Annotated in this window: 59 protein-coding genes and 1 other RNA gene (1 of these 60 cut by a window edge); 28 read left to right on the top strand and 32 right to left on the bottom strand. The window is 57.7% G+C overall.

Annotated features, from left to right (window positions below; translation table 11 throughout):
* Positions 1-30: 30 nt before the first annotated feature.
* The gene (locus AC2FJZ_RS03475; RefSeq protein WP_083445188.1) at positions 31-234 is read right to left on the bottom strand and encodes a hypothetical protein; all 204 of its coding nucleotides are present in this window, start codon (positions 232-234) and stop codon (positions 31-33) included.
* 650 nt (positions 235-884) lie between these two features.
* On the opposite strand from AC2FJZ_RS03475, the gene AC2FJZ_RS03480 reads away from it, so the two are divergent.
* Positions 885-2,036: a DcaP family trimeric outer membrane transporter gene (locus tag AC2FJZ_RS03480; RefSeq protein WP_496776067.1), complete on the top strand. Its 1,152-nt coding sequence runs from the start codon at positions 885-887 to the stop codon at positions 2,034-2,036.
* Between the two features lie 86 nt (positions 2,037-2,122).
* Here AC2FJZ_RS03480 and AC2FJZ_RS03485 read toward each other — a convergent pair whose 3' ends face one another.
* From AC2FJZ_RS03485 to AC2FJZ_RS03495, 3 genes are all read right to left on the bottom strand, one after another.
* Entirely contained in the window at positions 2,123-2,476 is a 354-nt protein-coding gene (locus AC2FJZ_RS03485; RefSeq protein WP_496667751.1) for a hypothetical protein, read from the bottom strand.
* A 133-nt stretch (positions 2,477-2,609) separates the two neighbouring features.
* Positions 2,610-2,987 (bottom strand): DUF6497 family protein, encoded by a 378-nt coding sequence (locus AC2FJZ_RS03490; RefSeq protein ID WP_496776130.1) that lies wholly within the window; start codon positions 2,985-2,987, stop codon positions 2,610-2,612.
* Positions 2,988-3,207: 220 nt separating this feature from the next.
* Positions 3,208-4,740: an acyl-CoA carboxylase subunit beta gene (locus AC2FJZ_RS03495; RefSeq protein WP_496667749.1), complete on the bottom strand. Its 1,533-nt coding sequence runs from the start codon at positions 4,738-4,740 to the stop codon at positions 3,208-3,210.
* A 183-nt stretch (positions 4,741-4,923) separates the two neighbouring features.
* Here AC2FJZ_RS03495 and AC2FJZ_RS03500 point away from each other — a divergent pair, with 183 nt between their 5' ends.
* Positions 4,924-6,129: a multidrug effflux MFS transporter gene (locus AC2FJZ_RS03500; protein ID WP_496776068.1), complete on the top strand. Its 1,206-nt coding sequence runs from the start codon at positions 4,924-4,926 to the stop codon at positions 6,127-6,129.
* 63 nt (positions 6,130-6,192) lie between these two features.
* Positions 6,193-7,593, top strand: a complete 1,401-nt coding sequence (locus tag AC2FJZ_RS03505; RefSeq protein WP_496667747.1) for a helix-turn-helix domain-containing protein — start codon at positions 6,193-6,195, stop codon at positions 7,591-7,593.
* Positions 7,594-7,642: 49 nt separating this feature from the next.
* On the opposite strand, the gene AC2FJZ_RS03510 is transcribed toward AC2FJZ_RS03505, so the two are convergent.
* From AC2FJZ_RS03510 to AC2FJZ_RS03540, 7 genes are all read right to left on the bottom strand, one after another.
* Positions 7,643-7,882, bottom strand: a complete 240-nt coding sequence (locus tag AC2FJZ_RS03510) for an HP1242/YdcH family protein (protein ID WP_496667746.1) — start codon at positions 7,880-7,882, stop codon at positions 7,643-7,645.
* Between the two features lie 191 nt (positions 7,883-8,073).
* Positions 8,074-8,538 (bottom strand): thermonuclease family protein, encoded by a 465-nt coding sequence (locus AC2FJZ_RS03515; RefSeq protein WP_496776069.1) that lies wholly within the window; start codon positions 8,536-8,538, stop codon positions 8,074-8,076.
* Between the two features lie 135 nt (positions 8,539-8,673).
* Positions 8,674-10,332 carry a choline dehydrogenase gene (gene betA, locus AC2FJZ_RS03520; RefSeq protein ID WP_496667744.1) on the bottom strand — a complete coding sequence of 553 codons (1,659 nt, stop codon included), beginning with the start codon at positions 10,330-10,332 and terminating at the stop codon, positions 8,674-8,676.
* Between the two features lie 70 nt (positions 10,333-10,402).
* Positions 10,403-11,911, bottom strand: a complete 1,509-nt coding sequence (betC, locus tag AC2FJZ_RS03525; protein WP_496776070.1) for a choline-sulfatase — start codon at positions 11,909-11,911, stop codon at positions 10,403-10,405.
* The gene (betI, locus tag AC2FJZ_RS03530) at positions 11,908-12,480 is read right to left on the bottom strand and encodes a choline-binding transcriptional repressor BetI (protein ID WP_050603028.1); all 573 of its coding nucleotides are present in this window, start codon (positions 12,478-12,480) and stop codon (positions 11,908-11,910) included. The genes betC and betI overlap by 4 nt, the downstream gene beginning before the upstream one ends.
* A gap of 86 nt (positions 12,481-12,566) precedes the next feature.
* Positions 12,567-13,436, bottom strand: coding sequence for a DMT family transporter (locus AC2FJZ_RS03535; protein WP_496776071.1), 870 nt, complete (start codon positions 13,434-13,436; stop codon positions 12,567-12,569).
* A 79-nt stretch (positions 13,437-13,515) separates the two neighbouring features.
* Positions 13,516-14,115 carry a LysE/ArgO family amino acid transporter gene (locus AC2FJZ_RS03540; protein WP_050602909.1) on the bottom strand — a complete coding sequence of 200 codons (600 nt, stop codon included), beginning with the start codon at positions 14,113-14,115 and terminating at the stop codon, positions 13,516-13,518.
* 87 nt (positions 14,116-14,202) lie between these two features.
* Between AC2FJZ_RS03540 and AC2FJZ_RS03545 the strand changes: the two genes are divergently transcribed.
* Together AC2FJZ_RS03545 and AC2FJZ_RS03550 are read left to right on the top strand one after the other, a co-directional pair.
* On the top strand, positions 14,203-15,096 hold the full coding sequence (locus AC2FJZ_RS03545) for a LysR family transcriptional regulator ArgP (RefSeq protein WP_050602910.1): 894 nt from the start codon (positions 14,203-14,205) through the stop codon (positions 15,094-15,096).
* Between the two features lie 27 nt (positions 15,097-15,123).
* A complete protein-coding gene (locus tag AC2FJZ_RS03550; protein ID WP_496776072.1) occupies positions 15,124-15,813 on the top strand; it encodes a nitroreductase family protein in 690 nt (229 codons plus the stop codon).
* A gap of 11 nt (positions 15,814-15,824) precedes the next feature.
* On the opposite strand, the gene AC2FJZ_RS03555 is transcribed toward AC2FJZ_RS03550, so the two are convergent.
* Together AC2FJZ_RS03555 and AC2FJZ_RS03560 are read right to left on the bottom strand one after the other, a co-directional pair.
* A complete protein-coding gene (locus tag AC2FJZ_RS03555; RefSeq protein ID WP_496776073.1) occupies positions 15,825-17,105 on the bottom strand; it encodes an MFS transporter in 1,281 nt (426 codons plus the stop codon).
* Between the two features lie 146 nt (positions 17,106-17,251).
* The gene (locus AC2FJZ_RS03560; RefSeq protein WP_050602913.1) at positions 17,252-17,992 is read right to left on the bottom strand and encodes a YebC/PmpR family DNA-binding transcriptional regulator; all 741 of its coding nucleotides are present in this window, start codon (positions 17,990-17,992) and stop codon (positions 17,252-17,254) included.
* Positions 17,993-18,103: 111 nt separating this feature from the next.
* Between AC2FJZ_RS03560 and AC2FJZ_RS03565 the strand changes: the two genes are divergently transcribed.
* The 4 genes from AC2FJZ_RS03565 (at position 18,104) to AC2FJZ_RS03580 (ending at position 23,231) form a co-directional block, all read left to right on the top strand.
* The gene (locus AC2FJZ_RS03565) at positions 18,104-19,876 is read left to right on the top strand and encodes an SLC13 family permease (protein ID WP_050603029.1); all 1,773 of its coding nucleotides are present in this window, start codon (positions 18,104-18,106) and stop codon (positions 19,874-19,876) included.
* A gap of 16 nt (positions 19,877-19,892) precedes the next feature.
* Positions 19,893-20,627: a glutamine amidotransferase gene (locus AC2FJZ_RS03570; protein ID WP_496776074.1), complete on the top strand. Its 735-nt coding sequence runs from the start codon at positions 19,893-19,895 to the stop codon at positions 20,625-20,627.
* 73 nt (positions 20,628-20,700) lie between these two features.
* The gene (locus tag AC2FJZ_RS03575; RefSeq protein WP_496776075.1) at positions 20,701-21,558 is read left to right on the top strand and encodes a bile acid:sodium symporter family protein; all 858 of its coding nucleotides are present in this window, start codon (positions 20,701-20,703) and stop codon (positions 21,556-21,558) included.
* Positions 21,559-21,569: 11 nt separating this feature from the next.
* A complete protein-coding gene (locus AC2FJZ_RS03580; RefSeq protein ID WP_496776076.1) occupies positions 21,570-23,231 on the top strand; it encodes an FAD-binding dehydrogenase in 1,662 nt (553 codons plus the stop codon).
* Between the two features lie 13 nt (positions 23,232-23,244).
* On the opposite strand, the gene AC2FJZ_RS03585 is transcribed toward AC2FJZ_RS03580, so the two are convergent.
* The 3 genes from AC2FJZ_RS03585 to AC2FJZ_RS03595 all read right to left on the bottom strand — a co-directional run bounded on the left by AC2FJZ_RS03585 (position 23,245) and on the right by AC2FJZ_RS03595 (position 26,759).
* Positions 23,245-23,982 (bottom strand): YbaY family lipoprotein, encoded by a 738-nt coding sequence (locus tag AC2FJZ_RS03585; RefSeq protein WP_496667733.1) that lies wholly within the window; start codon positions 23,980-23,982, stop codon positions 23,245-23,247.
* 95 nt (positions 23,983-24,077) lie between these two features.
* Entirely contained in the window at positions 24,078-25,856 is a 1,779-nt protein-coding gene (locus tag AC2FJZ_RS03590) for an SLC13 family permease (protein ID WP_050602917.1), read from the bottom strand.
* Between the two features lie 87 nt (positions 25,857-25,943).
* Entirely contained in the window at positions 25,944-26,759 is an 816-nt protein-coding gene (locus AC2FJZ_RS03595) for a TIGR00282 family metallophosphoesterase (RefSeq protein ID WP_496667732.1), read from the bottom strand.
* Positions 26,760-26,892: 133 nt separating this feature from the next.
* Between AC2FJZ_RS03595 and AC2FJZ_RS03600 the strand changes: the two genes are divergently transcribed.
* Positions 26,893-27,120 carry a putative hemolysin gene (locus AC2FJZ_RS03600; protein WP_496776077.1) on the top strand — a complete coding sequence of 76 codons (228 nt, stop codon included), beginning with the start codon at positions 26,893-26,895 and terminating at the stop codon, positions 27,118-27,120.
* Positions 27,121-27,123: 3 nt separating this feature from the next.
* Here AC2FJZ_RS03600 and AC2FJZ_RS03605 read toward each other — a convergent pair whose 3' ends face one another.
* Together AC2FJZ_RS03605 and mgtE are read right to left on the bottom strand one after the other, a co-directional pair.
* Positions 27,124-27,681, bottom strand: a complete 558-nt coding sequence (locus AC2FJZ_RS03605; RefSeq protein WP_496667730.1) for a 5-formyltetrahydrofolate cyclo-ligase — start codon at positions 27,679-27,681, stop codon at positions 27,124-27,126.
* The gene (mgtE, locus tag AC2FJZ_RS03610; RefSeq protein ID WP_050602921.1) at positions 27,678-29,072 is read right to left on the bottom strand and encodes a magnesium transporter; all 1,395 of its coding nucleotides are present in this window, start codon (positions 29,070-29,072) and stop codon (positions 27,678-27,680) included. The genes AC2FJZ_RS03605 and mgtE overlap by 4 nt, the downstream gene beginning before the upstream one ends.
* A gap of 139 nt (positions 29,073-29,211) precedes the next feature.
* Here mgtE and guaD point away from each other — a divergent pair, with 139 nt between their 5' ends.
* Positions 29,212-30,498, top strand: a complete 1,287-nt coding sequence (guaD, locus tag AC2FJZ_RS03615) for a guanine deaminase (RefSeq protein WP_496776078.1) — start codon at positions 29,212-29,214, stop codon at positions 30,496-30,498.
* Here guaD and AC2FJZ_RS03620 read toward each other — a convergent pair.
* The 3 genes from AC2FJZ_RS03620 to AC2FJZ_RS03630 form a co-directional block, all read right to left on the bottom strand.
* Entirely contained in the window at positions 30,495-31,829 is a 1,335-nt protein-coding gene (locus tag AC2FJZ_RS03620) for an 8-oxoguanine deaminase (RefSeq protein WP_496776079.1), read from the bottom strand. The two genes, guaD and AC2FJZ_RS03620, sit on opposite strands and share 4 nt — an antisense overlap.
* Before the next feature lie 114 nt (positions 31,830-31,943).
* Positions 31,944-32,735, bottom strand: a complete 792-nt coding sequence (hisN, locus tag AC2FJZ_RS03625) for a histidinol-phosphatase (protein WP_496776080.1) — start codon at positions 32,733-32,735, stop codon at positions 31,944-31,946.
* Positions 32,736-32,775: 40 nt separating this feature from the next.
* Complete coding sequence (locus AC2FJZ_RS03630; protein WP_050602923.1) at positions 32,776-33,147, bottom strand: helix-turn-helix domain-containing protein; 372 nt, start codon at positions 33,145-33,147, stop codon at positions 32,776-32,778.
* Positions 33,148-33,481: 334 nt separating this feature from the next.
* Here AC2FJZ_RS03630 and AC2FJZ_RS03635 point away from each other — a divergent pair, with 334 nt between their 5' ends.
* Positions 33,482-34,438 (top strand): NADPH:quinone oxidoreductase family protein, encoded by a 957-nt coding sequence (locus AC2FJZ_RS03635; RefSeq protein ID WP_496776081.1) that lies wholly within the window; start codon positions 33,482-33,484, stop codon positions 34,436-34,438.
* Between the two features lie 6 nt (positions 34,439-34,444).
* On the opposite strand, the gene AC2FJZ_RS03640 is transcribed toward AC2FJZ_RS03635, so the two are convergent.
* Complete coding sequence (locus AC2FJZ_RS03640; RefSeq protein ID WP_050602924.1) at positions 34,445-35,326, bottom strand: LysR family transcriptional regulator; 882 nt, start codon at positions 35,324-35,326, stop codon at positions 34,445-34,447.
* Positions 35,327-35,453: 127 nt separating this feature from the next.
* On the opposite strand from AC2FJZ_RS03640, the gene AC2FJZ_RS03645 reads away from it, so the two are divergent.
* Positions 35,454-35,663 carry a DUF1127 domain-containing protein gene (locus AC2FJZ_RS03645; RefSeq protein WP_496667724.1) on the top strand — a complete coding sequence of 70 codons (210 nt, stop codon included), beginning with the start codon at positions 35,454-35,456 and terminating at the stop codon, positions 35,661-35,663.
* A 186-nt stretch (positions 35,664-35,849) separates the two neighbouring features.
* Positions 35,850-36,629, top strand: a complete 780-nt coding sequence (locus tag AC2FJZ_RS03650; protein ID WP_496776082.1) for a Bax inhibitor-1/YccA family protein — start codon at positions 35,850-35,852, stop codon at positions 36,627-36,629.
* Between the two features lie 137 nt (positions 36,630-36,766).
* On the opposite strand, the gene AC2FJZ_RS03655 is transcribed toward AC2FJZ_RS03650, so the two are convergent.
* The 3 genes from AC2FJZ_RS03655 to AC2FJZ_RS03665 form a co-directional block, all read right to left on the bottom strand.
* Positions 36,767-37,273 (bottom strand): hypothetical protein, encoded by a 507-nt coding sequence (locus tag AC2FJZ_RS03655; RefSeq protein ID WP_172677856.1) that lies wholly within the window; start codon positions 37,271-37,273, stop codon positions 36,767-36,769.
* Positions 37,274-37,491: 218 nt separating this feature from the next.
* Positions 37,492-37,659: a 50S ribosomal protein L33 gene (rpmG, locus tag AC2FJZ_RS03660; RefSeq protein ID WP_037309480.1), complete on the bottom strand. Its 168-nt coding sequence runs from the start codon at positions 37,657-37,659 to the stop codon at positions 37,492-37,494.
* Between the two features lie 127 nt (positions 37,660-37,786).
* On the bottom strand, positions 37,787-38,488 hold the full coding sequence (locus tag AC2FJZ_RS03665; protein ID WP_496776083.1) for a DUF533 domain-containing protein: 702 nt from the start codon (positions 38,486-38,488) through the stop codon (positions 37,787-37,789).
* A gap of 267 nt (positions 38,489-38,755) precedes the next feature.
* On the opposite strand from AC2FJZ_RS03665, the gene AC2FJZ_RS03670 reads away from it, so the two are divergent.
* The 3 genes from AC2FJZ_RS03670 to AC2FJZ_RS03680 all read left to right on the top strand — a co-directional run bounded on the left by AC2FJZ_RS03670 (position 38,756) and on the right by AC2FJZ_RS03680 (position 40,646).
* Positions 38,756-39,391: a DUF1326 domain-containing protein gene (locus AC2FJZ_RS03670; protein WP_496667721.1), complete on the top strand. Its 636-nt coding sequence runs from the start codon at positions 38,756-38,758 to the stop codon at positions 39,389-39,391.
* A 13-nt stretch (positions 39,392-39,404) separates the two neighbouring features.
* Entirely contained in the window at positions 39,405-40,247 is an 843-nt protein-coding gene (locus AC2FJZ_RS03675) for a DUF2182 domain-containing protein (RefSeq protein WP_496776084.1), read from the top strand.
* A 66-nt stretch (positions 40,248-40,313) separates the two neighbouring features.
* Positions 40,314-40,646, top strand: a complete 333-nt coding sequence (locus AC2FJZ_RS03680; RefSeq protein ID WP_050603035.1) for a GYD domain-containing protein — start codon at positions 40,314-40,316, stop codon at positions 40,644-40,646.
* Positions 40,647-40,652: 6 nt separating this feature from the next.
* On the opposite strand, the gene rnpB is transcribed toward AC2FJZ_RS03680, so the two are convergent.
* The 5 genes from rnpB to gatC form a co-directional block, all read right to left on the bottom strand.
* Positions 40,653-41,052, bottom strand: an RNA gene (gene rnpB / locus AC2FJZ_RS03685) — RNase P RNA component class A.
* A gap of 123 nt (positions 41,053-41,175) precedes the next feature.
* A complete protein-coding gene (locus AC2FJZ_RS03690) occupies positions 41,176-41,892 on the bottom strand; it encodes an N-acetylmuramoyl-L-alanine amidase (protein ID WP_496776085.1) in 717 nt (238 codons plus the stop codon).
* Complete coding sequence (locus AC2FJZ_RS03695) at positions 41,843-42,547, bottom strand: hypothetical protein (protein WP_496776086.1); 705 nt, start codon at positions 42,545-42,547, stop codon at positions 41,843-41,845. Before AC2FJZ_RS03695 ends, AC2FJZ_RS03690 begins: the two co-directional genes overlap by 50 nt.
* Positions 42,548-42,584: 37 nt before the next feature.
* A complete protein-coding gene (gene gatA, locus AC2FJZ_RS03700; RefSeq protein ID WP_496776087.1) occupies positions 42,585-44,072 on the bottom strand; it encodes an Asp-tRNA(Asn)/Glu-tRNA(Gln) amidotransferase subunit GatA in 1,488 nt (495 codons plus the stop codon).
* A 3-nt stretch (positions 44,073-44,075) separates the two neighbouring features.
* On the bottom strand, positions 44,076-44,363 hold the full coding sequence (gatC, locus tag AC2FJZ_RS03705) for an Asp-tRNA(Asn)/Glu-tRNA(Gln) amidotransferase subunit GatC (RefSeq protein ID WP_496776088.1): 288 nt from the start codon (positions 44,361-44,363) through the stop codon (positions 44,076-44,078).
* A 228-nt stretch (positions 44,364-44,591) separates the two neighbouring features.
* Between gatC and AC2FJZ_RS03710 the strand changes: the two genes are divergently transcribed.
* Both AC2FJZ_RS03710 and AC2FJZ_RS03715 read left to right on the top strand, forming a co-directional pair.
* On the top strand, positions 44,592-44,750 hold the full coding sequence (locus AC2FJZ_RS03710) for a hypothetical protein (protein ID WP_496667715.1): 159 nt from the start codon (positions 44,592-44,594) through the stop codon (positions 44,748-44,750).
* 154 nt (positions 44,751-44,904) lie between these two features.
* On the top strand, positions 44,905-45,468 hold the full coding sequence (locus AC2FJZ_RS03715) for a DUF4202 domain-containing protein (RefSeq protein WP_496776089.1): 564 nt from the start codon (positions 44,905-44,907) through the stop codon (positions 45,466-45,468).
* A gap of 76 nt (positions 45,469-45,544) precedes the next feature.
* Here AC2FJZ_RS03715 and AC2FJZ_RS03720 read toward each other — a convergent pair whose 3' ends face one another.
* Entirely contained in the window at positions 45,545-46,216 is a 672-nt protein-coding gene (locus tag AC2FJZ_RS03720) for a ceramidase domain-containing protein (protein ID WP_496776090.1), read from the bottom strand.
* A gap of 60 nt (positions 46,217-46,276) precedes the next feature.
* Between AC2FJZ_RS03720 and AC2FJZ_RS03725 the strand changes: the two genes are divergently transcribed.
* Positions 46,277-46,969, top strand: coding sequence for a metal-dependent hydrolase (locus AC2FJZ_RS03725; protein ID WP_496776091.1), 693 nt, complete (start codon positions 46,277-46,279; stop codon positions 46,967-46,969).
* A gap of 14 nt (positions 46,970-46,983) precedes the next feature.
* Here the strand turns inward: AC2FJZ_RS03725 and AC2FJZ_RS03730 are convergent, their stop codons facing one another.
* A complete protein-coding gene (locus AC2FJZ_RS03730) occupies positions 46,984-47,448 on the bottom strand; it encodes a nucleoside deaminase (protein ID WP_496776092.1) in 465 nt (154 codons plus the stop codon).
* A 61-nt stretch (positions 47,449-47,509) separates the two neighbouring features.
* On the opposite strand from AC2FJZ_RS03730, the gene AC2FJZ_RS03735 reads away from it, so the two are divergent.
* The 8 genes from AC2FJZ_RS03735 to dtd form a co-directional block, all read left to right on the top strand.
* Positions 47,510-48,325, top strand: coding sequence for a pseudouridine synthase (locus tag AC2FJZ_RS03735; RefSeq protein ID WP_496776093.1), 816 nt, complete (start codon positions 47,510-47,512; stop codon positions 48,323-48,325).
* A gap of 174 nt (positions 48,326-48,499) precedes the next feature.
* Positions 48,500-49,414: a 5-bromo-4-chloroindolyl phosphate hydrolysis family protein gene (locus AC2FJZ_RS03740; RefSeq protein ID WP_496776094.1), complete on the top strand. Its 915-nt coding sequence runs from the start codon at positions 48,500-48,502 to the stop codon at positions 49,412-49,414.
* Between the two features lie 30 nt (positions 49,415-49,444).
* Entirely contained in the window at positions 49,445-50,635 is a 1,191-nt protein-coding gene (locus AC2FJZ_RS03745; RefSeq protein ID WP_496776095.1) for a toxic anion resistance protein, read from the top strand.
* Positions 50,636-50,684: 49 nt separating this feature from the next.
* Positions 50,685-51,605, top strand: a complete 921-nt coding sequence (locus tag AC2FJZ_RS03750; RefSeq protein ID WP_496776131.1) for a DUF2927 domain-containing protein — start codon at positions 50,685-50,687, stop codon at positions 51,603-51,605.
* Between the two features lie 22 nt (positions 51,606-51,627).
* Positions 51,628-52,773 carry an SPFH domain-containing protein gene (locus AC2FJZ_RS03755; RefSeq protein WP_496776096.1) on the top strand — a complete coding sequence of 382 codons (1,146 nt, stop codon included), beginning with the start codon at positions 51,628-51,630 and terminating at the stop codon, positions 52,771-52,773.
* Between the two features lie 46 nt (positions 52,774-52,819).
* Complete coding sequence (locus tag AC2FJZ_RS03760; protein ID WP_496776097.1) at positions 52,820-53,926, top strand: TFIIB-type zinc finger domain-containing protein; 1,107 nt, start codon at positions 52,820-52,822, stop codon at positions 53,924-53,926.
* Between the two features lie 74 nt (positions 53,927-54,000).
* Positions 54,001-54,672, top strand: coding sequence for a nitroreductase (locus AC2FJZ_RS03765; protein WP_496776098.1), 672 nt, complete (start codon positions 54,001-54,003; stop codon positions 54,670-54,672).
* Between the two features lie 42 nt (positions 54,673-54,714).
* Positions 54,715-55,138, top strand: the 5' portion of a protein-coding gene (gene dtd / locus AC2FJZ_RS03770; RefSeq protein WP_496776099.1) for a D-aminoacyl-tRNA deacylase. Its footprint extends 14 nt past the window's final position; 424 of the gene's 438 nt are visible here — the first part of the coding sequence; its start codon is at positions 54,715-54,717; the stop codon falls past the right edge of the window.

Here is a 55,138-nt window from a genome sequence, read left to right on the forward strand (position 1 = left end):
TGGGACGACGCGCGCCCCGAAAAAGATGCGTTAGTTACAGGTGTTCTGCGTTTTGCAGTAAAGCACGTTGCCTGCCGCGCCGACGGCCGCGCCAAACAACGGATCGGCGTTGAGGACAGCCGCCCCCACTGCCCCGGCACCACCGCCGAGGATTGCCTGTTCGCCCGTGGTGTCGCCGCAGGCGGCCAGGCCCGCACAGGTTGCCGCAACAAGGATGAGTCGTGAGAATCGCATTGTGTCTGCCCTTTTTGGTTTTCTTGTCCTTTTGGGCTCAGATGCGCGAAAGGCGAGCTGTTATTCAATATCAATAGGCAAGTGGGCAGATTTTGTGCAGGTTCTTGCCTCTTTTTACCTGCGAGGCACCCAAAGAAAAACGCGGACAGGTCTTTGTGGGGAACACAAGCCTGCCCGCGCAAGGAAGGGGTACGGAATAGTAGGTGCATGTGCGGCGCAGGCAAAGTAGAGCCGCACGGCCCTGTCAGTTTGCACGCCACAATTAGGTGCGCAAACAAAGTATTGTTTCCAACTGAGATTCCGGCTGGAAATTGCCCATCTCTTGCAAACCCGCGCGAAATAGCGCCGACCAAAGATTTCGACATTCCGTCAAAACCAGGGGCTTGCCTTGTCACATTGGCGTTACAATGCCGGTTTGGATGGCGGCTTTTTGCACGCGCAGCATCACGCAGCGACAGCTTTCTGCATCGCAAAAACGCCTTCGGATTCATATGGTTGACAGACCTGTTCACCCACGTGTGAGAATTTGACGCATAATTTGCACAATTCCTTGAGATATTTGATCTTTTTTGTCCCATTCTCGTGATTTCCGTCGCCGCAAACCGCGTGAAACGGTGTTGGTGCACACTCGCACACAAGGAAACACCCACATGACGACGACAAGACTGAAGGCACTCCTGCTTGCTGCCTCCGCGCTTAGTGTGACCGGCACGCTTGCATATGCTCAGGACGCCCAGACCCAAGCCGAACTCGACGCGTTGCGCGCCCGGGTTGAAGCGCTGGAAACTGCCAAAAGCAGCCCGGCCAACGGCGACTTTCGGATCGGCAATACCACTTTGGACGTATACGGGTACGTCAAGGCCGACTTCTTCTATGACTTCGAATTCGATCAGGGCGATACCGCCTTCGTGAACGTCATAGGTGAACCCTCTGCCGCGACCGATGGCACCTTTGGCGCCACTGTGCGCCAATCGCGGATCGGCTTGCGCACCACAACACCCAGCGGGATCGGAGACATCGGAGGTCAGCTGGAGCTTGACCTGTTCGGCTCCGGTGGCACCGCCGAGCTGCGCGTGCGTCATGCGAACATCACGATCGGCGACCAATTCCTGATCGGTCAGTACTGGACTAACTTCCAGCCGCTGGACACCTATCCGACCTCGGTTGAATTCAACGGACCGGTCGGCATCGCCTTCGCCCGTGTTCCACAGTTGCGTTACACTGGGCAGTTGGGAAGCAATGCTCAGTTTGCCGTTTCGGTGGAAGAAAACGTCAGCGGTTCCAATTCCGAAGACCCGGTCCTGACCGCTTCGGCGGAGTACAACGATGGCACGTATATCGCACGTGGTGCTGTGCTGTATGGCAAAGCCAATTCCGGCAATGTCGAGGTTGATCAAACAGGCTTCACCGCCTCTGCCTCGGTCCGTCCGTGGGAAGGCGGACTGTTCCAGGTCAACTATGTGACAGGTGAGGCCCTTGGCCCGTACTTGATCGGCCTCGGGGATGCCATTGTCGGTGGACAGGCGAACGACGTGGATGGCTATACCGTCGAATTCAGACAAGATCTGGGTCCGAAATGGAATGTCGGCATAGCCTATGGTCGTGAGGACTATGATCTTCCCACCTCGACCGGCACATTGTCCTTTACCGAGCTGGAAACGATCCACGTCAACGCCTTCTACAAGGCGACCGACAATCTGACCCTCAGCGCCGAGTATATCTATGGTGAGCGAAACGACGCGCCCACCGGTCGCACATTTGACGGCAGCCGCGTTCAACTTGCTGCTCAGCTGAACTTCTGATGCCACACACAGATCCTGCCCGGATTTGGGCAGGATCGCCGCAAAACCGGGTTCGGCAAACTGATATGCGGCAGCCAGTGTCACAGTCAGCCCATCCCGTCGATGATTTCGGGAAAGGATGCGCGGGCCGCATCCACATCAATAACCAAAAGCGCATCATAACTGGCCGGATCAAACGGATCCTCTGCCGGAATGACCTCGCGCCCGTACAACCAGCTCAGGCGGCCTGCATCCAGATTGCCCCGCTCGAACGGCTGATCGCCGAAATGCGTCCATAGCGCCTCCAAGAACGCGGTGTCCGCGCGCTTGTCCGCAGGTTTGCGGTCGCGAAACCTTTCCCTGCGGGTCAGCGGTGTCACGCCTTTTGGGTTGGCGCGGCGAATGGTGAACTGAAAATCTGTACCAGTCAGACGACCGGGAAACCCGCGATGCTTCAGCATGTCAGCACCTCCGGCTTAACAGTTACAGACAAAGACAAATCGAGCCCGAAAAGGGATGGGATCATGTTGCGCACCTCCAAAGCCGCACCGTTGGTCTGAGATGCTCTGATGTCATGAAGGGAAAAATTCATGATCAAAGCCCCTCCCAGATACACCGGGATTGCTCCAGCCGGTAGGCTTCAAAAAACTGCGTCGCGTCCGGGGCGGCATCGCCGAATTCCACCGGTCTGTCCGACAACGAAATGACAACACGCGTCGGCTGCAAGTTATGTTGCGTCACATAGGGAACCGCCAGAATTTGGCACAGATGCTCCATGTCCTTCGACGCCACATCATAGGTGATCCGCCCAACCGTCGCGCCGATCTTTGGGGCGATGAACCGAAAACGCAGCCAAAGCTCGCCCGGATTGTTGTCGAGCAAGACGTCGTCCAAGTGCACCGGCTGGCCGGAGGGCACTGGCAGCGGGGCATCCGATTGAGCAAAAACAGGCGTACAAAGCGCACAAAACACCAGACAAATGGCGCGATCCCGGACTCGCCGAAGGCGAGCTCCTCCTTCCGGGATCGCGCGCGCAGTGCTGTTGAACTGCGCTGTTCTATGTCTGATGGGTCGGATCATTCAACTATTTGCCGATTCTTGTCAATTCCGCCTCAATTTTGAGCAGTTTTTGCCCAAATCTAAGCCTGACAGCAGGGAAGAGTACCGGGGCAGCCTCACCGCCCCGGATCGGTCACAGCGGGATATTGTCGTGTTTTTTCCACGGGTTCTTCAGCTGCTTGCCCCGCAGGCTGGCAAACGCCTTGGACACGCGGCGGCGGGTTGATTGCGGCATGATCACCTCGTCCACAAAGCCGCGTTCGGCTGCCACAAAGGGATTGGCAAACCGATCTTCGTAATCCGCGACGTGCTGTGCGGTCTTTTCCGCATCCCCAAGATCCGCTCGGTGGATGATTTCGGTTGCACCTTTTGCCCCCATCACCGCGATCTCGGCCGTGGGCCAGGCATAGTTGAAATCGCCGCGCAGGTGCTTGGACGCCATAACCACATAAGCACCACCATAGGCTTTCCGCGTGATCACAGTCACTTTGGGAACTGTGGCCTCACCATAAGCATAAAGCAGCTTCGCACCGTGTTTGATCACACCGCTATATTCCTGCTGCGTGCCTGGCAAAAAGCCAGGAACATCCACAAAGGTCAGGATCGGAATTTCAAAGCAATCGCAGAAACGCACAAAGCGTGCCGCCTTGCGCGAGCTGTCAATGTCCAGACATCCTGCCAGAACCATCGGCTGGTTGGCGACGACGCCCACGGTTTGCCCTTCAAGCCGGATGAAGCCGGTGATGATGTTCTTGGCAAAATCTTCCTGGATTTCGTAAAAGTCACCCTCATCCGCCACTTTGGTGATGAGCTCCTTCATGTCATAAGGTGAGTTTGGGTTATCCGGAATCAGTGTGTCCAGCGATGGCTCAAGCCGGCCAGGTTCGTCAAAGAACGGACGGACTGGTGGTTTCTCGCGATTGTTGAGGGGCAGGAAATCCACCAGTCGACGTACTTCCGCCAGTGCCTCGACATCGTTTTCAAACGCCGCATCCGCAACCGAAGACTTTTTGGTATGCGTCGAAGCACCACCCAGTTCCTCGGCCGTGACAACCTCGTTGGTAACGGTTTTGACCACGTCAGGGCCGGTCACAAACATGTAAGACGAATCTTTTACCATGAAGATAAAGTCGGTCATCGCCGGGCTATAAACCGCGCCACCGGCACAAGGGCCCATGATTACACTGATCTGCGGAACAACACCGGAGGCCGTGATGTTGCGCTGGAACACTTCGGCATAGCCAGCCAGCGAAGCAACACCTTCCTGGATTCGCGCCCCACCCGAGTCGTTGATCCCGATGATCGGCGCGCCGTTCTGCACTGCCATATCCATGATCTTGCAAATCTTCTGCGCATGAGTTTCCGAAAGCGACCCGCCAAAAACAGTGAAATCCTGGCTGAACACATAGACCATACGGCCGTTGATCGTGCCCCAGCCGGTGACGACACCATCCCCCGCAGGCTTTTGGTTTTCCATCCCAAATTCAGTACAGCGATGGCTGACAAACATGTCGAATTCTTCAAAGCTGCCTTCATCCAGCAACAGCTCGACCCGCTCGCGCGCGGTCAGTTTGCCGCGTGAATGCTGGGCATCGATCCGTCTTTGCCCTCCGCCCAGCCGTGCATCGCCGCGGCGGTCTTCCAACTCAGAAAGGATGTCTTTCATGGCGAGTATCCCCTATAAAATTTGACGCGACTCTACCCGTTCGCCTTCCTCAGCCAAAGTTCTTTTCGGCAAATTTGCAAATTTTAAGCAACAGCCTTTTGGATAACTGCAAATTAGCTAAGTATCACATTGAATTCTCCGGATGGCTGGCTTTCCAAAAATCCATGGCTATACATGTGAACCATGCAGTTCAGCTCTGGCGCCGTTTCGCGCACACCACCTACATTGGCAACGCTTGTCTTGCTTTCGGGCCTGTCCGCCCTGAGCATGAACCTGTTCCTGCCCAGCTTGCCCAATATGGCCCTGTATTTCGAAACCGATTACAAGGTCATGCAGCTGTCGATTGCCTTGTACCTGCTGATCAACGCCGTTCTGCAAATCGTGATTGGACCGCTCGCAGACAAGGCAGGTCGCAGACCCGTTCTGCTTTGGGGGCTCGCGCTGTTCCTGCTGGCAACCCTGGGGTGTATCTATGCGCCCAACGCCGAAATTTTTCTGATCTTCAGGATGTGCCAGGCGGTTGTGGTCGTGGGCATGGTTCTCAGCCGTGCCGCAGTACGTGACATGTATGACCAAGATCAGGCGGCTTCGATGATCGGCTATGTGACCATGGGCATGGCCGTGGTCCCCATGATCGGCCCCGCTATCGGCGGCATTTTGGAAGAGACGCTTGGCTGGAAAGCCAATTTCTGGCTGCCTTTTGCCATCGGCGCATTAACTTTGTTCCTGACATTCACGGATTTCGGCGAAACGGCCGCTAAAAGCGGGAAATCCCTTGTACAGCAATTCAAAGAATACCCCGAGTTGCTGACTTCGCCCCGCTTTTGGGGGTATTCGCTAGCCTGTGCCTTCTCGTCAGGGGCGTTCTTTGCCTATCTGGGCGGCGCACCCTTCATCGGCACTGAATTGTTCGGGTTAAGCGCCGCTCAGGTCGGCATTTATTTTGGCGCGCCAGCCGTCGGATATTTTGCGGGAAACTTTATCAGCGGGCGCTACTCCGTGCGAGTCGGGGTAAATCGCATGGTGCTTTGGGGCAGCCTGTTGAACGCCTTCGGTGTCGCCCTGTCAGCCCTGTTTTTTCTTGCAGGCAGCGGCACCGCGCTCAGCTTTTTTGGACTTATGACCTTTGTCGGTGTGGGCAACGGCATGGTCATTCCCAATGCAACATCGGGCGCTCTATCAGTTCGCCCCCATCTGGCGGCAACAGCGTCGGGCCTGAGTGGCGCCATCATGTTGGGCGGCGGCGCGGGACTCAGCGCATTGGCAGGCGCACTGCTGACCCACGAAACCGGCGCAATGCCGCTGTTGTGGCTGATGCTGACCACCGCCCTTCTGGCCATTTGCGCCATCGCGGCCGTCATCCGACGGGAACGGCAATTGGGGCTCTGACAGCTTGCGCAGACCAGTTTGCAAAGTTAGTCTTCGGATTTAGAATACTTGCAAAGGCCCCCAATGGCGACTCAAAAACTCTATGCGGGTGCAAAGCTGCGCGAGATGCGCACACGCCTGACCCTGACGCAACGGGAATTCGCAGCCAAGCTGGGTGTTTCCCTGCCTTACCTGAACCAGATGGAGAACAACAACAGACCGATTTCAACAACGGTTGTGTTGGCTCTGGCGCAGGAATTCGGCATGGACGTGACCGAGCTGAGCACCGGTGACAGCGAACGACTTGTGTCCGACATGCGCGAGGCATTGGCCGATCCGGTGTTTGCCGATATCCAACCTCCACTGGCTGATTTGCGCCTGACGGCGTCCAATGCACCCGCCCTGGCACGCGCATTCATCGAGTTACACAAAACCTACCGCCAAACCCACGAACGCCTTGCGTCACTGGACGAAGCACTGGGTCGCGAAGACGCCCGCATTCAGGCCAGCCCATGGGAGGAAGTGCGGGATTTCTTTCACTACTGCGACAACTATATCGACGCTGTGGACAGGGCGGCGGAACTGTTTGCCAACCGGGCAGACGGGCCTGGGAACATCCGCCAGGCCGCTTTGAACAGCCTGACGGAACGCGGCATACAGGTGATATTTTCAGACATTGCACCCCTGCGCACGTATGACGCCGAAAGCAAGATACTGCGTCTATCGTCACGCGCCGCGCCGCAAACACAAGTGTTCCAATTGCTGTTGCAGGTTGCCTTGATCAGCCAGGACAAACTGTTGGAAGCGACGCTGGATTTTGCGAAGTTCCAAAGCGACGAGGCCCGGTCAATTGCAAAGATCGGCCTGGCCAACTATTTTGCCGGCGCATCATTGATGCCCTATTCCACCTTCCTGACCGCCGCGCAGGAAGAGCGCCACGATCTGGAACTGCTCAGCAATCGGTTCGGCGCTTCGATCGAGCAGGTTGCTCATCGATTGTCGACGCTTCAACGCCCCGGAGCAAAGGGTATCCCTTTCTTTTTCGTCCGGGTTGATCAGGCCGGAACGATTACCAAACGGCACTCGGCCACCCGTCTGCAATTTGCACGGTTTGGTGGCGCGTGCCCCCTGTGGAACGTACATCGGGCCTTTGAAACGCCCGGTCATTTCCTTCGGCAACTGGCGGAAACGCCGGATGGGGTGCGCTATATCTCGCTGGCGCGGGATGTGTCGAAATCCGGGGGATCATTCGGTGCGCCCGTCAGGCGGTATGCAATCGCATTGGGGTGTGAGGTGCGCCATGCGCCCGCGCTGGTTTATGCCGACAACCTCGATATCAACAACGCAAGCGCCTACGAGCCTATCGGTATCTCCTGCCGCATCTGCGAACGGCAGAATTGCCACCAGCGTTCGGTTCCTCCGCTTGAGCGTCGTCTAAGCATTGACACCCATACTCGTGGCACCCTGCCCTACGAAGTTACCTGATCTTGACCAGGCAAGGCGTATTCCGGGGGCGCTGCCCCCGGCACTGTGATCAGGCTTTGGACAAAATCGCCCAGATTTCGTCTTTCAGCGCTGCCCGCTTCTTGCGCAAATCAACTTCGGCCAGTTCTTCCATAGGCTCGACATTGGTTTCCGCCCGGTGCACCACACGATTGACTTCGTGGTACTCGTCGGCCAGCCGGGCAAAATGCGCGTCCGATTGCTTGAGCTGGCTCATCAGTTCGACCTTGTCCGGAAACTCTTCGGCCAGTTCATGCGGGGTGTGGGACATATCTGTTCGCTCCATAATAAGTCGTTGCACATCAGTCGTAGATGCGTCTGGCTGCACTCGCTTTGACGCGGATCAATTTCATGCAGATTTCAACGTCTCGAAGCGGGCCACCCGGCAGCGCGTGCCTCAGCGGCGGAACAAAACCAACGCTCGCCTTTGGACGTATCAATCCGGGTTTTGGCATAGAAGTTCTAGCCCGGCCGGTGATATATCCTGTCACCTTTGGCAGAGATGTTCCCTTTGATCCGGCACGCATCGGACGATCTGGACTTTCCTGCCGTCCGATGCACCCAAGGCACCTGAACCTTCTGCTGATGCAGTCCGACACGTCGCGCCTTTGCGTCCTTTTCAGCACCCGCATAGGTAGAGGAATACTTGCGATAAGCAAAGGCCAATCCCTGCCGCACGAGTTGATCCGCCGCATCCTGAGCCCTAACCGTGCAATTTGCGACGATACGATCATAGCGATCGCGATCTAACGGTATGAAGGGCGCTGTTTTTCCCTGAAACTGCTGCCGAACCTCCTGCGTAACCCAGGCACCGCACGGCCAGTGTGAGCCTTTGGCATCCTGACAGGTTTGGTCCAACTCAGGGGCATCGATTCCATGCAATCGAACCCGAACGCCGCCCACATCCCAGGTATCGGCATCAATCACATGAACCCGACCCGTGAGTCGTTCTGCAGCCAGCGCTACGCACGGCAAAAGAAGAACAAAAGCTAAACAAATCCTTAACATGCCCCCGATATGCGCTTGAAATCACGCATATTCAACCGGAGGCACGCCAAAAGGTTAACGCTGCGCAGATGCCCAGTTTGGGTGAATCCAGGGCCGATCATTGGCTTTGGGCAGCGGGTCCTTGCCCAACAGGGAATCCGATAATTTCTCGCCCACCATGATTGACGGCGCGTTGAGGTTGCCGTTGGTGATCTGAGGAAAGATCGAACTGTCTGCAACGCGCAGCCCATCCACACCGATGACACGGCCTTCGGGATCGACCACGGCGTTTTTGTCATCCGCACGCCCCATTCGGCAGGTGCCGCAAGGGTGATAGGCGCTTTCGGCATGTTCCGAGATAAAGGCGTTCAGCTCTTCATCCGTTTGCACAGCAGAACCCGGCTGGATTTCTTTGCCTGCATAGGGTTTGAACGCGTCCTGGCCAAAGATTTCGCGGGTCAGACGTATACAGGTGCGGAAATCTTCCCAATCCTGTTCATGGCTCATGTAGTTGAACCTGATCACCGGCGCATCCGTGGCTTTTGCCGATCGCAGCGTAACTGCCCCGCGCGACGGGGACCGCATCGGGCCAACATGCGCCTGGAACCCGTGCCCTTCTGCAGCCGCCTGCCCGTCATAACGCACGGCGATGGGCAGGAAATGGTACTGAATGTCCGGATACTCGACCCCCAGTTTCGACCGGATGAAAGCCGCACTTTCGAACTGGTTCGATGCCCCCAAGCCGGTTTTCGTAAACAGCCATTGCGCCCCGATCAAACCCTTGCTGACCAAGTTCCAGTGTTTATACAGCGTGATTGGCTGCAGCGAGGCCTGCTGGATGTAAAGCTCCAGATGGTCCTGCAGGTTTGCGCCAACCCCCGGACGATCCGCCACAACATCGATCCCATGCTCGGCCAGATGCGCGGCGGGGCCGATGCCGGACAACATCAGCAACTTGGGCGAGTTGATCGACGACGCCGCCAATACCACTTCGCGTCGGGCTTTGATCACCTCTTTCTTGCCGCCGCGGATCAGTTCGACACCGGTGGCGCGACCGTTTTCCATCACGACCCGAGACGCAAGGCCCCGTACGATATCGCAATTGTCGCGTTTGAGAGCGGGCTTCAGATAGGCATTTGCCGCCGACCAGCGCCGTCCTTTCCAGACGGTCTGCTCCATCGGGCCAAAGCCTTCCTGCTTTTCACCGTTATAGTCGCCTGTCACCTCGTAACCAGCTTGCTGGCCTGCATCGACAAACGCCTTGAACAAAGGGTTGTCACGAGGGCCACGCGAGACGTGAAGCGGACCATCAGTACCCCGCCATGTCGGATCACCGCCGTGACCTCCGTCGTGCCAGCTTTCCATGCGCTTGTAGTAAGGCAGCACATCCGCATAAGACCAGCCATCTGCCCCCATCTCGGCCCATGTGTCAAAATCACGCGCGTGACCGCGAACGTAGACCATACCATTGATTGAGGACGAGCCGCCGATCACCTTGCCGCGCGGACAAGCCAGACGACGGTTCTTCAGGTGCGGCTCAGGTTCGGACTGATAGCCCCAATCATAGCGCGACATGTTCATGGGGTAGCTGAGAGCCGCCGGCATCTGAATGAACGGACCTGCGTCGGTGCCACCGTGTTCAATCACCAGAACCGAGGCCCCGGCTTCGCTTAGGCGATACGCCATTGCGCAGCCTGCGGACCCTGCGCCAACGATGACAAAATCTGCTTCCATTTCCATAACTCCTGCCCCGCCAAGAAGGTTGGACGCCTCCGGCGGGGGTATTTTCACAAAGGTGAAGAGGTTATTCGCCGCGCGGGAACCGGGCGTCTTCCTCTACGATGTTCAGATCCATATGATTGCGCATGTAGCGTTCAGACGCTTTTTGCAGCGGCTGATAATCCCATGGGTAATATCCGCCTTGCCGCAGCGCTTCGTACACGACCCAGCGTTTTGCCTGGCTGGCGCGGACATCAGCGTCGAAACGATCCAAATCCCAGCGGGCTTCGGACTTTGCGCGCAAGGTTTGCAGTGTACCCGCATGTTCGGGGCTGTCTGCCAGATTGGTCATTTCGTGCGGGTCGGCCTCAAGATCAAACAGCTGATCAGGGTCCAACGCGCAGCGGTTGTATTTCCACTTGCCATAGCGCAGCGAAACCAGCGGCGCGTAAGACGCCTCGGCCGCGTACTCCATGGCTACTGGCGCTGTGCGTTCGACGCCTTTCGCTAGCGGCACGAGGTTTTCACCATCCGTCCACGGCGCGATTTCATCCATGTCTACACCTGCCAATGCCCCAAGGGTTGGTGTTACGTCGATGGTCGAAACCGGTGTATCGATCCGCCCAGCAGGCATATCCGGGGACGAAATCATCAGCGGCACGCGCGCCGAGGCTTCGTAGAAGTTCATTTTGAACCACAAGCCGCGTTCGCCCAGCATGTCGCCGTGATCCGAGACAAACAGAATGATCGCCTCTTGCCGGGTCGTTTCCAACACTTCTAGGATTTCGCCGATCTTGTCGTCCAGATAGGAGATATTGGCAAAATAGGCGCGACGGGATTTGCGGATATCTTCTTCGGTAATGTCAAAACTGCGCCAGTCATTGGCGTCGAAGATACGTTGGGCGTGCGGGTCCTGATTGCCGTAGCCGATATCAGCGACCTCGGGCTGTAGATGCTCGCAATCCTCGTACAGATCCCAGTATTTGCGACGGGCGACGTAAGGATCATGCGGATGGGTGAAGCTGACGGTCACACACCATGGGCGATCACCCTTGCCGCGCGCCAGATCATAAAGCTTGGCCTTGGCGTGATAGGCAACCTCGTCGTCGTATTCCATCTGGTTGGAAATCTCGGCAACGCCAGCACCGGTGACAGACCCCATGTTGTGATACCACCAGTCGATCCGCTCGCCCGGTTTGCGATAATCCGGGGTCCAGCCGAAATCAGCCGGATAGATATCAGTGGTCAGGCGATCCTCGAACCCGTGCATCTGATCCGGACCTACAAAATGCATCTTGCCCGAAAGGCATGTGTAATATCCTGACCGGCGCAGATGGTGTGCGTAGGTGGGGATGTCGCTGCGAAACTCGGCTGCGTTGTCATAGACGCCGGTGCGCGAAGGCAATTGACCGGACATGAAGCTGGCCCGCCCCGGCGCGCAGAGTGGCGACGCCGTGTAAGCATTGGCAAACCGGGTCGACCGTTCCGCTAGCTTCTTCAGGTTCGGGGCATGAAGCCAATCAGCGGGACCGTCGGGGAAGAGGGTCCCGTTGAGCTGATCCACCATCAGGATAAGAATGTTTGGTTTAGTCACTTTTCAGCCTCGAGCAGAGTGTTGAGCACGCGTATCGCGTGTGTCACGGCCAGTTGTGGTTCTTCCGGCGCGCTGAGAGCCGCGCGGATATACAACCCGTCAATAAGGGCGATCATGTTTTCGGCGGCTTCAACGGGATCCTGCATCTTGGAGCGCAAAGCGTATATCAGGTTTGAACGGATGCGTGCCTGATAGATCTGCCACAAACGCAGTGCATCCTCATTGGTTTGCGCCAGAACATAGAAGGTCATCCATGCAGCGATCACGTCGGGTGTGAAACACGAGGGGGCAAAACACGCCTCAATGATCGCCTGTGCCCGACCTTCCGGAGCAGACGCCTTCAGTTTGGCCCGCGCTTCATCACCAAAATCCGAAAGGATCTGACGCATGGCAGCCAAAAATATCTGATCCTTGCCACCGAAATAGTGATGCGCCAGTGCACTGGACATGCCCGCGCGCTTTGCAATCTGGCTGACAGTCACATCAAGGGATTTCTGCACGCCCAATTCTGCAATCGTCGCACGGACAATCGCATCCCTGCGAATTGGTTCCATTCCGACTTTCGGCATCACTTCCCCCTGAGCAAGCATCACGATGCCAAGCTAAGGGATTTTTATTGACTCGTCAATTAATGAAAATCCGAAGCGTGCCGACCTCACAGCTTCGGCGCAATACTCGGAGGCGTCAAGTCTCGACGGTTCAGGACTGCTTCGCGCCATGAGATGAAGCTGACGGCACACAGGATCAATGTGCCACCGGCAACGACCCAAACATCGACGCTTTCGTGGAACACAACAGCGCCCAGCAATGTGGCCCAGATCAGTTGAAGAAACGTGATCGGCTGCGTGACCGCCACCGGCGCGGCCTGCAAGGCGAGGGTCATGAGATAGTGCCCGGCTGTCGCAAAACAGGCCACCAGAAACAGAACCCCGAGATCATGCAAGCTGGGTTGAGTCCAGACGGCCACAGCAAATGGGATCAGCGCAAGCGTCACCCAAATCGACAGATGCGCCACGACGACCGAAGGTGGCACATCCCGCACCAGCAGCTTGGCCAAAAGATAAGAGCCACCCAGTGTCAGGGCCGTCCCCAGCATAGCCAAATGGCCTGCTGACACTTCTCGAAATCCTGGCCGCAGGATGATCAGTACCCCGACCAAAGCTACCAGAATTGCGGCTATCCGCCGAAAGGCCAGTTTTTCACCCAGAAACAGGGCTGCCCCCAAAGTCACGTAAACCGGCGTCATGTAGTTCATGGCAGTGACTTCAGCCAACGGGATCTGGGTCATGGCAAAGAACCACAGCATTACCGCAACCGCATGAACGACCCCACGCACTCCGAACAGGGTCAACAACCGGGGTGTCAGTTTGGTTGCCATGATCGACCGCAAAGCCGGGAGTAAGAACACCAGCCCCAGAACGTATCGCAGGAACGCGGCCTGGATCGGGTTCATGGTCGTGCCCAGGGACTTCACCAATGCCGTCATCACAACAAAGGACAGCCCGGCGGAAAACATCCAGAACATGCCTGCTAGGGGACGTGACGAAGCGGTGTGTGAGGTCATGCCATAGGTTGAACACTGAAACCAGACCCGGGACAACCCTTCACATGATAACAAGTTTCAGTGCGATACCCAGCATGACAACGCCAATCCCCACATCCAGCACCTGCCACGCCCGTGGTCGTGTAAAAACGGGCGACAAAATGCCCGCGCCATACCCAAGCGAAAAAAAGAACACAAAGCTGGAGAACATCGCACCCAGAGCGAACCCAAGACGGTCGTCATACTGCGCCGAGATTGAACCGATCAGGACTACAGTGTCCAAATAGACATGCGGGTTCAGCCAAGTGAACGCGAGCACCGTAAGAAGCGCGGCTTTCAGGCTGGTGCGCTGGCCATTGCCGATCTCCATCACCGCGCCACCCTGCCAAGCCGACTGCAGACTACGCAGCCCATACCAAGTCAGGAATGCGGCTCCGCCATAGCGCATCACGGTTTCGAACCATGGTATCGCCTGCGCCAGAGTGCCAAATCCAGCCACGCCCGCACCAATCAGCAAAGCATCAGATACCGCGCAGGTCAGGCACAGAATGAAAACATGCTCTCGCCGCAACCCCTGCCGCAGAATAAAGGCGTTTTGCGCCCCGATCGCGAGGATCAGGCTGAAACCCAGTGCGAAACCGGCGATCATGGATGTGGGCATGGGACCTCCTGCGAATTCCCAACGTTGACTAAGCCCCATGGCACGATCTATCAAATTAAAGATGTTACCCTCAATTAAGTTCCACTAATGTTTCTGGACCCTCACCACCTGTCTGCTTTGTCAGCCATTCTACGTCATGGCAGTTTTGACGCAGCAGCGGCGGAATTGGCTGTGACGCCTTCAGCCATCTCCCAACGGATAAAGGCACTGGAGGACCGGATTGGGGCATCACTGATCCATCGGGGTACGCCATGCACCGGAACGCCGGCAGGGCTGCGCATTGCCCGCTATGCTGAGGATGTCGGACTGCTTGAGGCGCAACTGGCCCGCGAATTGGCATTGGAAACGGATCCGGGATCGGCGCGTGTTCGCATTGCTGTGCCCGCCGATGTACTGGCCACGTGGTTTGTCGATGCAATGGCGCAAGTGCCCAATATGCTGTTCGATCTCGTCATCGACGATCAGGATCATTCGGCAGACTGGCTGAAACGAGGTGAGGTCAGCGCCGCTGTCACCGTTGGCGGGCACCCCGTTACGGGGTGTAACGTGACAGCGCTGGGTGTCCTGCGATACTTACCCACAGCCAGTCCGGCCTTCATCGACACGTGGTTCAAGGACGGCGTGACCGAGGGCACGCTCGGCAAAGCACCCTGCCTTGTCTTCAACCAAAAGGATGGTCTGCAAAAGGCGTGGCTGTCCCAATATATCGCCCCTCACCTGTCGCCCCCGTTTCATTTCCTGCCGTCCTCGCACGGATTCGTGGATGCGGCGATTGCCGGGCTCGGATGGGGCATGAACCCTGCGGCCCTTGCCCAAGACGCCTTGGATCAGGGGCTGTTGCGTCCCATCGCTGCAAATGCTCCGCTGGACATTTCCCTCAGCTGGCAGGTTGGGCGCGTACTTGCGCCTGCCCTCAAACCACTTACAAATGCGGTTCAACGTGCCGCAAAGCAGGTCCTGCTGCCCCCAAGCGCGAACTGATCGCACACCCCAATTTCGGAGGAACCGATGTTCTCACGCGATGCTCTCAGCTATGATCCAATTCCATTGCCAGACCGGTGCGAGATCAGCGATGCAGACATGCTAGACGCGGCACAGGCCTTTTACGACAAGATGCGCCAGCGCCATACGGTGCGGGATTTCAGCCCCCGCCCCGTCGACAGCACCGTGATCGAAATGTGTTTGCGCACGGCGGGCACCGCGCCTTCTGGCGCCAATCATCAACCTTGGCACTTTGCCGCGATCTCGGCCCCTGACCTAAAGCAGCGCATCCGCGAGGAAGCCGAGGAAGAAGAACGCAGGTTCTATGCGGGCGGCGCAGGTGATGAATGGATCAAAGCGCTTGAGCCCATCGGCACCAATGCAATCAAAGAGCACCTGACCATCGCCCCCTGGCTGATCGTGGTTTTCGCCCAGCGCTGGGGACAGTTCGACGATGGGACGCGATATAAGAATTACTACGTGCCGGAAAGCGTAAACATTGCCACCGGCTTTCTGCTGGCTGCTCTGCACCACGCGGGGCTCAGCACTTTGACCCATACCCCGAATCCGATGCGGTTTCTGAACGACGCGCTGGACCGGCCCGCATCAGAAAAACCGACGATGATCATCGCAGTTGGGCATTCTTCGGAAACCGCGACAGTGCCTGCAGTGGCAAAGCTGAAGAAACCGCTGGACGAGATCTCGTCGTTCTTCTGAGAACACGCGCTTTACTCCTGCGGCTGGGATGCGTCTTTCCGGACAGGCTGCATCATTAGATAGCATGTTACGCAGGACGCCAGGCTGACGGCGACAATGAAGGCGACTGCCAATGCGACCTCATGCATATGGGCAACTGCGGCCAATGCCGCCGAGAGAAGCACCGCTGACAAACGGGCAATTGATTTGACCGCAGCTGACCCCTGCACGCGGAGATCCTTGGGCGCGATGTCCAGAAAATACAGTTTGCGCGAACTGCTGATCCCCGTCACCGCCACGGTGACAACAAACAAAGCGATGGCATGCAGATGCACATCGTGATCGATGCCCAAATAGTGGAACGCCAAAAGGACGCTTCCGGTGGCGGCCACCATCAGGGTTCCAACCATCATGACAGCGCGATGGGACTTCATGTTCACGAATTGCCACAAAGGCCCTGAAACAAGATAACCTGAAGCAGAAGACACGATCATCGCGGTCAGACCTTTTGCCGAACTGTGATGCGCCTCTGCCGCGATCAGGGCGAAGAACGGTACAGAGAGCGAGACAGCTACCAAAGGCATACGCATAGCCATGTAACGCCGAAACCAAGGGTAATCGAACATGTTCAGAATACCCTGAACATTGGCCTTAAACGACAACCTCGGCTTGGTTTCAGCCCTCTTTACTGGTTCGACAGAGCGCGCATTCTCAGTCATCGCCAGCATCAAAAGCCCCGAGAGCATAAAAAACGCAACTGACACGCCGATCATTGTGGAATGGCGCGAAAACGGCGGGTTTTCCTTGGTGATCTGATGCACAAGCAAGGCAAGGCCGATGGCGCATAGCCCACCGCATCCGAGTTGCAGGTACTGCATCGCCATGCGTGATCGTGAATGGACATGATCGCCCAGCAGATCAGTGAACATCAGGTTTTGAACCTCGTCCACCAGACCAATCACAAAAAACACCGAAACGAAGATCACCGCAATCAACGGAACGACCCCGGTCGCAGCTGCGGCCATCGCCAGTACCAGACAGACGCCGATAACAGCTTCGGTCAGAGCAATGGCGCGTTTTTTCTGCGATTTTGCCGCGACAGGTTGCGCCAGAAAAAAATCGGAAATCATGCTGCCGACCATCCGCACCGAAACCAGCGCGCCTGCCACGAACATCGGCAGTTCGAAAGACACGGCCAGAAACGGCAATACCACCGAAGGGCTGCCCAAGGTCCACGCAACCTGAGACACAATACTCTGCCCGGTCAGAACCGGCACATTGCGTTTGGCAGTATCAGGTTTCTTGGACGTCATGGATCTTGGGGTCGCGTCTTTCCACAGTTCAACACCCACCCAGCCTAAGCGCATCTTGGGTTACAGCCAATAACCCATACGAATTGTCCTGAAACTAAAAAACCCGGCCAGATTGGCCGGGTTCCGCAATTGCATATTTTGCTTTTTTAGAGCTGAGCCATCACTTCGTCAGTGGCCTCAAAATTCGTCGTGACGCGCTGCACGTCATCATCGTCTTCCAGCGCATCAACCAGCTTCATCAGCTTTTGCATGTCTTCCAGACCCAGCTCGGTCGTGGTGGTGGGCTTCCAGACCAGTTTGGTGGACTCCGTTTCACCCAAAGCAGTTTCCAGAGCGTTCGAAACGTCGTTCAGATCCGTATCCGCACACCAGATGATGTGACCATCTTCTGAGCTTTCGACATCTTCGGCGCCTGCTTCGATGGCCGCTTCGAAAATGGTGTCCGCATCACCCGCAGTCGCCGGATAGAGAACTTCGCCCTTGCGTTCGAACATGAACCCAACCGAGCCCGTCTCGCCCAGATTGCCACCGTTCTTGGAAAAGGTCGAACGTACGGTCGACGCGGTGCGGTTGCGGTTGTCGGTCATTGTTTCAACAATCACGGCCACGCCGTTGGGGCCGTAGCCCTCATAGCGGATTTCTTCGTAATCGTCGCCGTCGCCCGCCTGCGACTTCTTGATGGCCCGGTCGATCACGTCCTTTGGGACCGAATTCGACTTGGCCTCTTTCACGGCCAGGCGCAGGCGCGGGTTCTTGTCGGGATCGGGGTCGCCCATCTTGGCGGCAACGGTGATCTCTTTCGACAGTTTGGAAAACAGTTTGGACCGCGCGGCGTCCTGACGTCCCTTGCGGTGCTGGATGTTGGCCCATTTTGAGTGGCCTGCCATGTTGCGTCCTCGTCATTCGTGATTTTGTGTTCGGCGCTCATATAGACGTTTGCGGGGGGCAGGATCAAGAGAGCGGCTTGCGACGACATCACTGACTTGTATGGTGACGACATGACGACAGATCAGATCATTCTTTTTTCACTTTTCATCACGGTCTTCGGAATGCTGCTTTGGGGTCGGTTTCGATACGACCTTGTAGCCTTTGCGGCACTGATGATCGGCGTTGTGCTGGGCGTCGTGCCTGTGAACGACGCCTTCGCCGGGTTCGGTCATCCGGCCACTATCATCGTGGCGCTGGTTCTGGTCGTCTCTGCCGGTCTGGTTCGGTCGGGGGCGGTGTTCTTGATCACCCGCACCCTGGTCGATGCCTCACGTGGATTGGGCGCGCATATCGCCCTGATGGGCGGGATCGGCGCAGTGCTGTCGGCCTTCATGAACAATGTGGCAGCATTGGCCCTGCTGATGCCCGTCGACATTCAGACCGCACGCAAAGCGGGGCGATCTGTGGGTCTGACCCTGATGCCGCTGAGCTTTGCCACCATTCTGGGGGGGATGGCGACGTTGATCGGCACCCCTCCGAACATCATCATCGCCTCGATCCGGGCCGAGACGCTGGGCGAGCCGTTTCACATGTTCGATTTTGCCCCGGTCGGTGGGCTGGCCGCGATCGCCGGTCTTGCTTTTGTCGCCCTGGTGGGCTGGCGTCTGATCCCAAATCGAGGGCCGCAAACCGAGACGTCTGAAGCGCTGGCAGAATACATCGCCGAGCTGACCGTTCCTCCCGAATCCGCGCATATCGGCAAACGGGTCAGCGAGCTTTATGAGGCCGCCGAAAAATCCGACGTGGCCATTATTGGCCTCATCCGCGACGGCAAGCGGCGCTATGGCCGCTCTGCCCATACCACACTGAAAGAAGGCGACGCATTGGTTCTGGAAGCCCGGCCCGAGGCGCTGGATGAATTCCGTGCCGCGCTTAATCTGGATTTCTCAGACACACGGCGGCAGGAACTTCTGACGGCTGAGGGTGACGGGCTGGAAGTGATCGAAGTGGTTGTGCCGGAAAGTGCCCGCATCACTGGCCGCACTGCACAAGGTCTTGGGCTGGCATGGCGGCAGAGCACCGTCCTGATGGGCATTTCGCGCCAAGGTCGGCAGATCACCCAACAGGTCCGCAAGACTGAGGTTGAGCCCGGTGATATCCTGTTACTGCTCTGCCCCCGCGACCGCGCTGCGGATGTAACGGAGTGGCTGGGCTGCCTGCCCCTTGCCGGGCGCGGGCTGAACGTCACTGCAAATGATAAGGCGTGGCTGGCCATCGGCCTGTTTGCTGCCGCCGTTTTGGCCGCCAGTGTCGGGTTGATCTACTTGCCTGTTGCCCTGGGGTTAGTGGTCATTGCATATGTGCTGACTAAGATCATGCCGATCGCCGACATCTATAACCACATCGAATGGCCGGTGGTTGTCCTTTTAGGTTCCATGATCCCGCTGGGCAGTGCATTGGAGACCTCGGGCGGGACTGAACTAATCGCGAATGCGCTGATCCAACTGACCGATGGCCTTCCCGCCTGGGCCATCCTGACCGTTTTGATGGTCGTGACCATGACTCTGTCTGATGTCCTGAACAACACAGCCACCGCCATTGTCGCTGCACCAGTTGGGATACAAATGGCCCGCACGCTCGAGGTTTCGCCCGATCCGTTCCTGATGACGGTTGCCGTTGCGGCCTCGGCCGCGTTCCTCACGCCTATCGGGCACAAGAACAATACGCTGGTTTTGGGACCTGGTGGCTATCGGTTCGGAGATTACTGGCGTATGGGTCTGCCGCTTGAGGTGCTGATCATCGCGGTTTCCATCCCCGCCATCCTTGTCTTTTGGCCGTTGTGACGGGTAAAGGCAGCACATGAAACGCTTTTTGATCCTGCAACTGCGCCCGGAAACGGATGCGTCCGACGCCGAATACGCCTCGATTCTGGACAAGACCCGCCTTACGCCCGAGCAGACCCACCGTATCCGGCTGGATTGTGAGGATTTGCCTGACAGCTTGGATGTGACGGAATATGCGGGCGTCATCGTTGGCGGAGGTCCCGGTTGTGTCAGCGATGACCCCGCAACAAAATCCGACTTGGACGCAAAGATCGAAGATGCGGTCATGGGGCTCATGCCGCAGATCACGGCGCAAGATCATCCCTTCATGGGCTGCTGCTATGGTTTAGGCGTTCTGGCTGCACATTTAGGTGGCGACGTGAGCAAAACCCGTTACGGCGAACCGGTCGGCCCGTCAGCCTGCCGCCTGACGGCAGACGGCGTGTCAGACCCGCTGACCACTGGGCTGACCCCCGAATTCGACGCCTTCGTCGGCCACAAAGAGGCCGTCCAGACTTTGCCGGAGGGCTGCGTGCATCTTGTCTCCTCAGACCCCTGCCCGATTCAGATGATCCGCTTTGGCCAGAACGTCTATGCCACACAGTTTCACCCCGAAGCGGATGCGAAGGACTTTGAGCAGCGCATCAACATCTACAAACATCACGGTTATTTCCCGCCCGAAGACGCCCAACGTTTGATCGATATCTGCAACGCCGCTGACGTCACCCAACCCGGCGAAATCCTGCTCCGGTTCGTCGAACGTTACAAGTGACCTAACGGCGCGGTTGCCTGCGGCTTTCATGCTCGCATAGGCTGATCCGAAACGACTTTGGGAGGAGTTGTTCTTGGATTTTCTAATCAATGTCGGCCTGCCGATCTCGCTGGCCATTATCATGCTATCCCTTGGCATCGGGCTAGAGATCGCGGATTTCCGGCGTGTGCTGAACCGAAAATACCCGTTTGCAATTGGTGCGATCTGTCAAGTGGTGCTTCTACCAATTGCTGCTTTTGTTACTGTCACTCTGTTTGGCCTGCCCCCTGAAATAGCGGTGGGCTTTATGCTGCTCAGCTTTTGCCCGGGCGGTGTGACCAGTAACATTCTGACCAAACTGGCAAAGGGTGACGTGGCGCTTTCCGTTAGCCTGACTGCGGTGATCAGCATTCTGTCTATCCTGACAGTGCCCTTTCTGGCGGCATGGTCCATCACCTATTTTATGGGGGAAAATGCCCCGGACGTTTCGATCAGCGGTCTGGCCGTTGCCATGTTCCTGATCACCACCCTTCCTGTGGCAATCGGCATCGGGGTTCGCAGATTTGCAACCGGGTTTGCAAACCGTATCGACGGCGGACTTTCAAAGCTAGCAACTGCTTTGTTTGTTGTGATCGTCGTGGCCGCCCTGGCCGGAAACTGGCAGATTTTCGTTGATAACTTGGGCATTATGGGCGCTGGTCTGATCTCACTTAACGTTGCCCTTTTGCTCATCGGGCTGGGGATCGCACGTGCTGCAAATCTGTCATGGGCCGAGTGTAAAAGCATCTCAATTGACACAGGCATCCAGAACTCGACACTGGGTATAACGCTGGCGGCACTTATCACGGGCACAGAGAGCGGGTTTAGCCCTCTGGCTTTGCCGTCCGCTGTCTACGGGATCACGATGTATGCGGTCGTGCTACCGTTCCTCGTTTGGTTTCGCAGACGCTGAAAGGACAGTTCATGACCAATAATACAGCAGATGCGATTGTCGTCGGCGCGGGCCTGGCGGGGTTGGCAGCCGCGGCTGAGCTGGGGGATCGGGGAAAAAGGGTAATCATTGTCGATCAAGAGGCCGAGAGCTTTCTGGGTGGTCAGGCATTCTGGAGCCTTGGTGGACTGTTCATGGTCGACACGCCGGAACAACGCCGGATGGGCATCAAGGACAGCCAAGATCTTGCCCTACTTGACTGGATGGGCAGCGCGCAGTTTGACCGCACGGAAGACGCCTGGCCCCGCAAATGGGCCGAAAGTTATGTCGAGTTTGCCGCGGGCGAGATGCGCCCATGGTTGCACGAGATGGGCCTGCGCTGGTTTCCGGTGGTGGGTTGGGCCGAGCGTGGTGGTTCCTATGCGAACGGGCACGGAAACTCGGTTCCCCGTTTTCACATAACGTGGGGCACAGGACCCGGCGTGCTGGAGCACTTTATCCGTCGTGTAAAAGAGCATGCCAGCGCCGGGTTGATCCAGATGAAATTCCGCCACCAGGTCAGCCATATCATCATGCAAAATGGCGCCGCCAAGGGCGTGTCCGGTGAAGTGCTGGCCGATGACACTGCCCAGCGCGGCGGCAAGACCAACCGCGACGAAGTGGGCGAGTTCGAGGTCTATGCGCCCTCGATCATCGTCACCTCTGGCGGTATCGGTGGTAACTTTGAAATGGTGCGGCAGAACTGGCCCAAGGATCGTCTGGGGGAACCGCCGCAGAAGATGGTGGCAGGCGTACCCTTTCACGTCGATGGCCGCATGATCGGGATCAGCGAAAAAGCGGGCGGCCATGTCATCAATGGCGACCGCATGTGGCATTACACCGAAGGCGTGCGCAACTGGAATCCGATCTGGCCCGACCACGGCATTCGCATTCTGCCCGGCCCCAGCTCGATGTGGTTCGACGCCAAGGGCAACCGCCTCGCGCCACCCTGCCTGCCAGGGTTCGATACGCTGGGTACGCTGCGCGAAATTCTGAAGACAGGGTACGAATACAGCTGGTTTGTTCTGACCCAGAAGGTCATCAAGAAGGAATTCGCCCTGTCCGGGTCTGAACAGAACCCCGATTTCACCTCGGGCAGTTGGAAAGAGGTGATCCGTCAGCGCGTCCTGTCGGGGTCCAAGGCAACCGCCCCGGTCGAAGCGTTCAAGGAACATGGCGAGGATTTCGTCGTGGCCAACACGTTGACCGAACTGGTCAACGGGATGAACCATCTGGGCGGCGGTCTGATTGACGAAGCGCACCTGCGCGCGCAGATCGAAGCACGAGATTCTCAGGTCGACAATCCATTCTCAAAAGACGCGCAGATGATGGCGATCCTGGCGGCTAGAAACTACCGCGGCGACAAGCTGATCCGCACCGCCAAGCCACATAAATTCCTCGACCCGGCCAACGGCCCGCTGATCGCGGTCAAGCTACACGTCCTGACACGCAAGACGTTGGGCGGGCTTCAGACCAATATGGACAGCCAGATGATCGGAGCGGATGGGCAGGTGGTGTCCGGCCTGTTCGCAGCAGGCGAAGTCGCCGGGTTCGGCGGTGGCGGCTATCACGGCTACAACGCGCTGGAGGGTACGTTTCTGGGCGGTTGCATCTTTTCGGGGCGCAACGCAGGGCGGTCAAGGGCCGTCGCCTGACGGCCCCATCGCGTTACTTACGGGTCAGCTTAATCACCGGCTCTCCGTCCGCATCCAAAAGGGCCAGTGCGTTGCCTTGCATTGCGAACGTCGTGACGCTTTGCATCGCTTTCAGAAACTGCCGTTCGACCTCATCCATCGGGGGTGGACACGCCATGAGTGTCGCAGCCATGTTGTCCGGGAATTCGATCCGATTAGCAGAAATCTCTGCCTGACCACTAAACCGATTACAACCGCCGCTTCCCGAAAACGCACCGCTTTGCCCGAAAGCAAGCTCGGGACGTTTTTCAGTCTCAATAGGCGCGCCGTTCAGGCCTGAGGCGACCCATTCCGTGTTTTCCAGCATAGCAGCTTCCTGATGCTGAACCTGTACCATCAACAGGTCGGCGGTATTCTCTGCGCCATTGGTCAGAACCGGGTAATTAGTATCAGTCGTGAACAGCAGTTTTTGCCCCTGCATGACTGAAGCGCGCACCGCGTATCTATACCCGTCCTTAATCAACGCATCATCATAGGTCAGTTCAAATTGCGCCGGCACCCCGGTCAGCGCGTATCTCTGCGCAGCAAGTGTCACAGCCGGAGCATCAGCCAGTGAGATATCCTGAAGTTCGACAAAAAGAGTTGCGTCGGGCGGGACCGCAATACGCTCTCGGTAGGATGCGTTCCCTGCAACGGTGCCTGCAATCGCGACATTGCTTATGACGGTCGCAAACGCTGCGCCTGCAAATGTAGAACGTCCTATCGTCAGCATGGCTAATCCCCTTTGCAAGTTTTATTCACAAAAGATTGTATATTGTCCGCCATTTACAAGCCTGCCTCCGACAAAGTGGCAAATCTGCGCCGATATTATAGTGGCCAGATCAACGGGATAAGCAGGGACGCCAGCAGTCCAACCGTCAGGTTAAGCGGAACGCCCACTTTCATGAAGTCAGTGAACCTGTAGCCACCGGGACCGTAGACCATCATGTTGGTCTGGTATCCGATCGGTGTTGCAAAGGATGCCGATGCCGCCACCATAACCGCGACCACCAGCGGGCGTGGATCAATCCCTACAGCCTGCGCCAAACCAATGGCAATCGGGGTGACGACAACCGCGACGGCGTTGTTGGAAACCAATTCGGTCAGCACCGAGGTCAGCAAGTAAATCGCCCAGATAATCAGGAATGGCGGCAAAGTACTGAGCCCCGGCGCTATGGCCTCGACGATCAGAGAGACCGCGCCGGAACTGTTCAGCGCCGCACCTATAGCCAGCATCGCAAAGATCAGCGCCAGCAGCCGACCTTCAACAAAGGAAAACGCTTCATCAGCATCAATGCAGCGGGTCAAAAGAACCACAGCAACGGCCACAATCGACAACAGCAGGATCGGCGCGACGCCCAGCGCGGCAAGAGCGACGATCCCGACAAGCGCGCCAATTGCAATTGGCGCGTGGCTGCGACGGAAGGCGCGCGCGGACGGCTGGGTGACATCTACCATATCCATTTCGGCTGCAAGCCGTTTAATGTCCGCCGGGGCACCTTCCAGAAGCAGAGTATCCCCAACCCTGACCACCAAATCATCCAACTGGCGACCGATATTCTGGTTACGGCGGTGCACCGCCAACACGTAGACGCCATAACGACGCCGAAGCCGCATCATTCCAAGGGTCCGACCCACCAAACGGCATCCGGGCGTGATCAGCACCTCAACCGTCTTGGTTTCAACGGCGGACACCTGATCCACGCGTTTGAGCTCTCTGTTGCGCTGAAGGCTCAGCAGTTCGGTCATCTCGGTGCGTAAAACCACCCGATCGCCAACTTTCAGTTCGACGCCTTTCAGGTTACGCCGCAGCGACTCGTCCCCCCGAATGACATCGATCAGACGCACACCAGGGCGTTTGAACAACTGTACCCCGGTTACTTCGCGCCCGATCAGGTTACTGTCCGGCGGAATGACAGCTTCGGTGAAGAACTTCATCTTGGACCGATCGCTGAGCAGTGACGCCATGCTGTCCCGCTCGGGCAACAGCTTGGGCGCAATGAACCGCAAATAGATCATGCCGTAGATCACCAGCGCGATCCCCAGTGGCGTGACTTCGAAAATCGTGAAGGCTTTCATCCCCTGAGCGCGAGCGACACCATCAACGAGCAGGTTGGTCGACGTGCCGATCAGCGTCAGCGTGCCGCCCAGAATGGCGGCATAGCTCAGCGGAATCAACAGTTTCGACGCAGGTACGTTCAGCGTGCGGGCGATCTGAACAAAGACCGGGATCATCACCACAACAACAGGTGTATTCGACACCACCGCCGAAGCCAGCACGACAAACGCCATAAGCAACCCGATGGCGAAACGCGGGTTGACCTGAGCCTGTTTCTGCGCAGTCGAGGTGAATGAGTCCAACGCCCCCGTTCGCACCAAAGCCCCCATGATGATGAACATCGCGCCAATCGTCCAGGGCGCAGGGTTGGACAGAACCGCCAACGCGCTTTGATAGGGCAGGATGCCTGTGACAAGCATCAGCGAGACGCCACCAATGGCCACGACCTCGGTCGGATAAACCTCGCGCAGGAACATGACGAACATGCCCGCAACGATGAGCAGCGCCAGAATTGCGCTGCCTGTGTCTGTCAGTGAAAGGAAATTCATTCGTGGTATTCTGTCCGAACCCGGGCCCAAGCGCCTGATGACATGCAGTTTCACGCATTGCGCGCAGCAGAGCAAGTCTGACGTTGATTAATCAGGCCCAGCCTGTTCAAGACGCCCCCCGACGCGCACCATACGCACAGATTTAGCCTGACCGTCGCGATCATTGGTTTCCACGAACACGCCGCTCAACGTGGCCTCGCCATTGGCAGGGGTGAACCGCGCCTTGGGCATTCCGGTGATGAAGCGGCGCATCGGTTCCTGCTTGTCCATGCCGATGACCGAGTCGTAGTCGCCGCACATGCCCGCATCCGTCAGATACGCTGTACCACCGGGCAAAATTTGAGAATCCGCAGTCGGCACATGGGTATGTGTTCCCACCACGAGGCTGGAACGTTTATCGCAATAATGGCCCATCGCCATCTTCTCGGACGTCGCCTCGCAATGCATGTCCACGATGATAGCCTGCGCCTGCCCTCCGCGAGGATGCGACTTCAGGATCGGTTCAATGGCCGAGAACGGATCGTCAAACGGCCGTTTCATGAAGACCTGCCCCAGCACCTGCACCACCAGAACCTTGCGCCCGCCCGGCGCGTTGAACAGTCGATGCCCCCGCCCCGGTGCTCCTTTGGCAAAGTTCACCGGACGCACGATACGCTGTTCTTTATCGATGTATTGCAACATATCCTTCTGGTCGAAGGCATGATCACCCAGCGTCAGACAATCCGCACCAGCATCCAGAAGCAGCTTGGCGTGATCACCGCTTAGCCCCATTCCGTTCGACGCGTTTTCACCGTTGACCACAACAAAATCCAGCCGCCATTCGTCGCGAAGACGTGGCAAATGCTGCTGAACGGCTGCGCGGCCCGCGCGCCCCATGACATCACCAAGAAATAAAATCCTCATGATCCGGGTCGTAGGGGCTGTGCAGGGCAATAACAAGGCGGAAGCATGAAATTTGCCGCAGAGTTGAGGGTTGAATTAACATTCAAGCGCGGCAATGTTTTGAAATAGCGTTTGAATACAGAAGGAATTCTTTGTGAAAGCTCTAATTTTTCTGACCGCCTGCCTTTTGACCGCTTCGGCTGCGGGGGCGGAAGGCACCAAAACATCCATGCCCAATCCGGCGGCAACATTTTGCATCGAAAACGACGGGACTTACCAACTTCGGAAAAACGAAGATGGCAGCGTTTATGGCGTCTGCATTTTGAAAGACGGCACCGAAGTTGATGCCTGGGATTATTTACGCAGCCACTTCGAGCAGTAACAGCTAGAAGGTCAGTACCCGGCTTTCCGTGATGACCATATCCAGCTGTTGGTCGGTTGGCTCCAGCGGCAGGCCCTCTGCCTCCTGCGCGTCAAAGGCAAAGCCGATGGCAAGCGTCGGACGTTTGGCGCGCAGACCTTCCAGAGTACGGTCATAGAACCCGCCACCATAACCCAGTCGACCGCCTTTTGCATCAAACGCGACCAGCGGCACGATCAGAATCTCGGGGTCGAAATAGTCATCCACCTCGGGCACTTTGGCTCCGAACGGGCCATCTTTCAGCGCCCCTTCGGGTGTCCAGCGAGAGAATTTCAAAGGGCGACCGGCGGCCTGAATGACCGGCACCCCCACCGGCCCATAAGCTGATGCCTCGGCCATCGCGGGCAGCGGGTCGATCTCGGTCCGGATCGGCATATAGCCTGACATCGGCACTCCGCGATGGCCTGCCAAAACCTCGGACAAACGCCCTGCAGCTCCTGGTGAACACGCATCAAATGCAGCCTTGCGGCGCGCAAAGGCCGCTTTGCGGGCTGCGGCTTTGATTTCGGTCAGATCGGTCACAGTAGCACCACGCTGGCAAGCCCAAGAAAGATGAAGAACCCCATGACATCCGTTGTGGTTGTTACAAAGGTTCCAGACGCCAGCGCCGGGTCAACGCCCAAACGGTCCAGCACGACCGGTACTACCGTACCCGCGAACCCTGCGATGATCATGTTCACGACCAAGGCGGACCCGATCACGACACCCAAGAGCGGAGAATCGAACCACAACATCCCCACGGTTCCCAATACGATGGCGAAACACAGCCCGTTGAGCATACCGACCAGCAACTCGCGTCGGATCACCCGCATCACGTTTGCATTGGTCAGGTCGCGCGTCGCCAGTGCGCGCACGGCTACCGTCAGCGATTGCGTGCCCGCGTTGCCGCCCATCGAGGCCACAATCGGCATCAGGATGGCCAATGCGACCAACTGATCAATCGCCGCCTCAAACTGTGAAATCACCAGCGAGGCACAGATCGCCGTACACAGATTCACCGCCAGCCATGGCAATCGTCGCCGACTGGTTGCCGCCACGCTGTCGGACAAAGAGCTTTCATTGCTGACACCGGCAAGACGCAGAATGTCTTCTTCGTGCTCTTCATCCAGAACCACCATCGCGTCGTCGATGGTGATAACGCCAACCAGACGCCCATCCTCGTCCACCACCGGGGACGAGATCAGGTGATACTGGTTGAAGGCATAGGCCACGTCTTCCTCGTCCTGATCGACGGGGATGATGTGAAACTCCTCCTCCGCAAGGTCGTGCAGCGGCACCTCGCGCCGCGTCGCCATCAACTTGCCCAATGTCACCTGCGCCACCGGCTTCAGGCGTGGATCGACCAGCACCACGTGATAGAACTGCTCGGGCAGGTCATCATTTGCGCGCATGAAATCAATGGCTTGCCCGACCGTCCAATGCTCGGGCGACATGACGACCTCGCGCTGCATGAGACGACCGGCCGAGTTCTCAGGGTAAGACAGCGCCTGTTCGGCTGCTACCCGTTCGGAATCCTCCAGCGCATCCAGAATGGTTTCCTGCTGAGGTTCCTCAAGGTCTTCCAGCAGGTCAACGACGTCGTCGCTTTCCATCTCGCGCACGGCTTCGGCCAGAACGTCCGGCTTTAGGACCGAGATCACCTCTTCGCGGACCGACTCATCCAGTTCAGACAGGATGTCGCCATCAAATTCCTTGTCATACAGTCGGATCAGGCGGGCCCGGTCAAACGGATTGATCTGTTCCAGAAGGTCAGCGATGTCGGCCGCATGCAGCGGCTCCATCAGCTCAATCAGCTTGTCGCGATCATCGATATCCACCGCATAGAGGATCCCCGCCACTGCCTTGGGATCCAGCGCATAGGCGTCTTCGTCCCGGGGCTGATCGTATCCGGCTTCGTCACTGCCTGTCGTCATGCGCGGCCCCCTTAATTCGGCGATTGACTTCTAAATAGAAGAAGCAGCTACCGGAAAACAATGACAATGCACCGATTTACCCACTTCTTTCGTCTGCCTATGCTGATGCGCGGTTCCAAACAGGTGGAGAATAGGGACAATGGCGCAAAAGACGCTTTTGAAAGGGCGCGTTCTGAGTTTCACGGCCTCACCCTTTGACGGAGAGCCGACCGAGGCCACCCGGCTGGACGAAGCGGTTGTCATCGAAGACGGTCGCATTGCAGATGTCGGCACCGCCGATGCGTTGGCGCAGGCTCATCCTGATGCAATCACCAAGGATCACGGCAACCATCTGATCATGGCAGGGTTTGTGGACCCACACGTGCATTACCCGCAAACGGCGATGATCGCCAGCTGGGGTAAACGGCTGATCGACTGGCTGAACACTTACACCTTCCCGGAAGAGATGAAGTTCGGCGATCTGGGCTATGCGACCGAAATTGCCAATCGCTATCTGGACCTGACTGCCGCACATGGCACCACCACCATGTGCAGCTTTTGCACGATCCATCCCGAAAGCGTGGACGCGTTCTTTACAGCAGCGCAACAACGCGGGCAACGGGTAGTGGCAGGTAAGACCTGCATGGATCGCAATGCGCCTGAAGGTCTGCGCGACACGGCTCAAACCGCCTATGATCAATCGGCAACTCTTCTGGAAAAGTGGCACCGTGTCGACCGACTGTCCTATGCCATCACTCCACGCTTTTCCCCTACCTCAACTCCCGAGCAACTTGAGGCGATGGGCGCTCTATGGGCCGAACATCCGCACTGCCTGATGCAAACTCATCTGAGCGAGCAAACAGATGAAATCGAATGGGTCCAGTCGCTGTTCCCGGATGCGCGGGATTATCTGGACACGTACGAGAAGTTCGGCCTGCTGGGTCAGAATGCCCTGTATGGGCACGTCATCCATCTGGAAGACCGGGAGCGGGATCGGCTGCGTGAGGTCGATGCGTCGTTGATCCACTGCCCCACTTCCAACACCTTCATCGGGTCGGGCCTGTTCGACATGAACGGGCTGGTCCATGATGGCCACCGTATCGGTCTGGCCACCGATACAGGCGGAGGGTCCAGCTTCTCGATGCTACGTACCATGGCTGCCGCCTATGAGATCGGCCAGTTGCGTGGTCGCCCGCTGCACTCGGCGCAATTGCTTTGGCTGGGTACAGTAGGGTCCGCGCGGAGCCTGCGGATGGATGACTGCATTGGCAATGTCGCCCCAGGAATGGAGGCGGATCTGGTAGTGCTCGACCTCGCCTCGACCCCGGCCATCGCCCAGCGCGAGGCCCATGCAGAAGATGTTTGGGAGGCGATCTTCCCGACCATCATGATGGGTGATGATCGGGCCGTGGCAGAGGTTTGGATCGGCGGGCAGCAGGCAGTTTAAGCCTGCAGCGCCCGAGCAAGCGCATTCTGACGCTCGATCACGCGGGGCAGATCAATCGTTGCGATCTGCCCGTCGCGCACGATTTGACGGCCTTCGACAAACAGATGTTTCACGGTCATCGGCCCCGCCAAAAGCAGAGCCGCCGGATCCCAACTACCTGCGCTTTCGATGCTGCGCGTATCCCATACCGCAATATCAGCGCGTTTGCCTGGCATGAGTCGCCCACAATCCGGACGTCCCAATACGTCGGCTCCGCCGCGCGTCGCAATCTCCAACGCTTCGCGGGCTGACATGGCATCTGCGCCATTGGCTACCCGTTGCAACAGCATCGCCTGCCGGGCCTCCAGCATCAGGTTGCCATTGTCATTGCTGGCCGATCCATCCGCGCCAAGGCCAACCATGACGCCTGCATCCCGCATCGCCCGTACTGGCGCGATGCCAGATCCGAGACGACAATTTGAGCAGGGGCAGTGGGCCACGCCTGTTTTGGTTCGCGAAAACAGGTCGATCTCGGCCCCGTCCAGCTTGACGCAATGGGCGTGCCAGACATCAGCGCCGGTCCAGCCCAAATCTTCGGCATACTGACCGGGGCGACAGCCGAATTGTGCCTGCGAATAGGCGATATCTTCGTCATTCTCGGCCAAATGAGTGTGCAGCATCACGCCTTTGTCCCGCGCCAGCACGGCTGCATCGCGCATCAGGTCTCGGCTTACAGAGAACGGCGAACACGGGGCGAGGCCGACGCGGCACATCGACCCTTCCGACGGGTCATGAAACGCATCAACGACACGGATCATGTCGTTCAGAATGGCGGCTTCGTCTTCCACTAGACTGTCCGGCGGCAGACCACCGTCACTTTCGCCAATGCTCATCGCGCCACGCGTCGGCTGGAACCGCATCCCCAGCTCCGACGCGGCAGCAATCGTATCCTCCAGCCGCGCGCCATTGGGGTAAAGGTAAAGGTGATCGGAACTGAGCGAACAGCCAGACAGCGCCAGCTCGGCCAATCCAATCTGGGCCGAAGTGAACATTTCGTCCGGTCCAAACCTTGCCCAGATCGGGTAAAGCGTTTGCAGCCACCCGAACAACAACGCATCCTGCCCGCCCGGAACAGCACGGGTCAGGGTTTGGTAAAGGTGGTGATGGGTGTTCACCAGACCGGGTGTAATCAGACACCCCGTCGCGTCGTGAACGTCGCCCTGTGTCTGCAACCCGCGACCAATTTCGGCGATCTGCCCGTCGCAGATAAGAATGTCAGCCCCGGGCATCTCTTGCCGGGTATCGTCCATCGTCAGGATCAGATCGGCATTCTTGAGTAGGATTTCTGTCATATCGCGCTCCTGCATCTGCCCGTTTCATGCAAGGAGTGCGTGTGCCGGCGGAAAACGGGCTCAAGAACCGGCTAAATCCGGTTTAATCGTCATTGGCCCGCCCGGCAACAGAATTCAGAAATGACGCAATACCTGAAGGGCCGCGGCGTGTAGGTCCGCATTTGAAGCAGCCAGGGCACGACCCCCTTCATGGGCCGGACCACCCTGCCAATCGGTGACAATACCGCCCGCCGCCTGAATAACGGCAATAGGTGCCTGAATATCATAGGAATTCAGGCCCGCCTCGATCACCAGGTCCGCCTGGCCTGCCGCAAGAAGCGCATAAGCGTAGCAATCCATTCCATAGCGCGTCAGTTTCACCTGCTCGGACACGGCCTGAAACCCTGCCTTGTCTTCCGGGGTGCCGACTTCGGGAAAGGTTGTGAACAGGGTCGCTTGTTCCAGCGTCTTCGTCTTGCGTGTCTGCAAAGCGGTGGTCCCGTGCGGACCAGTCAGTTGAGCCCCAGATGAGGATCCCACAAAACGCTCTCCGATATAGGGTTGATCGATCACCCCCATGAACGGTCCATCCTGATCGCTTAGCGCGATCAGAACTCCCCAGGTTGGCGTACCGCTGATAAATCCACGGGTGCCATCGATAGGGTCCAGAACCCAGGTTCGACCACTGGTGCCTTTGTGTTCGCCGAACTCTTCGCCCAGAATGCTGTCATCCGGGCGTTGACGGGCCAGAACCTCACGCATCGCCTGTTCAGCCGCGCGGTCGGCCACCGTGACAGGATCAAACCCATCGGCTAGCTTGTTCGCGGTTTCCAGATCTGCTTGACGAAAGAAAGGAAGAATGGCCGCGCGTGCCGCTTCGGCCATTTCTTCGGCAATTTCGAGGTCACTGAACGTCGTCGGTTGCATAGCCCACAGGTGCGAGCAATGCCCCCCAAAGTCAAGTCTATCAGGCGACTTCGCTGAGAACGCGAGCTAGCTCAAACAAGCGGCGGCGCTGGTTTTCTGGAATCGCATAGTAAGAGCGCACCAGATCCAAAGCTTCCTTGTCGCCCATCAGGTCAGCCGGAACAGATTTTTTGTCCGCATCGCTTTTTTCGGCTTCTTCCAAACCTTCGAAGAAAAAGCTGACCGGCACGTCCAATGCCTCGGCAATGTCCCACAGGCGAGATGCGCTGATTCGGTTGGCCCCGGTCTCATATTTCTGGATTTGCTGAAACTTGATACCAACTTGTTGCGCCAACTGCTGCTGGGTCATGCCAATCAGCCAGCGGCGATGCCGAACGCGCTTGCCCACATGGACATCGACGTGATGAGTCATTGGTATTCTCCTATACTACACAAACATCTACGCGGGAGTTCGCGACGTCCGATATCGCAGACTTAGAGGTTTCCCCTTAACTTCCTCCTAATTCGGATTGCGCCGCCTCCCCCGCACAGCACTAGACGCTTATAATGCCGGTTTTGAAATTTTTTTCAAGGCGGTTGAGTCGAGCCCCCTCAGGAAGGGCTGTGGTTGTATTGAATTGAGCCTACCGCGCCCGTTTAAGTTGTTCCCCCAAAGCCCCCTGATTTTCCTCTTCAACACCGTTTCCTCAAAGCAATTGACTTTTGTTATCACGCTCGCGCCTATGGCCAAAAAGACGAGGACAATTATGCGGGCCTATCGCATTCAATCTGACGGGGCGGCTGCCCAACTATGCAGCCTTGAGGTGCCAGAACCAGGCAAGGGTCAGGTGCGCGTTGCAATCAAGGCATGTGGTTTGAACTTCGCCGATTTGCTGATGCAAAAGGGCAGCTATCAGGATACACCCGCTGCTCCGTTTACCCTCGGCATGGAAATTGCGGGGGTTGTCGATGCCGTCGGAGCAGGCGTGTCACAATTGAAACCCGGTGACCGCATCGCGGTGTATTCGGGTCAAGGTGGGCTGGCAGAATATGGCGTGTTCGACGCCGACCGGGCGGTTCTTCTACCGGAAAGCACCAGCTTTGAAGAGGCCGCCGCCATCCAGATTGCATATGGCACCAGCCACATGGCGTTGGATCATCGGGCCAGACTGCAACCCGGTGAAACGCTACTGGTCACAGGGGCAGCGGGTGGTGTTGGGCTGACCGCTGTTGAAATCGGAAAACTCATGGGTGCCACCGTCATCGCGCATGCACGCGGCCAGGATAAACTGGCCGTGGCCAAGGCTGCAGGAGCCGATCATCTGATAGACGCCTCTGAGGACCTCAGAGAGCGGGTCAAAGCCCTGGGCGGCGCGGATGTAGTGTATGATGCCATCGGCGGCGACGTGTTCAAAGCCGCCTTCCGCGCCACGAACCCCGAAGGCCGCTTGTTGCCAATCGGTTTTGCCGGGGGCGAGGTTCCGCAAATCCCTGCCAACCATCTTCTGGTCAAGAATCTAACTGTGATCGGGTTTTACATCGGTGGTTACCTGAGATTCCGCCCCGAAGTGGTGCACAACAGCTTCGATACCCTGTTCCGTTGGCACGCAGAAGGTCGGATCAAGCCACATATCAGTCACATCCTGCCGCTTGAACAGGTGGCTCTTGGACTGCAATTGCTGAAAGAGCGGAAATCGACGGGCAAGATTGTCATCACACCCTGATCGCCGTTACCCCGCCACCGCACGCAGAGGCGCACCACCCAGCATCCGAAAATTCTGGCGTACCAACTGCGCCAATGCCTCGACAACAGCGCCACGGCCCGACTCGCCACCATAGAGGTTGATCATATGGGCCGGTAGCTCTGGCAGCGCGCCACCGGAATCGATTTGCTCAAGATGCGAGGCTTCGGTTCCGTCCAACATGGCGTGAACAGCAAGGTCCGCACTGACCGTGGCTTCGATGGTCCGGTCGTTTTCGGTTTCAACCGACAACTCCCACGGAATTCCTGCCGCATCCAATGCCGAGATCACCTGAGGTCGGAACAGGCAGCGACGCCCAAGTGCCAGAGGCAGCGGCTCTTTGCGCCACGCAGTTCCGCCCGGCGCACCAATCCAACGCAAAGGGAGCTCGGCGATGGTCTCTGCCCCCACAGTCGAAGACGGTTCTGTTGTCAGGATCACATCACATTCACCACGTTTGAACATGTCCTTGAGCTGAAGCGAATATGACGACACCAATTGCACGCGGACGCGCGGAAATTCCGCATTGAACCGCTGCAGCACCCGGGGAATCGCTGGATAAACGATGTCATGCGGCACACCCAGCACCACCTCGCCTTCAAATGCCTGATCTGTCAGGCGCCCGATTACCTCGTCGTTTAACGCGATCATACGGCGGGCATAGGCCAGCAATTGCTCGCCTGAAGCCGTCAGCGCAATGGTCCGACCGCTACGATCCAGCAATTCCAGACCCAACAGTTCCTCCAACCTCTTCAACTGCATGGAGACGGCGGATTGCGTCAGATGCAGAAACCCGGCGGCGCGCGTGACACCGCCTTGATCCGCCACAGCCACAAAAGAGCGAAGGGTGGTTATATCCAAATTTCGCAACTTCACGTTTCCTTATACATACCATCAAAAATATTCGTTTTTAAAATATGCCACATTGCCCCATATCAATCAAGGAAGTTGATGACTGAAGCGGAAATCATCGAAAAACCTGGAAAGGACAAAGATCATGACCCAAATTGCATTGCACACACCTTGCAAACCCGCCAACCGGTCCCTGGCGTCGCTGGTCTTTCAGGCAATCGAACTGATGCGGCAGCGACGCAAGCTGGCTCAGCTGGACGATGCAGCCCTTGAAGATATCGGCGTGACACGCACTGAAGCCTCTGCTGAGGCAGAGCGATTCCTCTGGGATGCTCCCGGTTACTGGAAAAGGTAACTGCAAAACACACATTTTTTTGCGGCGGCGGGCGGCCAAGAGTCACCTGCCGCAGAATTTGTTGCGTGTTTTAGTCGGTTTTCGGTCGGAATCTCTTGAAACACAGCCACTAGTTGCCGATATTTAGAGAGAAAACCGCCCCGCATCGCCGGGGCGTATTAACTCGATGAATAGGGAGACCCTTTGATGGCACAATTCGACACGATCCGGACGGTATCCGGCGCGCGCGCCGCCGAGATTGATCAGGGCCTGCGCGCCCACATGAACAAAGTCTACGGCACAATGTCCGTCGGCATGCTGATCACATCATTGGCGGCATGGGCGATTGCCGGTCTGGCTGTCACCAGTGATCCAAGCAACGCGGTCGCACAAATTGGCGCTGATCGCTATCTGACCAGCCTGGGTGGTGCACTGTTCCTATCGCCGCTGAAGTGGGTGGTCATGTTCGCCCCTCTGGCCTTTATCCTCTTTGGCTGGGGTGCTCTGATGCGCCGTGGTTCAGCCGCGACAGTTCAGCTTGGCTTCTTTGTCTTTGCCGCCGTTATGGGCGTATCCATGAGCTCGATCTTCATGGTCTTCACGCCCTACTCGATTGCTCAGACTTTCCTGGTGACCGCGATCGCCTTTGCCGGCCTGAGCCTGTACGGTTACACCACCAAGCGTAACCTTAGCGGTATGGGCACCTTCCTGATGATGGGTGTGATTGGGCTTCTGGTTGCAATGATCATCAACCTGTTCCTGCAGTCTGGCGTCATGATGATGGCCATTTCCGCCATCGGCATCCTGATCTTTGCCGGTCTGACTGCCTTCTACACGCAGGACATCAAGAACACCTATGTCGCACATGCTGCGCATGGCGATCAGGAATGGCTGGACAAGGCGGCCTTTGACGGCGCGCTGAGCCTGTACATCTCATTCCTGAACATGTTCCAGTTCCTGTTGATGTTCATGGGGCAACAGGAATAGCGCCTGCTGTAAGACAATGATGAAAGGGCCGGTTAATCACCGGCCCTTTTCTTTGCTTCAACAGCCATGTCTGGCTTGCGGAGAAACAAAAAACCCCGCCGTTCAGGCGGGGCTTTTTTATCTGGATCAAAATCCGATCAACTACAGTTCAGCGGAATGGCAAAGCCAGAACTCCGCTCGGATGTACCTTTTCGGAACACGCCGCCCGCTGGCAGGCATCCGGTGAATCGCTCGGTCTCTTCCGCAAAACCGACCCCTATCGAATTTTCAACCTTCGCGCTGTTGCTTGATGTACGCAACACGCCAAACAGTGTGCCATTGACACTGACGGTGCTGAGGAACAGGTCCCTGTCGCTGCCCTCCAGTTGAACAGCGGAATTTGGCGTCTGCCCACCATTGTCGATTGCCACTGACGCCACTTTGGACGGGTCGGTTTCATCCACCAGCAGCGTCACAGTCGGAAACTCTGCCAGTTCCGCAGGCACGTTGGTTGCGTCTGGCAAAAAGGCGACGGCACCGGGCACATCGGAAATCGTGCGCGGTTCACCATCGATTCCGGTGAACCCGACGCCTTCGCGGTTGAACGGGTCATCGCAGGCCGCAAGGGTCAGGACAGCAATTGTGGATAACAAGATTTTTTTCATGGCGCTCAACATTTTGTGGCGGTTTGCTGAACCGTACTTGCTGGGCACCGCAAAAAGCAAGCCACAGGCAATGCGATTGCTCTGGTCGCTGATGCGCGGCTGCAACGGACCCTTGCAGTTATGTGCGCCCCTGCCCTTTTGATGAGGGGCGTTCTCGCACAAAAAAAGAGGCCCTGAAAAACAGAGCCCCTTTCAATTTGTTCACGCGGAACGGCAGATTACTTGATCTTGCCTTCCTTGTACTCGACATGCTTGCGAACGACCGGATCGTATTTACGAATGGTCATTTTCTCGGTCATGGTGCGCGCGTTCTTTTTGGTCACGTAGAAGTGGCCCGTGCCCGCGGTCGAGTTCAGACGGATCTTGATTGTCGTCGGCTTCGCCATGGTTATCTCCTGCGTCCGGAAAGGCAGGGGCCTTTCGGTTGAATTCCTATGAGCGTGCGCTTTTACGCGCTGCACCGCCTATGTCAAGACCAATCGGCCCATCCTGCCACAGGAATCCCGACCGAACTTAATCCGGCAGGGTTGGGGCCCCCATATAGGTGTGAATCTGGTCTCTTTCCGCGTCTGAGAGGCCCAGCGCAGTGGACAATTGCCGCAGATAGGACGCCTCGCGCGCGTTGTCCAGACGGATGGCTGCCAGAGATGTAGCGTAGATCTGTATTTTGAGCGGCGCACCAGAATCAGCCGCCAATCCCATCACGTCAATCGGTGCGTTCAACTGCTCTTGCACAAAAGCACGCTCCTCATCAGTGACGTCGTCGCCCAGTTCTCCCAGAATGATCTCTTGTTCCTGTTCATCCAGTTCGCCATCCGCCTTGGCCGCCTGGATCATGGCCCGCAGCATAAGCTTTGCCTGCTCTTCCATCGCTGCGCCTGCGGGTGTGCCACTGAAAACGGTTTCCATCATATCACCGACCTGTTGATTGGCGGTTTTTGCGGCCCCTTGCATGGCATTCAACAACCCGCCCAACCCGGCGGCCCCGGCGGCGTTGCCGCCAAGCCCCATCTTGCCCATCATGTCCTGAAGGCCAGCAGCACCGCCGGGCAAGCCAAACTGATCGGCCATCTTGCCAAGCTGGTCCATACCAAAACCACCGCCCTGCATCATATCCTGCAGGCCAGCCATTCCACCCATCTTTTGATACTTGTCCATGCCCTTTGCAGCTGCAAAACCAATGGCCACAGACGCCAGTGTTTTCATAAAGCTCATAACTATCCTCCCGGTTCTTCAAATCTACGCGGCGAGTCTAACAGCAGAATGTATAAGCGAATACGGCGTTCAACCCCAACGCGATTAATGCTCAGACAACATCTGTTTGGTGCGTTAAATCTGCTGTCATGTTTGTACATATCAAGGATTCGTGATACGTACTCGCATCCAAGAAGCCAAGTTCAGGCTCATAAGCCGAGGCAGCAAAAACAGGGCCGGCCTGTGTCGAGCAGAGTTGTTTAATGCGACTTTTCTTGGGGGGCTATCATGACAGAATGGGTTATTCAGGCCGAGGAACTGGCCAATTGCAACTGCAACTTCGGCTGTCCTTGCCAGTTCAGCGTTCTGCCGTCTCATGGCAATTGCGAAGCGGTTGTCGTCTTCGACATCCATAGCGGCCACTATGGTGACACCGATCTGGGCGGCCTTCGGGCGGCAGGTGTTTACTACTGGCCAGGCCCAATCCATGAAGGCAATGGTCAGATGCAACTGATCATCGATGAAAGCGCCTCGGAAGATCAGCGGGCCGCATTGCAGGCCATCATGACCGGGCAAGACACTGACGAAATGGCCACGTTCTGGTATGTCTTCAGCGCGATGGCTCCGACCAAGCACGAAACGTTATTCGTTCCGATCGAGCTGGACTGGAGCCGCGAAGATCGTAGTGGATATGCCAAGGTCACGGGTGTTTTCGACGTCGAGGTCAAACCGATTCCCCATATCGTCTCTGGCGCGCCCCATCGGGCATCGATCCAGTTGCCAAACGGGTTTGAGTATCGCCATGCCGAGGCTGCCTCGGGCAGTGCAAAAACCACCGGCAGCAAGATCAGCCTCACCTTTGATACCACTCACGCCCATCTGGCGCATCTAAACATCTCGGGCCACGGCGTTTTGGGCGCATAGCCTTGGATGTCTCATGACCAAGCAGAAATCATCAGTTCAAGCCGGCGCGGTTGAGCGGCTGTTACGACAGGACACTGTGATCGTTTTAGGCAGTGTTTTTCTGATCGTTCTGTGTACCGCATGGTACACGGTCGCCGGGGTTGGGATGAACATGTCCGCAGTTGAAATGACGCGGATGGCTGGCCCGATAGGTGAGCCAATGAACATGGGTTCTGCCATGCCCTGGAGCACCGGTTACGCCCTGCTGATCTTTTTCATGTGGTGGGTCATGATGATCGCGATGATGACCCCAAGCGCTACGCCTGCTGTACTTTTGTTCACCGCACTCAAGCGCGTAGGTCCAGACAAGGAGCGCGCCGCGACGTACAGTCTGAGCTTTCTGTCGGGCTATCTGGTGGCGTGGGGGGTTTTCAGTCTTACCGCAACCGCTTTGCAATGGGGGTTAGAGCACATCGGACTGTCTGACGGGCCGATGATGACGGTCCGGTCTGGCGTTTTTGCTGGATCCGTTCTGTTAGCTGCGGGCATCTACCAGTTTTCAGAATTGAAAACGGCGTGTCTGCGCCATTGCCAAAGCCCCGCCCGGTTCTTGGCGGACCACAACCATCCCGGTCTTTGGGGGGCGTTCAGAACAGGTGGCTTGCATGGCACCTATTGCCTCGGATGCTGCTGGGCGCTGATGCTGCTGCTTTTCGTCGGCGGTATCATGAACCTCTATTGGATCGTCGGTATCGCCGCTTACGTTGCGCTTGAAAAACTTCTGCCAACGGCCCGCTGGCTGGTTCCGGTCTCGGGTGTGGCGCTGATCGGCGCAGGTATTTGGTTGATCGCAGCCCCGTTTCTTACCGGCGGCTGACACCAATCGGCCCCGGGACCAGCCGATGCAATGGCCCCGATTGATTGTCACAAAACGGAGGTTTCAATGCCCATTTTCATTACATACGCAACTTACTCGCAAGCTGGCGTCAAAGGCATGTTGCAGAAGCCCGAGAACCGCACCGGTCCGGTAAAAGCCCTGCTCGACAAAGTCGGCGGCAGGCTGTTGTCGTTTTACATGACCACTGGCGGCAACGATGTTGTTGTGATCAGCGAAGCCCCCGATGGAACCGATGCGGTCGCTGTTGGCATGGCCGTTGCCGCATCGGGTGCAGTGACGAATATCGAGACGGTACGCGCCTGGACGGCAGACGAGTTCGTCTCGGTCACTGAAAAAGCGGCCCGGCTAACGGGGGCTTATACGCCGCCCGGAGGCTAAGAGAATACGCGCGGAGGGCCTGTAAGCCGGATCTTGTTCCGGGGTTGCCCCCTTCGATGACCATTCCTCTAGGCCGCGCATTGCTGCGCGGCTCAAGCTGCCAACCCGGTCCCTCTCGGCCAAGACGCGCTTAGCGGCGGTATCGGCTTACGCCGACCGGCCCGCGCGGGGACCCTATTTGGCATTGCTCCCGGTGGGGCTTGCCGTGCCGCCCCTGTTGCCAGAGGCGCGGTGGGCTCTTACCCCACCGTTTCACCCTTACCCCGGACCGAAATCCTGGGCGGTCTGATTTCTGTGGCGCTTTCCGTCGGGTTGCCCCGCCCGGGCGTTACCCGGCACCGTTGTCTTGTGGAGTCCGGACTTTCCTCTCGGGCCTTGCGACCCCAGCGGCCATCCGGCCCTCCGCGCCGGGGATGGGTAGGCTGTGCGCCATGCGGCGTCAAGAGTGGAAAGCGGGGAATTGGGCCAACCCCTTCTTGGCCTGCGGCCAATTCAACCCCGAGGTATTTTTAGCCCGATGAAGCGCAGATCAGGTTTTTGTGCCGGGCGGAGTGAGCGCATTCAGATCCCCTGTTTCCAGTGGGCCTTGTGCCCAGGGACGAAATCGCAGCCGGACGGCAGCCAGCAGTTGGGTATCATCCACGGGAGCAGTGAAACCTGCCCTTCGCGCGGCGGCGCGGAATGCCTCCGGGCTTGGTGTGGCTGACGCGGTGACCGGCGCGCGAGATTTAGCCAAGGCTTGCCGCTCCAGCCTTTGCCAATCGAAGTGCGGCCCGGGGTCTGATTTGCGGCCGGGCGCCATGTCGGAATGGCCAATCACGCCCGATGCCGGGATGGACCAGTTTTTCATAATCCGAGGCAGCAGCGCTTCGAGGGTCGACATTTGCGGTTCGGAAAAGGGATGCGATCCTGTGTTGTCCAATTCGATCCCGACCGACCGCGAGTTTATGTCGGTTTGACCTTCCCACTCCCCTGCCCCAGCATGCCAGGCGCGGTCTTCTTCACGCACCATTTGCCAAAGGGTGCCATCACCGCCGATCAGGTAATGGGCCGAAACCTCGGAAGCCGGATCACACAAACGATCCAATGCCGCTTTCGCGCTGTCCATCGCGGTGAAATGGATCACGACCAAACTCGGCGTCACCCCATCCCTGCGCTCACCGAAATTGGGCGACGGATGCCAAATGGGTGAGAGTTCAGTTGTTGACGGCACTGCGGAACGGGCTGGGATCCCAGCCGCAGGCATAGCCATCCCCGTCCGGGTCCAGACCCTTACGGTCGCGCTGCGGGCCGCCATTGGACAGAAACTCGATCTGCGCCTGATCCGGCGATGGGAATTGTGCGCAGTTCCGCTGTGCCTTGGCTTGCAGGTTAAAGCCTGCGCGGCTGTAGAGTTGCGTGCCGACCGGGTTCGAGGTGCTGAGCGCGTATTGCACGATGTTGGGCTGACCGCCTGCGCTGCGCTCGGGCACGGCGGTCGGGGCCACAACTTCGTAGGTTTGGCGGTTTTGCTCGATCCGCGCGGCGTCGGATTCGATGCTGCGCCGCTCAGACACAGCCGCGAAATCCTGTTCGTCGGAAATTGCGCCATTGTTTGATGCAGGTGCTGTGGACACGCCTGCAGAGCTTTGTCCAGACGTACCAGCCAGGGCCGCTGCGGCTTGATTGGCAATGTCGGCGTTCTCACCGGTTGCGACACCTGTCGAACCTGGCGCACCCAGCGGCTGCTGCGACACATCGACAGGAGCCAGAAGCGGGTTGCCCACTGCGCCCTGCCCGGCCAATTGCGCCTCGCGCTGCGCCTGATACTCAGGCGTATTGAAACCGGTGCTGGTTAGCGGCGCAACATCCGTGCAGGCCACAACCAGCGTCAGGGCGGGGACCGAAAGCAAAACGCGCATCATTGGCTCCGTGTCTAGTGCTTCAGTTGCCCGAGGCTTACCACCATTTCCCGGGCTTGGCCACAAAACCGGCCGCGTTTTCTAGCGCATAGGCGGTGTTGAGCAGATCACCCTCTTCCCACGGTCGTCCGATCAGCTGCAGACCCAGCGGAAGACCCTGTGCATCCAGTCCCGCGGGGACCGAGATACCGGGCAAACCAGCCAGGTTCACAGTCACCGTGAAGACATCGTTCAAATACATTTGAACGGGGTCCGCCTCGGTCATTTCGCCAAGACCAAAGGCCGCCGAGGGGGTTGCCGGGGTCAGGATCGCATCGACGCCTGCCGCGAATACATCCTCGAAGTCTTTCTTGATCAGCGTCCGCACCCGGCGTGCACGGTTGTAATAGGCATCGTAGAAACCGGCAGACAGCACATAGGTGCCAATCATTACGCGACGCTGCACTTCGTGGCCGAAGCCTTCGGCGCGGGTTTTTTCGTACATCTCAGTGATGCCGTCGCCTTGCGCCAGCTGCGCGCGGTGACCATAGCGAACACCGTCGTAGCGTGCGAGGTTCGAGGACGCCTCAGCGGGCGCGATCACATAGTACGCAGGCAACGCGTACTTGGTGTGCGGCAGCGAGATATCGACGATCTCGGCACCCGCGGCTTTCAGCATTTCAGCCCCTTCGGCCCAGAGCTTTTCGATTTCCGCCGGCATACCGTCCATTCGGTATTCCTTGGGAATGCCGATCTTCTTGCCCTTGATATCACCGGTCAGCATCGCCTCGAAATTCGGGACGGCCAGCTCGGCACTCGTCGAATCTTTGGCGTCATGGCCGCACATGGTTTCGAGCATGATCGCTGCATCGCGGACGTTCTTTGTCATCGGACCGGCCTGATCCAGCGAAGACGCGAAGGCCACGATGCCCCAGCGCGAGCAGCGGCCATAGGTCGGCTTGATGCCGGTGATGCCGACAAAAGCGGCAGGTTGGCGGATGGAGCCGCCTGTATCGGTGCCCGTCGCCGCAAGGCACAAGTCAGCGGCCACAGCGGATGCAGATCCGCCCGACGAACCACCCGGTGTCAGTTGCGCATCATCATTGCCGCGGCGCCACGGGCTGACCGCATTACCATAGACCGAGGTTTCATTGGACGATCCCATGGCGAATTCGTCCATGTTCAGCTTGCCCAACATCACCGCACCGGCATCGGCCAATTGCTGCGACACAGTAGATTCGTATTCAGGCTTGAAGCCTTCAAGAATGCCCGATGCGGCTTGCGACGGCACGCCCTTGGTGCAAAAAAGATCCTTGATACCAATGGGCAGTCCACACATCGACGGCGCGTCGCCGCCCTTGATCCGCTCGTCCGCTGCCTTCGCACGCTCCAGCGCGATTTCGGGCGTCTTATGCACAAAAGCGTTCAGCGCGTCGGCCTCATCAATGGCCTTCAGGCAGGATTCGGTCAGTTCGACAGAAGTGACGTCGCCGGCACGCAGGGCGTCGCGGGCCTCGGCCAGGCCAAGTTTGTTCAGATCGCTCATGTCTTACTCCACCACTTTGGGGACTGCGAAAAAGCCCTCGCGCGCGTCGGGCGCGTTCGCCATAACCTTGTCCTGCTGGTTGCCGTCGGTGACCTCGTCCTGACGACGTTTCAGGCGCATCGGCTCGACCGAAACCATCGGCTCAACGCCTTCGACATCCACTTCGTTCAGTTGCTCGATGAACCCAAGGATGGTGTTGAACTCGGATGCCAGCGCCGGCAGCGCGTCATCCTCGACCTTGATCCGGGCCAGTTTGGCCACTTTGGCGGCGGTGCTTTGGTCAATCGACATCGGCTTCCCTCATCTACGTTATGGGGCGTTTACCCGTCTGTCGCGGCAGTCGCAAGACCACTGCGCCACTGGTAGGCCAGTGTTTCAAATTCCGGGGCTGTCACCTGCTATTCAAATCTGAATGAGGGATATGCGAAATAGTAAACTGTTTAGTTCATTTTGGAACTTGAAAACTGTACTGTACAGTTCATTTTAATTATGCGACATAACGCAAACCGGAGAAAAAACATGAAACCCCTGATGACAGCCGCAGTCTTGTCCGCCACGTTTTTGGCCGCACCGGCAATGGCTTTGGGTATCGACACAAACAACCTGACACGCACGTTGACCTTCCCGTCCCCTGTCGCGGAACCGGTCACGCAGGATCAGGTTAAACCTGCCAAATAAAGTGCAGGTCCCGGCCGGGTCGGACTTCCCCTCTCTGACCCGGCCATTTTGCATTTTCGAGGATGCACATCCCACGGCAAGCCGCTAGCATGAGCAACGATATCCAAGACGGCCGCGGGTCTCTCGTGGCGCAGGCAAGCCAGTGGAGCAAGACATGAGCGCGCAAAAACAAGCGGTTCTGGATGCAATTGATGCAGCCAATGCACATGACCCCAACCTAGACGACGACCGACCCGAAGCGCTGCTTTACGGTGAACGCATGACCGCTGAGTTGGACCGTTTGGTCCCGAACGCCTCTGACGTCCTACAGATTGCGGCGCGTGGTCAGCATGTAGAGCGGTGGAAACTGGCCCGCAGTGAGTACCCCGAAGGTCGGGCAGGTTATCTGGCATGGCGCAAAGCGCAGGCTGTGCACCATGCCGAAGTGGTCACTGGCCTGATGAACCGTGAAGGCTATGACGCAGAGCAGGTCGAGGCAGCAGGACGTATGTTGCGCAAGCAGGGAATCAAGCGCGATGAAGAGGTGCAGGCGTTGGAAGATGTGATCTGCTTTGTATTCCTGAAATGGTATTTCCTACCCTTTGCCGCGAAGCATTCAGCTGAAAAAATCCAGAGTATTGTCGAAAAGACCGCCCGCAAGATGTCATCAGCGGGCCGCGCGCGGGTTTTGGCTGAGTTTGACTTGCCTAACCATCTGGCTGCGGCCTTTCAGGATTAAGTCAGGACCGGCGCGGTTTGAGAACCTCAATTGCGTTTCTCTGGGATGATCAGAAATGGTTCATCCCGCGGCGTCCTCACGACCCGAAGCCTGTTGAAAAGCGACCCCGTATCAGCGCCGCGCGGTACACCTCGATCATCCAGCCCAGCATGATGGCATTCAGGATGTGCCACATGAAATGCGTACCCAGCGGCCATTCTCCGCAAACAGGCAAGTCGAGCGCACGGAACGTGATCGAAAGAAGCAGAATCACCGCTCCGATTGCCATCCCTTTGGCCAAGATCGGATCACGACCCCGCAACAGGGCCGCATAAATCAGGATCAACAACGGGACCGGCGCATAAGCCGCTGATCCGCCAAGCCCCGGAACAAGCTGAAACAGCGGAACGGTTGCAGCAGCATAGGGAAAAAAAAGCAACGTTCCCCCAAATGCAAACACCGAAGACATCCGCCAGATGTCCCTGTTCACTGCAAAGATATAGACCAGAATGAACAGAAGGATCGGCACCACATCCGCCAAGGCCGCCCAGACCTGCGCATGTGTGTGGAACAGATAGCTGCCAATCCCGATCATCGCCAGAAGCGCAACCAGAACCATGGCCAGTGGCATGTCCTGATCGCGCGCCCGTCGCCACATGATCCAAGCAGAAATCAGAAAGGCCGCATTTGTGGCCGCATTGATTGGTTCGGCCCAATAGTCCGGCGACAAGCGTTCGCAATATCCGTCAATTTCTCGAATCCAGTCCATGAAATTTTACATAGCCGATGCTAGGTTGATGCCAATAGTATGTTCAGGAGGAAACAATTTATGAAAATTATCTGGTTGGGCCATGGCAGTTTCCGCATCGAAACGCAGGGGCAGGTTCTATTGATTGATCCGTGGCTGACCGGCAACCCGGTTTTGCCCGAAGGACAGCATGATGCAGCGCTGGACGGCGCAACCCATATCCTTCTGACCCATACACATTTTGACCATGTCGCTGATGTTCTGCCGCTGGCCAAGCACCTGAAAATCCCAGTTGTTGGTCAATACGACTTGATGGGGTATTGGAGTGAAACGGAAGGCATTGAAACCACCGGCTTCAACAAAGGCGGCACTGTCGATCTGAAAGGGGTCAAGGTGACAATGGTCCCGGCCTCTCACAGCTCGACTTTTTCAACCCCCGATGGTCTGCGCACCGGCGGTAGCGAGGTCGGTTTCATGATCGCGGCTGAGGGAAAAGTGCTTTACGTTTCTGGCGACACTGACATCATGGCTGATATGGACTGGATGGGGGATTACTACAAACCCGATATCGGCATCCTGTCGGCTGGCGGACATTTCACCATGGACATGAAAGCCACCGCCTATGCAGCCAATCGGTATTTCAACTTCAAGACGGTTATTCCGTGTCATTACAAGACCTTCCCAATTCTTGAACAGTCTGCACAGGCTCTGATTGATGGGCTTCCCAGGGTCGACGTGATCGAACCAGAGATTATGAAAGCCATCACCGTCTGAGTTAACGCGCCGGATCAGTCCGGCGCGTCCTTGCGGCGGGCTTCGAAGAAGGCTTTCAGAAGGGCCGCAGCGTCTTCACTGGCGATCCCGTCATAGACTTCGGGCACGTGGTGGGATTGCGCGTGTGAAAACACCCGCGCCCCATGGGCCACACCCCCGGATTTGGGATCTGCGGCCCCATAGTAAATCCGCCGGATGCGCGCGGCTGCCAGGGCTGCAGCGCACATGGCGCAGGGCTCCAACGTCACATAGAGATCATGGTCCGGCAACCGTTCGGACCCCGCCTTGGCACACGCCGCGCGCAAGACCAGGATTTCAGCATGGGCAGTTGGGTCATTCAATTCGCGCGTTCGGTTCCCTGCTGTCGCCACAACACTTCCGTCAGGGCCGACAATAACAGCCCCCACCGGGACCTCGCCACGATCCGCTGCCGCGCGCGCCTCGGCCAGGGCCTGTTCCATATGCGATTTGAACACCATGCCTCTGACTGCATCAGAAACCTGCCTTTCGCAAGCGCGCGGGATGCGTTATGGGCCTGACATGAACAAGACCCCTCCTCCCGGCGACCGGATCGCCAAAGTCCTGGCCCGTGCTGGCATTGCATCGCGGCGCGAGGCTGAGCGCATGATCGAAGCAGGCCGTGTGGCCGTAAATGGCAAGACCATCGACAGCCCTGCCCTGAACGTGACGGCAAAAGACAAGATTGTTGTCGATGGCAAACCGGTCTCTGAACCGGAACCGTCGCGCTTGTGGCTGTACCACAAGCCCGCGGGGTTGGTGACAACGACTCGCGATGAAAAAGGGCGCGATACGATTTTCGACAAACTGCCCGACGACATGCCACGGGTCATGAGCGTCGGTCGGTTGGACCTGAATTCCGAAGGCTTGTTGCTGCTGACCAATGACGGTGGCATCAAACGCAAGCTCGAGCTGCCCTCGACCGGCTGGTTGCGGAAATACCGTGTTCGCATAAATGGCCGCCCCAAGGACGAAAATTTCGAACCGCTGCGCAAAGGTCTGGTCATCGAAGGCGAGCGGTTTCAACCAATGACCGTGGCGCTGGATCGCCAGCAAGGGGCAAATGCCTGGCTGACCATTGGTCTGCGTGAAGGCAAGAACCGCGAAATCCGTCGCGCGATAGAGGACATCGGGTTCACGGTGAACCGCCTGTTGCGCGTGTCCTACGGACCGTTCCAACTGGGCGATCTGAAACAGGGCGAGGTCGAAGAGGTCCGTCGCCGTGTGATGCGCGATCAACTTGGACTGGATTCAGATGCCATACCCGATGCGGCACCCAAGCCTCCGTCGCGACCGCAACGAAAACGCCCCCCAATCGGCAAGAAACCTCGCAAGTGACGCGGGTTTGGCAACCTTCCCCCTAGCGCTAAGCCCGCGCATCCCCTAAATTTTCAGTGGAAGTTGCTATTGGGGGATGTGATGTCCGGAAGCGGAGTGCAAAAACTGGCCTACGCTGTCTTGTTGCTGCTGTTGATTGGTGTCTGCACCGGACTGCTTGGGGGTCTGTAAACCATGGCAAAGCGGTTTCGCGGCAAGTATAGCCCACAAGGGGATGCGTCGGACAATACTCCTCTGCCACGGGGGCAGTTCGATGGCGCGCGGATTGAACCGGCTGGTGCCCGGGCAAATCTGCTATTTCTTCCGGCCATCCCTTTGGTGTTTTTGTCCCTGAACGATGGCGCGATTGGCATGACCATCGGGTTGGTCGCGGCTGGTATTCTAACAGCGGCTGCGTTTTTGCTGCGTGAAGGGTTGCGGGCCGAGGCGGCGTACAACGCCCGCAAAACCGCCCGTCGGCCTGCTTTCCCGCGTAAGATATTTGCAAGCTTTCTGACAGGTCTGGGTGCAGGGCTTGCCACTTACAGGACTGAACTTCTGGATGCAGAAACCGCCGCACAAGCGGGCTTGTTGGCCCCGGTGCTGTTCGGTATTGCGGCAACCGTTTTACACTCAGTCTCTTTCGGAATTGATCCGATGAAAGACAAAGGCATGGAAGGGGTGGACACCTTTCAACAAGACCGCGTAGCCCGCGTTGTCGACGATGCCGAGAAGCATCTGTCCGAGATGACCGATGCGATCAAACGCGCAGGCGACCGTCGCGTCGAAGCCCGTGTGGAACGGTTTCAGGACACCGCGCGGGACTTGTTCCGCACGGTCGAGGAAGACCCACGCGATCTGGCCGGTGCCAGAAAGTACCTGACCGTGTACCTGCAGGGTGCACGTGACGCGACCGTCAAGTTTGCTGACGTCTACGCCCGCACCCGCGACGCGCAGGCGCTTGCGGATTACTCCGCTTTGCTGGACGATCTGGAACAGAATTTCGCCGCGCGCACGCGCAAAATGCTTTTGGATGACCGCAGTGATCTGACGGTTGAAATTGATGTGTTGCGCGAAAGGCTGCAACGCGAAGGCGTCCGGTTGGACTGACCGGCCACTATTTGAGCGAGGAACATCCCCATGTCCGAAGAGATCAAGAACAAGGCAGTTCAGGCCGAAACGCTGGTGCAGGAGGTTACCGCAGTTTCCCTGCCCGAACCGCAGGGCGAGATCGTTTCGCTGGAAGAGGCTGAAGAACCCGTCAGCGCTGAGATCCGCAAACGGATGGATGAGATCGACATGGATAACACCAACTCCATCGTTTCATTCGGTTCCTCCGCACAGGCAGAGTTGCAGGAAATCAGTCAGGCAATGCTGGCGGATGTGCGCAACAAGGATGTGGGCCCGGCTGGCGACAGCCTGCGTAACATCGTGACCACGATCCGTGGATTCTCGGTCAGTGAATTGGACGTGCGCCGTGAACGCAGTTGGTGGGAGAAACTGCTGGGCAAGGCTGCACCTTTTGCCAAATTCACCGCTCAGTACGAAGAAGTTCAGGACCAGATCGACCGCATCACCGACGATCTTCTGGGCCATGAGCATACGTTGCTAAAGGACATCAAGTCGCTGGATCTGCTGTATGAAAAGACCCTGGATTTCTACGACGAACTGGCGCTGTATATCGCAGCGGGCGAGGAAAAGCTGACCGAGTTGGACAGCCACGACATCCCTGAGAAAGAAGCCGAAGTACAGGCAGTACCCGAGGAAGAACAGGTGATGAAAGCGCAGGAGCTGCGCGACATGCGTGCTGCGCGCGACGATTTGGAACGCCGTGTTCATGACCTGAAGCTAACGCGCCAGGTCACGATGCAGTCGCTACCATCGATCCGTTTGGTACAGGAAAACGACAAGTCGCTTGTGACCAAGATCAATTCGACGCTGGTGAACACGGTTCCTCTGTGGGAAACCCAGCTTGCGCAGGCCGTCACCATCCAGCGCAGCGCCGAGGCTGCAGCAGCCGTGCGTGACGCCAACGATCTGACAAACGAACTGCTGACCTCGAATGCAGCCAACCTACGCGAATCCAACAAGATGATCCGCGAAGAGATGGAGCGCGGCGTATTCGACATCGAAGCGGTCAAGCAGGCTAATGCTGACCTGATCGGCACCATCAACGAAAGCCTGGCGATTGCAGATGAAGGCAAGGCCAAACGTGCTGCGGCTGAGGTTGAATTGCAAAAGATGGAAACCGAGCTGCGCGACACACTGTCCGCTGCCAAAGCGCGCCGGGACGGGACTGGTGACAATGCCGGTACGGCGGTTCCCAGCTAAAGGCAGGATTGGCGTGCGGCGCTTCAACTCTCTGAAATTTGCGTTGGGGATGACCTCGGTTTTGGCTCTGGCCAATTGCGATGAAACCCTGACGACCACTGTTGCACCGCAACCCCGGCCGGAACCTGCGCCTACGGCAGCCAATGCCTATGTGCCGCCCTCTGCCGCCAGTCAGGATCTGGCGCGGTTTTACCAGCGTGTTGAACGTGACCTTCTGGTTCGTGGGTTGTTGCGCACTGATGGCGGCGGACCGGATACACCTTATGATGCCGATGATCTGGCCCGAAACTTCGAAGCAATCGCGTTCTACAGCGAATATCCGACACAAAGCGTCTCGATCGGCTCACGGCAGACGGACGGGCAGTTAAGCCGGTGGTCCGGCCCCGTGCGTATCCAGACCGAGTTCGGCCCCTCGGTTCTGCCCGAAACGCGAGCGCAGGATGCGAAGCAGGTGCGGCTGTTTACAGGCCGCCTGGCCGCGTTGACCCAGCACCCGATTTCGGTTGTGTCGCGAAACGCCAATTTCCATGTCTTTTTCGCAGGCAAGGACGACAGCGCCTATGTCGCGTCGCGACTGAAGCAGTTGATCCCAAATATCAGCCAGGCCTCGCTGGATCTGGCCGCCAACCCACGCGCCAATTTCGACTGTCTCGTCTTTGCATCTGCGACCAAGGCGTCACCCTACAAATATGTGCGCGCGGTTGCATTGATCCGGGCTGAACTGACGGATCTGGTGCGCCGCAGCTGTATTCACGAAGAAATCGCTCAGGGGCTTGGTCTGTCTAATGATAGCCCAGCAGCACGACCTTCGATCTTCAACGATGATGATGAGTTTGCCCTGCTGACCAGCCATGATGAGAAACTGCTGACGATGCTGTACGACCAGCGGTTGCAGCCCGGTGTGGGCGTGGACGAGGCGCGCCCCGTCGTACGAATTATTGCACGCGAATTGATGGGGCAGCCGCTCTGACCCCAAGGACAGGAGAACCCAAATGGGAATTTTCGATTTTCTGACCGGAGAATTCATTGATGTCATTCACTGGGTGGACGACACTCGTGACACAATGGTCTGGCGTTTTGAACGGGAAGGCCACGAAATCAAGTACGGTGCCAAGCTGACCGTGCGCGAAGGTCAGGCAGCGGTGTTTGTACACGAAGGGCAACTGGCCGATGTGTTCACGCCGGGTCTCTACATGCTTGAGACCAACAACATGCCGATCCTGACGACGCTGCAGCATTGGGATCACGGCTTTCAGTCGCCGTTCAAATCTGAGATCTATTTCGTCAACACGACCCGGTTCAACGACCTGAAATGGGGCACAAAGAACCCGATCATGCTGCGCGATCCGGAATTTGGCCCAACCCGCATCCGGGCCTATGGCACCTATACGGTACGTGTGAAAGACCCCGCGAAGTTTCTGGTCGAGATCGTCGGAACAGACGGCGAGTTCACCATGGATGAAATCAGCTTTCAGGTGCGCAACATCATCGTGCAGGAGTTCAGCCGCGTCATTTCCAGCTCGGGCATTCCGGTGCTGGACATGGCCGCAAACACCGCCGATCTGGGCAAGCTGATCGCAGCCGAGGTGACACCCGTTCTGGACAGCTATGGGCTGGAGATGCCGGAATTTTATATCGAGAACATCTCGCTGCCGCCTGCGGTCGAGGCGGCGCTGGATAAGCGGACCTCGATGGGGTTGGCTGGCGATCTGGGCAAGTTCACGCAGTATTCAGCCGCCGAAGCAATGACCGCTGCGGCAAACAACCCCGGACAAGGTGGTATGGGTGCAGGTCTTGGCATGGGCATGGGCATGGCGATGGCGCAGCAAATGTCGAACATGGCAGCGGGGCAACCAAGCGGCCCGTGGGGATCGCCTGCCCCCGCTGCCCCGCAACCGGCAGCACATGCGGCACCGCCGCCCCCTCCCCCAGTTGAGCATGTTTGGCATATCGCTGTGGATGGGCAGACCAGCGGGCCGTTTTCCAAGGCCAAGATGGGGCGGATGGCCAGCGAAGGCGAGCTTACCCGGGACACCTATGTCTGGACCGCAGGGCAGGACGGTTGGAAAAAGGCAGGTGATGTGCAGGAACTGGCGCAGCTGTTCACCATCTTGCCGCCACCGCCGCCCGGAGCTTAACAAAACGCGGTCTTCCTTCATATTCATCGTGACCACTGGGTAACTCATGACACAAGTCACCGCCCCTGACCTTGCCGAACACCGCTTTCCCTGCGACCAGTGCGGCGCGGACTACCGGTTCAACCCGGGTGACGGCACTTTGACATGCGAACATTGCGGACATTCCAGACCGATCGGTGCCGGGCCTTGGGGCGGTGCCAGTCTGCGAGAACTGGACTTTGACGCGGCCATCGCGGATCGCCTGCCGGACAGCGAGATCGAAGAAACCCGTGTTCTGTCCTGCCCAAACTGCGCCGCGCAGGTGGAGTTTGACCCGAACACACACGCCGCCGAATGCCCGTTCTGTGCCACGCCGGTCGTGACCGACACCGGAATCAATCGGCATATCAAGCCAAAAGGGGTGCTGCCTTTTGCGTTCGACGAACGCTCGGCCCATAAGGCGATGGGAGATTGGCTGGGACGACTGTGGTTCGCACCTAACGGGTTGAAAGAGTATGCCCGCAAGGGGCGCAGGATGCAGGGTATTTACGTGCCCTACTGGACCTTCGATGCCGACACCAAATCCACTTATCGCGGCGAACGCGGCATTGTCTATTACGAAACCCGCACCGTGATGCGAGACGGCAAACGGGTTCAGCAACAGGTGCCAAAGGTACGCTGGACGTCCAAGTCCGGGCGCGTCGCGCGATTTTTTGACGACGTGCTGGTGCTGGCGTCCAGATCGCTCCCCAAAAAATATACCGACGCGCTGGAGCCCTGGGACCTGCCCGCGCTCGAACCGTATCAGCCCGAATACCTGGCCGGTTTCCGGGCTGAGGCATATACCGTTGAACTCAGGGACGGCTACGTCGAAGCCCGTACCCATATGGCGCGCGTGATCGAGCGGGATGTTCGTTTTGACATCGGCGGGGATCGGCAGCGCATCCATGCGGTCGATACAGACGTACGCGATGTCACGTTCAAGCATATCCTGTTGCCGGTTTGGATGGCCGCTTACAAATACCGCGGCCAGACCTATCGGTTTGTGGTCAATGGCCGAACCGGGCGGGTTCAGGGTGAACGCCCGTGGTCAGCCATCAAGATAACCATCGCCGTCGTTCTGGGTTTACTGGTGGCAGCAGGTGTCGGGTATCTGGCGGCCACCGGGCAATAGGCGGACCTGCATACAAGCTTGTGCATCCGCCAAAGCACGGTCATGTTCAGCTCGAAAAACAATGGGGTGGGCCTGTGGTGTCGTTTGCTGAGTTGAATTCCCTACTGAAAGATCGCCATTCCTGCCGAGCGTTTCTGCCGGATCCAATTCCGCGCGCGCAGATTGAACAGATCGTGGCAAGCGCGTCGAGGGTGCCAAGCTGGTGCAATGCGCAACCCTGGCTGTTGGTGATCACCAGCGCAGACGAAACAGATGCTTTCCGTGAAGCGATGCAAAACGAGGCTTTCAGCGGAGCTCCGGCACCGGATCTTCCGTTTCCAACATCCTATTCTGGCGTGCACCAAGACCGCCGCCGGGCCTGTGGCTGGGCGCTTTACGAAGCTGTTGGGGTGGAACGAGGGGACCGCGTCGGGTCAGCGCAGCAAATGATGCAGAACTTTGCCCTGTTTGGCGCGCCGCATTGTGCCATCCTCTCAAGCCCGGCAGAGCTTGGCCCCTATGGCGCAATGGATTGCGGTGGTTTTATCACAGCCTTCACTCTGGCCGCGCAGGCCTTGGGCGTGGCGACCATCCCCCAAGCCGCGTTGGCCACGTACAGCCCCTTTCTGCACCGGTATTTTCAAATCCCTGAAGACCGCCTGATCCTCTGCGCGATTTCATTTGGCTATGCCGATCCAAGTCATCCTGCAAATAACTTTCGCACGGATCGCGCCGCACCGAGTGACTTTGTGGAATGGCGCGGGTAAACGGACGCAAGGGCAGTCCTATCGCGTTAAGGGAGGAACCACGTGCGCGCAGTGTTGCAAAGAGTGTCACACGCCAAAGTTTCGGTTGATGACACAGTCATAGGATCGTCGGGACCGGGCCTTTTGATTCTTGTTTGCGCCATGCAGGGCGATGACGACATACAGGCCAGAAAGCTTGCAGAGAAAGCCGCGAAACTGCGTGTCTTCAAGGATGATGCAGGTAAAATGAATCGCTCTCTGCTGGATATTGGCGGATCAGCGCTGGTGATCAGTCAATTCACCTTGGCTGCTGATACAACAAGCGGCAACCGGCCAGGGTTTTCAACCGCAGCGCCGCCGGATCAGGGCGAGCACCTGTACAAGGAATTTGCAACGCATCTTGCCGCACAAGGTGTTGCAGTGGAAACTGGGCAGTTTGGGGCTGACATGGCGGTTGAACTTGTAAATGACGGCCCTGTCACGATCT

The organism is Ruegeria sp. CDSA079, assembly GCF_059612245.1.

What these genes read in the sequence shown, in the direction of transcription:
- AC2FJZ_RS03595 (WP_496667732.1), bottom strand. Translation starts at nt 26,759, where the DNA reads ATGAGGATTTTATTTCTTGGTGATGTCATGGGGCGCGCGGGCCGCGCA.
- AC2FJZ_RS03750 (WP_496776131.1), top strand. Translation starts at nt 50,685, where the DNA reads ATGACCTCGGTTTTGGCTCTGGCCAATTGCGATGAAACCCTGACGACC.
- AC2FJZ_RS03670 (WP_496667721.1), top strand. Translation starts at nt 38,756, where the DNA reads ATGACAGAATGGGTTATTCAGGCCGAGGAACTGGCCAATTGCAACTGC.
- AC2FJZ_RS03635 (WP_496776081.1), top strand. Translation starts at nt 33,482, where the DNA reads ATGCGGGCCTATCGCATTCAATCTGACGGGGCGGCTGCCCAACTATGC.
- AC2FJZ_RS03690 (WP_496776085.1), bottom strand. Translation starts at nt 41,892, where the DNA reads ATGCCTGCGGCTGGGATCCCAGCCCGTTCCGCAGTGCCGTCAACAACT.
- AC2FJZ_RS03630 (WP_050602923.1), bottom strand. Translation starts at nt 33,147, where the DNA reads ATGACTCATCACGTCGATGTCCATGTGGGCAAGCGCGTTCGGCATCGC.
- betA (WP_496667744.1), bottom strand. Translation starts at nt 10,332, where the DNA reads ATGGAAGCAGATTTTGTCATCGTTGGCGCAGGGTCCGCAGGCTGCGCA.
- AC2FJZ_RS03535 (WP_496776071.1), bottom strand. Translation starts at nt 13,436, where the DNA reads ATGTTCTGGATGTTTTCCGCCGGGCTGTCCTTTGTTGTGATGACGGCA.
- AC2FJZ_RS03570 (WP_496776074.1), top strand. Translation starts at nt 19,893, where the DNA reads ATGAAACGCTTTTTGATCCTGCAACTGCGCCCGGAAACGGATGCGTCC.
- AC2FJZ_RS03510 (WP_496667746.1), bottom strand. Translation starts at nt 7,882, where the DNA reads ATGTCCCACACCCCGCATGAACTGGCCGAAGAGTTTCCGGACAAGGTC.
- gatC (WP_496776088.1), bottom strand. Translation starts at nt 44,363, where the DNA reads ATGTCGATTGACCAAAGCACCGCCGCCAAAGTGGCCAAACTGGCCCGG.
- AC2FJZ_RS03545 (WP_050602910.1), top strand. Translation starts at nt 14,203, where the DNA reads ATGTTTCTGGACCCTCACCACCTGTCTGCTTTGTCAGCCATTCTACGT.
- betI (WP_050603028.1), bottom strand. Translation starts at nt 12,480, where the DNA reads ATGCCGAAAGTCGGAATGGAACCAATTCGCAGGGATGCGATTGTCCGT.
- AC2FJZ_RS03650 (WP_496776082.1), top strand. Translation starts at nt 35,850, where the DNA reads ATGGCACAATTCGACACGATCCGGACGGTATCCGGCGCGCGCGCCGCC.
- AC2FJZ_RS03695 (WP_496776086.1), bottom strand. Translation starts at nt 42,547, where the DNA reads ATGCGCGTTTTGCTTTCGGTCCCCGCCCTGACGCTGGTTGTGGCCTGC.
- rpmG (WP_037309480.1), bottom strand. Translation starts at nt 37,659, where the DNA reads ATGGCGAAGCCGACGACAATCAAGATCCGTCTGAACTCGACCGCGGGC.
- AC2FJZ_RS03715 (WP_496776089.1), top strand. Translation starts at nt 44,905, where the DNA reads ATGAGCGCGCAAAAACAAGCGGTTCTGGATGCAATTGATGCAGCCAAT.
- AC2FJZ_RS03540 (WP_050602909.1), bottom strand. Translation starts at nt 14,115, where the DNA reads ATGCCCACATCCATGATCGCCGGTTTCGCACTGGGTTTCAGCCTGATC.
- AC2FJZ_RS03720 (WP_496776090.1), bottom strand. Translation starts at nt 46,216, where the DNA reads ATGGACTGGATTCGAGAAATTGACGGATATTGCGAACGCTTGTCGCCG.
- AC2FJZ_RS03620 (WP_496776079.1), bottom strand. Translation starts at nt 31,829, where the DNA reads ATGACAGAAATCCTACTCAAGAATGCCGATCTGATCCTGACGATGGAC.
- AC2FJZ_RS03560 (WP_050602913.1), bottom strand. Translation starts at nt 17,992, where the DNA reads ATGGCAGGCCACTCAAAATGGGCCAACATCCAGCACCGCAAGGGACGT.
- gatA (WP_496776087.1), bottom strand. Translation starts at nt 44,072, where the DNA reads ATGAGCGATCTGAACAAACTTGGCCTGGCCGAGGCCCGCGACGCCCTG.
- AC2FJZ_RS03665 (WP_496776083.1), bottom strand. Translation starts at nt 38,488, where the DNA reads ATGAGCTTTATGAAAACACTGGCGTCTGTGGCCATTGGTTTTGCAGCT.
- AC2FJZ_RS03745 (WP_496776095.1), top strand. Translation starts at nt 49,445, where the DNA reads ATGTCCGAAGAGATCAAGAACAAGGCAGTTCAGGCCGAAACGCTGGTG.
- mgtE (WP_050602921.1), bottom strand. Translation starts at nt 29,072, where the DNA reads ATGACGACAGGCAGTGACGAAGCCGGATACGATCAGCCCCGGGACGAA.
- AC2FJZ_RS03680 (WP_050603035.1), top strand. Translation starts at nt 40,314, where the DNA reads ATGCCCATTTTCATTACATACGCAACTTACTCGCAAGCTGGCGTCAAA.
- AC2FJZ_RS03675 (WP_496776084.1), top strand. Translation starts at nt 39,405, where the DNA reads ATGACCAAGCAGAAATCATCAGTTCAAGCCGGCGCGGTTGAGCGGCTG.
- AC2FJZ_RS03655 (WP_172677856.1), bottom strand. Translation starts at nt 37,273, where the DNA reads ATGAAAAAAATCTTGTTATCCACAATTGCTGTCCTGACCCTTGCGGCC.
- AC2FJZ_RS03735 (WP_496776093.1), top strand. Translation starts at nt 47,510, where the DNA reads ATGAACAAGACCCCTCCTCCCGGCGACCGGATCGCCAAAGTCCTGGCC.
- AC2FJZ_RS03730 (WP_496776092.1), bottom strand. Translation starts at nt 47,448, where the DNA reads ATGGTGTTCAAATCGCATATGGAACAGGCCCTGGCCGAGGCGCGCGCG.
- AC2FJZ_RS03645 (WP_496667724.1), top strand. Translation starts at nt 35,454, where the DNA reads ATGACCCAAATTGCATTGCACACACCTTGCAAACCCGCCAACCGGTCC.
- hisN (WP_496776080.1), bottom strand. Translation starts at nt 32,735, where the DNA reads ATGCAACCGACGACGTTCAGTGACCTCGAAATTGCCGAAGAAATGGCC.
- AC2FJZ_RS03725 (WP_496776091.1), top strand. Translation starts at nt 46,277, where the DNA reads ATGAAAATTATCTGGTTGGGCCATGGCAGTTTCCGCATCGAAACGCAG.
- AC2FJZ_RS03500 (WP_496776068.1), top strand. Translation starts at nt 4,924, where the DNA reads ATGCAGTTCAGCTCTGGCGCCGTTTCGCGCACACCACCTACATTGGCA.
- AC2FJZ_RS03740 (WP_496776094.1), top strand. Translation starts at nt 48,500, where the DNA reads ATGGCAAAGCGGTTTCGCGGCAAGTATAGCCCACAAGGGGATGCGTCG.
- AC2FJZ_RS03550 (WP_496776072.1), top strand. Translation starts at nt 15,124, where the DNA reads ATGTTCTCACGCGATGCTCTCAGCTATGATCCAATTCCATTGCCAGAC.
- AC2FJZ_RS03505 (WP_496667747.1), top strand. Translation starts at nt 6,193, where the DNA reads ATGGCGACTCAAAAACTCTATGCGGGTGCAAAGCTGCGCGAGATGCGC.
- guaD (WP_496776078.1), top strand. Translation starts at nt 29,212, where the DNA reads ATGGCGCAAAAGACGCTTTTGAAAGGGCGCGTTCTGAGTTTCACGGCC.
- AC2FJZ_RS03590 (WP_050602917.1), bottom strand. Translation starts at nt 25,856, where the DNA reads ATGAATTTCCTTTCACTGACAGACACAGGCAGCGCAATTCTGGCGCTG.
- AC2FJZ_RS03495 (WP_496667749.1), bottom strand. Translation starts at nt 4,740, where the DNA reads ATGAAAGACATCCTTTCTGAGTTGGAAGACCGCCGCGGCGATGCACGG.
- AC2FJZ_RS03565 (WP_050603029.1), top strand. Translation starts at nt 18,104, where the DNA reads ATGACGACAGATCAGATCATTCTTTTTTCACTTTTCATCACGGTCTTC.
- AC2FJZ_RS03555 (WP_496776073.1), bottom strand. Translation starts at nt 17,105, where the DNA reads ATGACGTCCAAGAAACCTGATACTGCCAAACGCAATGTGCCGGTTCTG.
- AC2FJZ_RS03760 (WP_496776097.1), top strand. Translation starts at nt 52,820, where the DNA reads ATGACACAAGTCACCGCCCCTGACCTTGCCGAACACCGCTTTCCCTGC.
- AC2FJZ_RS03480 (WP_496776067.1), top strand. Translation starts at nt 885, where the DNA reads ATGACGACGACAAGACTGAAGGCACTCCTGCTTGCTGCCTCCGCGCTT.
- AC2FJZ_RS03580 (WP_496776076.1), top strand. Translation starts at nt 21,570, where the DNA reads ATGACCAATAATACAGCAGATGCGATTGTCGTCGGCGCGGGCCTGGCG.
- AC2FJZ_RS03710 (WP_496667715.1), top strand. Translation starts at nt 44,592, where the DNA reads ATGAAACCCCTGATGACAGCCGCAGTCTTGTCCGCCACGTTTTTGGCC.
- AC2FJZ_RS03485 (WP_496667751.1), bottom strand. Translation starts at nt 2,476, where the DNA reads ATGCTGAAGCATCGCGGGTTTCCCGGTCGTCTGACTGGTACAGATTTT.
- AC2FJZ_RS03755 (WP_496776096.1), top strand. Translation starts at nt 51,628, where the DNA reads ATGGGAATTTTCGATTTTCTGACCGGAGAATTCATTGATGTCATTCAC.
- AC2FJZ_RS03585 (WP_496667733.1), bottom strand. Translation starts at nt 23,982, where the DNA reads ATGCTGACGATAGGACGTTCTACATTTGCAGGCGCAGCGTTTGCGACC.
- AC2FJZ_RS03475 (WP_083445188.1), bottom strand. Translation starts at nt 234, where the DNA reads ATGCGATTCTCACGACTCATCCTTGTTGCGGCAACCTGTGCGGGCCTG.